This is a genomic window from Pantoea allii (assembly GCF_046529425.1).
In the GTDB taxonomy this organism is placed as follows: Bacteria; Pseudomonadota; Gammaproteobacteria; order Enterobacterales; family Enterobacteriaceae; genus Pantoea; species Pantoea allii.
This window is the reverse complement of record NZ_CP125958.1, coordinates 3,101,655-3,159,325: the sequence shown is the minus strand read 5'-3', so window position 1 is coordinate 3,159,325 and position 57,671 is coordinate 3,101,655. Positions and strand designations below refer to the sequence as shown.

44 protein-coding genes and 3 pseudogenes (2 of these 47 cut by a window edge) are annotated in these 57,671 nt (G+C 53.7%); 27 read left to right on the top strand and 20 right to left on the bottom strand.

What is annotated here, in order from left to right; translation table 11 throughout:
- From artJ (QNH99_RS14935) to QNH99_RS14910, 6 genes are all read right to left on the bottom strand, one after another.
- Positions 1 to 284, bottom strand: partial view of an arginine ABC transporter substrate-binding protein gene (artJ, locus tag QNH99_RS14935; RefSeq protein ID WP_063878924.1) — the 5' portion only. It extends 448 nt beyond the left edge of the window; the window shows 284 of its 732 coding nt (coding positions 1-284); its start codon is at positions 282 to 284; its stop codon lies off the left edge, out of view.
- A 122-nt stretch (positions 285 to 406) separates the two neighbouring features.
- Positions 407 to 1,075 carry an arginine ABC transporter permease ArtM gene (artM, locus tag QNH99_RS14930; RefSeq protein WP_063878925.1) on the bottom strand — a complete coding sequence of 223 codons (669 nt, stop codon included), beginning with the start codon at positions 1,073 to 1,075 and terminating at the stop codon, positions 407 to 409.
- Positions 1,075 to 1,791 (bottom strand): arginine ABC transporter permease ArtQ, encoded by a 717-nt coding sequence (artQ, locus tag QNH99_RS14925; RefSeq protein ID WP_096012211.1) that lies wholly within the window; start codon positions 1,789 to 1,791, stop codon positions 1,075 to 1,077. Before artQ ends, artM begins: the two co-directional genes overlap by 1 nt.
- Before the next feature lie 6 nt (positions 1,792 to 1,797).
- Complete coding sequence (gene artJ, locus QNH99_RS14920; RefSeq protein WP_063878927.1) at positions 1,798 to 2,529, bottom strand: arginine ABC transporter substrate-binding protein; 732 nt, start codon at positions 2,527 to 2,529, stop codon at positions 1,798 to 1,800.
- Positions 2,530 to 2,544: 15 nt separating this feature from the next.
- Complete coding sequence (gene artP, locus QNH99_RS14915) at positions 2,545 to 3,273, bottom strand: arginine ABC transporter ATP-binding protein ArtP (RefSeq protein ID WP_096012212.1); 729 nt, start codon at positions 3,271 to 3,273, stop codon at positions 2,545 to 2,547.
- A gap of 238 nt (positions 3,274 to 3,511) precedes the next feature.
- Positions 3,512 to 4,051, bottom strand: coding sequence for a lipoprotein (locus QNH99_RS14910; protein ID WP_096012213.1), 540 nt, complete (start codon positions 4,049 to 4,051; stop codon positions 3,512 to 3,514).
- 105 nt (positions 4,052 to 4,156) lie between these two features.
- Between QNH99_RS14910 and QNH99_RS14905 the strand changes: the two genes are divergently transcribed.
- Together QNH99_RS14905 and QNH99_RS14900 are read left to right on the top strand one after the other, a co-directional pair.
- Complete coding sequence (locus QNH99_RS14905; protein ID WP_096012214.1) at positions 4,157 to 4,477, top strand: heavy metal-binding domain-containing protein; 321 nt, start codon at positions 4,157 to 4,159, stop codon at positions 4,475 to 4,477.
- Positions 4,474 to 5,298 (top strand): N-acetylmuramoyl-L-alanine amidase, encoded by an 825-nt coding sequence (locus QNH99_RS14900; protein WP_063881141.1) that lies wholly within the window; start codon positions 4,474 to 4,476, stop codon positions 5,296 to 5,298. The genes QNH99_RS14905 and QNH99_RS14900 overlap by 4 nt, the downstream gene beginning before the upstream one ends.
- An 86-nt stretch (positions 5,299 to 5,384) precedes the next feature.
- Here QNH99_RS14900 and ltaE read toward each other — a convergent pair.
- The 3 genes and pseudogenes from ltaE to QNH99_RS14885 all read right to left on the bottom strand — a co-directional run.
- A pseudogene (ltaE, locus tag QNH99_RS14895) lies at positions 5,385 to 6,383 on the bottom strand (low-specificity L-threonine aldolase); the annotation flags it as partial.
- Positions 6,384 to 6,446: 63 nt separating this feature from the next.
- Positions 6,447 to 8,168 carry a ubiquinone-dependent pyruvate dehydrogenase gene (gene poxB / locus QNH99_RS14890; RefSeq protein WP_410516867.1) on the bottom strand — a complete coding sequence of 574 codons (1,722 nt, stop codon included), beginning with the start codon at positions 8,166 to 8,168 and terminating at the stop codon, positions 6,447 to 6,449.
- Between the two features lie 122 nt (positions 8,169 to 8,290).
- The gene (locus tag QNH99_RS14885) at positions 8,291 to 9,190 is read right to left on the bottom strand and encodes a lysine exporter LysO family protein (RefSeq protein ID WP_109717279.1); all 900 of its coding nucleotides are present in this window, start codon (positions 9,188 to 9,190) and stop codon (positions 8,291 to 8,293) included.
- Between the two features lie 136 nt (positions 9,191 to 9,326).
- On the opposite strand from QNH99_RS14885, the gene QNH99_RS14880 reads away from it, so the two are divergent.
- Positions 9,327 to 10,976: a DUF2813 domain-containing protein gene (locus QNH99_RS14880; protein WP_410516866.1), complete on the top strand. Its 1,650-nt coding sequence runs from the start codon at positions 9,327 to 9,329 to the stop codon at positions 10,974 to 10,976.
- Positions 10,977 to 11,047: 71 nt separating this feature from the next.
- Here QNH99_RS14880 and cspD read toward each other — a convergent pair whose 3' ends face one another.
- A complete protein-coding gene (gene cspD / locus QNH99_RS14875) occupies positions 11,048 to 11,272 on the bottom strand; it encodes a cold shock-like protein CspD (RefSeq protein ID WP_024470922.1) in 225 nt (74 codons plus the stop codon).
- A 318-nt stretch (positions 11,273 to 11,590) separates the two neighbouring features.
- Between cspD and clpS the strand changes: the two genes are divergently transcribed.
- Positions 11,591 to 11,911 carry an ATP-dependent Clp protease adapter ClpS gene (gene clpS, locus QNH99_RS14870; protein WP_063878933.1) on the top strand — a complete coding sequence of 107 codons (321 nt, stop codon included), beginning with the start codon at positions 11,591 to 11,593 and terminating at the stop codon, positions 11,909 to 11,911.
- A 53-nt stretch (positions 11,912 to 11,964) separates the two neighbouring features.
- Positions 11,965 to 14,241, top strand: a complete 2,277-nt coding sequence (gene clpA, locus QNH99_RS14865; protein ID WP_063878934.1) for an ATP-dependent Clp protease ATP-binding subunit ClpA — start codon at positions 11,965 to 11,967, stop codon at positions 14,239 to 14,241.
- Positions 14,242 to 14,332: 91 nt separating this feature from the next.
- Here clpA and infA read toward each other — a convergent pair whose 3' ends face one another.
- The 5 genes from infA to trxB form a co-directional block, all read right to left on the bottom strand.
- Complete coding sequence (infA, locus tag QNH99_RS14860; RefSeq protein ID WP_002211347.1) at positions 14,333 to 14,551, bottom strand: translation initiation factor IF-1; 219 nt, start codon at positions 14,549 to 14,551, stop codon at positions 14,333 to 14,335.
- A 343-nt stretch (positions 14,552 to 14,894) separates the two neighbouring features.
- A complete protein-coding gene (gene aat, locus QNH99_RS14855; RefSeq protein ID WP_218995169.1) occupies positions 14,895 to 15,587 on the bottom strand; it encodes a leucyl/phenylalanyl-tRNA--protein transferase in 693 nt (230 codons plus the stop codon).
- Between the two features lie 33 nt (positions 15,588 to 15,620).
- Positions 15,621 to 17,351, bottom strand: a complete 1,731-nt coding sequence (gene cydC / locus QNH99_RS14850; RefSeq protein WP_410516865.1) for a heme ABC transporter ATP-binding protein/permease CydC — start codon at positions 17,349 to 17,351, stop codon at positions 15,621 to 15,623.
- Positions 17,351 to 19,120 (bottom strand): heme ABC transporter permease/ATP-binding protein CydD, encoded by a 1,770-nt coding sequence (gene cydD, locus QNH99_RS14845; RefSeq protein ID WP_410516864.1) that lies wholly within the window; start codon positions 19,118 to 19,120, stop codon positions 17,351 to 17,353. Before cydD ends, cydC begins: the two co-directional genes overlap by 1 nt.
- 136 nt (positions 19,121 to 19,256) lie before the next feature.
- Positions 19,257 to 20,222, bottom strand: coding sequence for a thioredoxin-disulfide reductase (trxB, locus tag QNH99_RS14840; protein WP_063878938.1), 966 nt, complete (start codon positions 20,220 to 20,222; stop codon positions 19,257 to 19,259).
- Positions 20,223 to 20,747: 525 nt separating this feature from the next.
- On the opposite strand from trxB, the gene lrp reads away from it, so the two are divergent.
- The 7 genes and pseudogenes from lrp (at position 20,748) to QNH99_RS14805 (ending at position 29,840) form a co-directional block, all read left to right on the top strand.
- On the top strand, positions 20,748 to 21,242 hold the full coding sequence (lrp, locus tag QNH99_RS14835; protein ID WP_006118610.1) for a leucine-responsive transcriptional regulator Lrp: 495 nt from the start codon (positions 20,748 to 20,750) through the stop codon (positions 21,240 to 21,242).
- A 229-nt stretch (positions 21,243 to 21,471) separates the two neighbouring features.
- Positions 21,472 to 21,873 (top strand): annotated as a pseudogene (locus QNH99_RS14830) (DNA translocase FtsK 4TM domain-containing protein); the annotation flags it as partial.
- Between the two features lie 735 nt (positions 21,874 to 22,608).
- Positions 22,609 to 24,834, top strand: a pseudogene (locus QNH99_RS14825) (DNA translocase FtsK); the annotation flags it as partial.
- Positions 24,835 to 25,016: 182 nt separating this feature from the next.
- Complete coding sequence (gene lolA / locus QNH99_RS14820) at positions 25,017 to 25,628, top strand: outer membrane lipoprotein chaperone LolA (RefSeq protein WP_063878940.1); 612 nt, start codon at positions 25,017 to 25,019, stop codon at positions 25,626 to 25,628.
- 7 nt (positions 25,629 to 25,635) lie between these two features.
- Positions 25,636 to 26,979 carry a replication-associated recombination protein A gene (locus QNH99_RS14815; RefSeq protein WP_063881143.1) on the top strand — a complete coding sequence of 448 codons (1,344 nt, stop codon included), beginning with the start codon at positions 25,636 to 25,638 and terminating at the stop codon, positions 26,977 to 26,979.
- A 90-nt stretch (positions 26,980 to 27,069) separates the two neighbouring features.
- Positions 27,070 to 28,362, top strand: a complete 1,293-nt coding sequence (gene serS, locus QNH99_RS14810) for a serine--tRNA ligase (RefSeq protein ID WP_410516863.1) — start codon at positions 27,070 to 27,072, stop codon at positions 28,360 to 28,362.
- Positions 28,363 to 28,685: 323 nt separating this feature from the next.
- On the top strand, positions 28,686 to 29,840 hold the full coding sequence (locus tag QNH99_RS14805) for an MFS transporter (RefSeq protein WP_096012223.1): 1,155 nt from the start codon (positions 28,686 to 28,688) through the stop codon (positions 29,838 to 29,840).
- A 115-nt stretch (positions 29,841 to 29,955) separates the two neighbouring features.
- Here the strand turns inward: QNH99_RS14805 and pflA are convergent, their stop codons facing one another.
- The 4 genes from pflA to ycaO form a co-directional block, all read right to left on the bottom strand.
- The gene (gene pflA, locus QNH99_RS14800) at positions 29,956 to 30,696 is read right to left on the bottom strand and encodes a pyruvate formate lyase 1-activating protein (protein ID WP_063878943.1); all 741 of its coding nucleotides are present in this window, start codon (positions 30,694 to 30,696) and stop codon (positions 29,956 to 29,958) included.
- 168 nt (positions 30,697 to 30,864) lie between these two features.
- Complete coding sequence (gene pflB, locus QNH99_RS14795) at positions 30,865 to 33,147, bottom strand: formate C-acetyltransferase (protein WP_410516862.1); 2,283 nt, start codon at positions 33,145 to 33,147, stop codon at positions 30,865 to 30,867.
- Between the two features lie 72 nt (positions 33,148 to 33,219).
- Complete coding sequence (gene focA, locus QNH99_RS14790; RefSeq protein ID WP_063878945.1) at positions 33,220 to 34,080, bottom strand: formate transporter FocA; 861 nt, start codon at positions 34,078 to 34,080, stop codon at positions 33,220 to 33,222.
- Positions 34,081 to 34,456: 376 nt separating this feature from the next.
- On the bottom strand, positions 34,457 to 36,220 hold the full coding sequence (ycaO, locus tag QNH99_RS14785) for a 30S ribosomal protein S12 methylthiotransferase accessory factor YcaO (protein WP_410516861.1): 1,764 nt from the start codon (positions 36,218 to 36,220) through the stop codon (positions 34,457 to 34,459).
- A gap of 310 nt (positions 36,221 to 36,530) precedes the next feature.
- On the opposite strand from ycaO, the gene serC reads away from it, so the two are divergent.
- From serC to kdsB, 11 genes are all read left to right on the top strand, one after another.
- On the top strand, positions 36,531 to 37,616 hold the full coding sequence (serC, locus tag QNH99_RS14780; RefSeq protein WP_410516860.1) for a 3-phosphoserine/phosphohydroxythreonine transaminase: 1,086 nt from the start codon (positions 36,531 to 36,533) through the stop codon (positions 37,614 to 37,616).
- Positions 37,617 to 37,697: 81 nt separating this feature from the next.
- Positions 37,698 to 38,984, top strand: coding sequence for a 3-phosphoshikimate 1-carboxyvinyltransferase (gene aroA / locus QNH99_RS14775; RefSeq protein ID WP_410516859.1), 1,287 nt, complete (start codon positions 37,698 to 37,700; stop codon positions 38,982 to 38,984).
- Between the two features lie 192 nt (positions 38,985 to 39,176).
- Positions 39,177 to 39,857 (top strand): (d)CMP kinase, encoded by a 681-nt coding sequence (gene cmk, locus QNH99_RS14770; RefSeq protein WP_063878948.1) that lies wholly within the window; start codon positions 39,177 to 39,179, stop codon positions 39,855 to 39,857.
- 121 nt (positions 39,858 to 39,978) lie between these two features.
- Complete coding sequence (rpsA, locus tag QNH99_RS14765; protein ID WP_026021040.1) at positions 39,979 to 41,652, top strand: 30S ribosomal protein S1; 1,674 nt, start codon at positions 39,979 to 39,981, stop codon at positions 41,650 to 41,652.
- Positions 41,653 to 41,734: 82 nt separating this feature from the next.
- Positions 41,735 to 42,019, top strand: coding sequence for an integration host factor subunit beta (gene ihfB, locus QNH99_RS14760; protein ID WP_003849360.1), 285 nt, complete (start codon positions 41,735 to 41,737; stop codon positions 42,017 to 42,019).
- A gap of 202 nt (positions 42,020 to 42,221) precedes the next feature.
- A complete protein-coding gene (locus QNH99_RS14755; protein WP_410516858.1) occupies positions 42,222 to 44,477 on the top strand; it encodes a DNA internalization-related competence protein ComEC/Rec2 in 2,256 nt (751 codons plus the stop codon).
- Positions 44,478 to 44,511: 34 nt separating this feature from the next.
- The gene (msbA, locus tag QNH99_RS14750; RefSeq protein WP_109717238.1) at positions 44,512 to 46,260 is read left to right on the top strand and encodes a lipid A ABC transporter ATP-binding protein/permease MsbA; all 1,749 of its coding nucleotides are present in this window, start codon (positions 44,512 to 44,514) and stop codon (positions 46,258 to 46,260) included.
- Complete coding sequence (gene lpxK, locus QNH99_RS14745) at positions 46,257 to 47,258, top strand: tetraacyldisaccharide 4'-kinase (RefSeq protein WP_410516857.1); 1,002 nt, start codon at positions 46,257 to 46,259, stop codon at positions 47,256 to 47,258. Before msbA ends, lpxK begins: the two co-directional genes overlap by 4 nt.
- A gap of 24 nt (positions 47,259 to 47,282) precedes the next feature.
- A complete protein-coding gene (locus QNH99_RS14740; RefSeq protein WP_410516856.1) occupies positions 47,283 to 48,500 on the top strand; it encodes a winged helix-turn-helix domain-containing protein in 1,218 nt (405 codons plus the stop codon).
- A gap of 85 nt (positions 48,501 to 48,585) precedes the next feature.
- Positions 48,586 to 48,768, top strand: coding sequence for a Trm112 family protein (locus QNH99_RS14735; protein ID WP_013025246.1), 183 nt, complete (start codon positions 48,586 to 48,588; stop codon positions 48,766 to 48,768).
- Positions 48,765 to 49,514 (top strand): 3-deoxy-manno-octulosonate cytidylyltransferase, encoded by a 750-nt coding sequence (gene kdsB / locus QNH99_RS14730; protein ID WP_063878952.1) that lies wholly within the window; start codon positions 48,765 to 48,767, stop codon positions 49,512 to 49,514. The genes QNH99_RS14735 and kdsB overlap by 4 nt, the downstream gene beginning before the upstream one ends.
- Positions 49,515 to 49,637: 123 nt before the next feature.
- Here kdsB and elyC read toward each other — a convergent pair whose 3' ends face one another.
- Entirely contained in the window at positions 49,638 to 50,414 is a 777-nt protein-coding gene (gene elyC / locus QNH99_RS14725) for an envelope biogenesis factor ElyC (RefSeq protein WP_063878953.1), read from the bottom strand.
- Between the two features lie 125 nt (positions 50,415 to 50,539).
- On the opposite strand from elyC, the gene cmoM reads away from it, so the two are divergent.
- The 4 genes in view from cmoM to mukB are tightly spaced (each overlapping or abutting the next) and all read left to right on the top strand, a layout consistent with a single transcriptional unit that may run on beyond the window.
- A complete protein-coding gene (gene cmoM / locus QNH99_RS14720; protein WP_063878954.1) occupies positions 50,540 to 51,325 on the top strand; it encodes a tRNA uridine 5-oxyacetic acid(34) methyltransferase CmoM in 786 nt (261 codons plus the stop codon).
- Complete coding sequence (mukF, locus tag QNH99_RS14715; protein WP_410516855.1) at positions 51,322 to 52,644, top strand: chromosome partition protein MukF; 1,323 nt, start codon at positions 51,322 to 51,324, stop codon at positions 52,642 to 52,644. Before cmoM ends, mukF begins: the two co-directional genes overlap by 4 nt.
- Positions 52,625 to 53,350 carry a chromosome partition protein MukE gene (mukE, locus tag QNH99_RS14710; protein WP_109717241.1) on the top strand — a complete coding sequence of 242 codons (726 nt, stop codon included), beginning with the start codon at positions 52,625 to 52,627 and terminating at the stop codon, positions 53,348 to 53,350. Before mukF ends, mukE begins: the two co-directional genes overlap by 20 nt.
- Positions 53,347 to 57,671, top strand: partial view of a chromosome partition protein MukB gene (mukB, locus tag QNH99_RS14705; protein WP_410516854.1) — the 5' portion only. 142 nt of this gene lie beyond the right edge of the window; only the first 4,325 of its 4,467 coding nucleotides appear in the window; the start codon lies at positions 53,347 to 53,349; the stop codon falls past the right edge of the window. The genes mukE and mukB overlap by 4 nt, the downstream gene beginning before the upstream one ends.

Sequence of the window (57,671 nt, the reverse complement as noted above, 5' to 3'; positions counted from 1 at the left end):
CTGCGTTCGGCAGTGATGTCCATACCCGCAATGACGGCGTCATAGCGGCGGAACTTGAGCGAAGGGATCAGGCTGTCAAACGCCGTATTAGTAAATGAGCATTCCGCTTTCATCTGCGCGCACAGCGCTTTCGCCAGGTCAATGTCGAAACCCACAATCTGGTTGTCGCTGTTCAGCGATTCAAAAGGAGGGTAGGTAGCAGAGGTGGCGAAGCGAATCTTGTCAGCCGCCTGGGCGCTTACCGCCAGGCTTGCCAGTACGGCGGCAATCATCCATTTTTTCATTACAGGCTCCCGTTAGCCATCAATAACACAGCAAGTGAATGCGCCACACGATGCCAGTAAATGAATTTTTATGCAATAAATATGATTATAAAATTAATCAGGCAGGTTGCCCTGCCGAAGGATTAATTCCGCCGTTCAAACGCCAAAGCGCGTTTCTCAATCAGGCGCATCATGAGGGTAAGCAGACCGTTAACACACAGGTAAATCAGCCCCGCAGCCGCGTAAACCGTGACGTCATAGGTTCGGCCATACAGCAGTTGACCATGCCCCATCACCTCCATCAGCGTAATAGTAAACGCCAGGGATGTGCCTTTAAACACCAGCACCACTTCGTTGGAGTAGGAGGACAGCGCGCGCTTAAACGCATAAGGCAGCAGAATACGCAGGGTTTGCCGGGGCGTCATGCCCAGCGCTTCACAGGACTGCCACTGACCCGCAGGAATCGCCCGAACGGCACCGTAAAACAGCTGCGTCGTATAGGCCGCGCTGTTGAGTGACAACGCCAGCATGGCGCACAGCCATGGCTGTGACAGCAGGTGCCATAACCAGGGCACTGTTTGCAGGCTGGGAAACTGCCCCGGCCCGTAATAGATCAGGAAGATCTGCACCAGCAGCGGCGTGCCGGTAAACAGGGTAATAAAGCCTTTTACCAGCGGCGAAAACAGCGGCGTTTTCAAGGCCAGCACGATGGTAAACATCAGCGACAGCAGCAGCGCGGTCACCAGGGAAGCGGCGGTTAAGCTCAGGCTGGTATTCAGCCCTTTCAGCAGTTCGGGTAGATAGTGCAGCATCAGCGGTCCCCCCGCTCAAAACGGGTAGTGCGCAATTCAATTCGACGCAGCACGGCCTGACTGAACAGCGTGATCAGCAGGTAAATGGCCGCCGCCACTAAAAACCAGGTGAAAGGCTCCTGGGTTCGGGTCGCGATACTTTTGGTCTGCAACATAAGGTCGTTAACGCTAATCAGCGACACCAGTGCGGTATCTTTCAGCAACACCAGCCACTGGTTTCCCAGGCCTGGCAACGCATGACGCCACATTTGCGGCATGATCAGGCGGACAAAAATCGCTGACTTTTTCATGCCGAGCGCCTGGCCTGATTCCCACTGCCCAATCGGCACGGCTTTCAGCGCGCCGCGCAGCGTTTGCGACGCATAGGCGGCATAGAGCATCGCCAGCGCAATCACGCCACAGAGAAACGGGCTGACGTCAAAATTTTCAATCTGCATCTGAACCGGCAGCCTGAAAAAGCCGAAGTTCAGGACAACGCCATCAGATAAGGTCAGTAACACCTGTGATGCGCCAAAGTAGATAAACAGCACAACCAGGATTTCCGGCAGGCCGCGTATCAGCGTGACCAGAGCGGTACCGATCCATGCCAGCGGCTTCAGCCGCATCGACTCCCAGCCGGCAAAAATCATCGCCAGCACCAGGCCAGCGATGAGGGCACAAACAGCAAGGCCGACGGTCATGCCGGCGGCGCTTGCAAGCGGGATTATTTCATTCATCAGAAATTACTGCTGGAACCATTTGCTGTAGATGGTTTTGTAGGTGCCATCGGCTTTGATTTTATCAAGCGCGGCATTGAATTTGCTTTGCAGCTCAGTATTTCCCTGACGAACGGCAATGCCCAGACCGGTTCCGAAATAGTCTTTATCGGTCACTTTCTCACCCACCGGGGCCAGGTTTGCGTTCTGCTTAAGCCACTCGTTGACGACCGCGCTGTCGCCAAAAACGGCATCAATGCGGCCATTTTTCAGATCCAGCACCGCATTCTGGTAGCTGTCGTAGGGCACCACGGTAATATCCGAATGCTTATCAGTCAGGTATTTTTGATGGGTCGTCCCGTTCTGTACGCCAACGCGCTTGCCTTTCAGCGCTTCAATGCTGGCGACTTTGCCTTTCTGCGCAACGAAGGTGGCAGAATTGTCATAGTAAGGTTTGCTGAACAGCACCTGCTTTTCACGTTCAGGCGTAATGTCCATGCCGGCCATCACCGCATCAAAACGGCGAAATTTCAGGCTGGGGATCAGGCTGTCGAACGCCTGATTAGTGAACGTACAGGTCGCATCCATCTCTTTACACAGCGCATTAGCCAGATCGACATCAAAGCCCTGAATTTTGTTATTCGCATCAACAAACTCAAAAGGAGGATAGGAAGCCTCGGTAGCAATACGAATGGTTTCGGCAGCGGAAGCGCTCAGGCTTAATCCGGCAAGCAGTGCAGCAAGTACGACTTTTTTCATTGTTAGCATCCTGACTTAGTGCGAAAGATAGTGTGCAAACGCCTCGGTTTGCGGCTGTGTAAAGCGGCTGGCATCGCCCTGTTCCACAATGTGACCGTTTTCCATGTACACCACGCGGCTGGCCGTTTTACGTGCCACTTCCACTTCATGGGTGACGATCACCTGAGTAATCTGGGTCTGCGCCAGTTCGCGAATGATACTGACGATCTGTGCGGTGATCTCGGGATCCAGCGCGGCGGTAGGTTCATCAAATAACAGCACCTGCGGCTCCATCATCAGCGCGCGGGCAATGGCAACGCGCTGCTGCTGTCCACCAGAAAGGTGCAGAGGAAAGCGGTCGCTGTAGCTGGTGAGACGCAGGCGATCGAGCAGTTTGTCGGCTCTGGCCCGGGCATCGGCTTTGCTTAAACCCAGTACACGGCAGGGGGCTTCCATCAGGTTTTGCAGCACGGTCAGGTGCGGCCAGAGATTGTACTGCTGGAAAACCATTCCCACGTTTTGACGCAGTTCACGTATCGCGGCCTCAGAAGGGGTTTTGCTGAAGTCGAAATCATTACCTGCAATGTGCAACTGACCGGAGCGGGGATGCTCAAGCAGATTCAGCACACGCAACAGCGAGCTTTTGCCTGCGCCGCTTGGGCCAAGCAGCACCAGCGTTTCGCCCTGCGGACAGTCCAGGTTGATATCAAACAGCGCCTGATGAGCACCGTAGAAACAATTAATCGCGTTTAGTTGAATACTCATGCGCCAATTTTGAATAGCTATTAGTTTTGCGGATTTTAACGTCACCAAAATAGTTATGCAATTAAGGTGGCTTAAAATTTACGAATAAGCGGTAAACACCCAAAAGATTAGCACAAGATGTTGTGAGGTGACCGGCAGGCGTTTCTGGAAAGCAGACAGGATGCCGTCTGAAAACGCACGGCCTTCAGGCCGGCGCTTTCAGACGTTAAAGTGAATCAGACGTGAGAACGAACAGGGTTTATTTTTTCGCCTTTTCAAGCATCTGGCTCAGCGAACCGCCTTCGGGATGCGATCCCTCTGCGACATAGCGCACATCGTCCACCACCCAGCAACTGCCCTGGTGGATCATCAGCACTTCATCCTGCCACTGCTTATTGTCGCGGCTCATTTTTACCCGTAGCGGAATATTGCGGGCATCCCGGTTCGGGATGGTTGATGCATCGGCAACGTCAGCCTGAGCGGGCCCCTGAGCAAGGCTGGAGAACACATCGCCGTTGCGCCATTTGGCGGCATTTTGGCTTTGACTCGCTTCCTGAAGCGAATGATAAAGCCCTTCGCTCAGGTAGGGACGATAGTTTGCCAGTGTCGTGCTATCAGGCAGACCGGAGGTAGGATGTTCAATCCGCATATCATAGAACTTTTGTGCCACGGTATCCGGGCCGCCTTCAATGCAAGGGGCGGTTCGTGGGCCATTATCCTTGGTTACCGGCTCTACTGTCGTACAGGCACTCAGCAGTAGCGCGGCCGGGAGCAAAAGCGCAAAACCTTTGTTTCTCATCTCGATTTCCTTATTGTTCTCTGGCAAGGTGCCTTTTTAACATAGAGTATAGTTCTGCTTTTAGGTGAAAGAGCCTTTGGTCGGTTTACGCAACGGGAGAACAGGATGAAATTTTCGACGACGCCCACGCTGGAAGGCCACAGTATTACGGATTACTGTGGCGTGGTGACCGGGGAAGCGATTCTCGGTGCTAACATTTTCCGCGATTTTTTCGCCGGTATCCGCGATATCGTTGGCGGCCGCTCGGGCGCTTATGAAAAAGAACTGCGCAAGGCGCGGGAGATCGCATTCAAAGAGCTGGAAGAGCAGGCCAACGCGCTGGGGGCCAATGCGGTGGTCGGCATAGATATCGATTACGAAACCGTGGGTAAAGACAGCAGTATGCTGATGGTGAGCGTGACGGGCACGGCGGTTATTATTCGTTGAAACGGCTGCTGCTGCTGTTGACGGTCTGGCTGCTGGTGGGCTGTCAGTCGGGCATAGAATCGCGACCAGGCTACTGGGTCGATCTGCGTCACCCTGCTCAGGGCGCGCGACCACGGGTTAAAGTGGTGGTGATACATTATACCGCCGAGGATTTTTCCTCTTCTCTGGCGACGCTGACCGATCGTGAGGTCAGCGTCCATTATCTTATTCCCCGCCAGCCGCCGCAGCGTAAGGGCCAGGGCATTATCTGGCAACTGGTACCGGAGACGGATCTGGCCTGGCACGCCGGGCCAAGTTTCTGGCGCGGCGCAACCCGCATCAATGACACATCCGTCGGTATCGAGCTGGTCAATAACGGCTATCGCCGGACGCTCACCGGGCTGACGTGGCAAGCTTTTCCGCCTGGGCAAATCCGCGCCCTCATCGCCCTTATCAACGACATCACCCGGCGTTATGGTATTGCGCCAGAAAATATCGTGGGCCACAGTGATATCGCCCCTCAGCGTAAACAGGACCCAGGCCCGCAGTTTCCGTGGCAGCAGCTGGCTGAACAGGGCATCGGGGCATGGCCCGATCCGCAACGCGTCGCTTTTTACTTAGCCGGGCAAGATCGTGAAGCAGCCGTTCCGGTTCCCCTCCTGCTTGATCGTTTGCAGCGTTACGGCTATCAGGTAACTGAAGGAATGACGGCGCGTGAGCAACAGAACCTGATTGCGGCTTTTCAGATGCATTTCCGTCCTGCTCACTATCAGGGGTTCGCGGATGCTGAAACGCTGGCGATTGCGGAGGCGCTGCTGGAAAAATATGGGGAAGCGCAATAACCGGCGGTTACTGCGCTTCCGATCTAGCGACCCGCGTAAGGGGACGCCGACAGGGTAGATGTGTTGACGGCGGCATCGGGACGATGCTGCGCTAAAAACGCCCGCCAGTAGGCCAGTACCTTTTCCAGCACCGGGCGCTCAGCATCCAGATGGGTGACGATTCGGGTGACGGGACCAACGCTCATCAGGACATCATGGGATTTCATCCACTGGCCCAGCGCGTTAACCTGGTCTGACGGCACGCGCACGAACAGCATATTTGTCTGCTGCTCGGTCACCTCGACGCCGATTTTCTGCAACTCCTGTCCCAGCCAGGCGGCATTCTCGTGATCGGTCTGCAAACGCGCAACGTTGTGTTGCAGCGCATACAGCCCAGCCGCGGCCAGCACGCCAGCCTGGCGCATACCGCCGCCTGTCATCTTGCGCCAGCGGCGCGCACGTTCAATATAATCCGCATCGCCACAGAGCAGCGAACCCACGGGCGCGCCCAGGCCTTTCGACAAGCAGATGGTTAACGTATCGCAATAACGGGCAAGATTTTCAAGGGTAGTTTGTTGCGCCACGACGGCATTAAAAATACGCGCCCCGTCAATGTGCAGCGCCAGCTTATGCTCGCGGGTGAAATGCCACGCCTGCTCCAGATAGGCTGCAGGCAGGGCTTTACCATGATGGGTGTTCTCAAGGCTAAGCAGTCGGGTGGGCGCAAAATGGATATCGTCGGGTTTGATAAATTCGGCCACCACATCCAGCGGCAAGCTGCCATCGGCGGCAGCCAGAATGGGCTGGGGTTGAATGCTTCCCAGCACCGCTGCGCCGCCCGCTTCGTACTTATAGTTATGTGCCTGCTGGCCCACAATGTACTCTTCACCACGCTGGCAGTGGCTCATTAACGCCACCAGGTTGGCCTGCGTACCGGTTGGCAAAAACAGCGCTGCGGCTTTGCCGCTCAGTCGTGCCGCTTCGGCTTCAAGTGCGTTAACGGTGGGATCGTCCCGATAAACGTCATCGCCGGTTTCAGCCGTCATCATCGCCTGTAACATGGCAGCGCTGGGACGGGTTACGGTATCACTGCGTAGATCAATCACATTGTGCTCCTGGGCAGCGGAAAGTCAGGCGGGCGGAGAGCCCGCCTGTAACATCCATCTGTTTTACCGCAGCCAGTTAGTTTTTGCCAGTTCAAGTACTTCGTCACCGCGACCGTTTATGATGGCGCGCAACATGTACAGGCTGAACCCTTTGGCCTGCTCCAGCTTAATCTCTGGCGGCATCGCCAGTTCCTCTTTCGCGGTAATCACATCCACCAGAACCGGGCCATCGTGAGCAAAGGCCTGTTCCAGCGCGCCATTCAGCTCGGAGGCTTTCTCCACCCGAATGCCTTTCACGCCGCAGGCCTGAGCAATGGCGGCAAAATCAGGATTGTGCAGGTCGGTGCCATCGGTGAGGTAACCGCCCGCTTTCATTTCCATGGCGACAAAGCCCAAAGAGCTGTTGTTGAAAATCACCAGTTTTACCGGCAACTTCAACTGGGCAACAGTCAGGAAATCGCCCATCAGCATACTGAATCCGCCGTCGCCGCATAGCGCCACGACCTGGCGGTCACGGTTAAGTGACTGTGCGCCCATCGCCTGTGGCATCGCGTTTGCCATTGAACCGTGGTTAAAGGAACCCAGCAGGCGGCGTTTGCCGTTCATTTTCAAATAGCGTGCTGCCCACACGGTTGGGGTTCCCACATCGCAGGTGAAAATCGCGTCGTCGGCGGCGAGCTCACTGATTTGCTGTGCCACATATTGCGGATGAATCGGCTGGTCATCATTGGCTGTTGCCAGCGAATCCAGATCTTTACGCGCCTCGGCATAATGCTTCAGTGCACTGTCCAGGTGACGCTGCTCGGTTTTGACCTGCAGTTTGGGCAGCAGAGCACGCAGCGTGGTTTTGACATCGCCGATATAGGCCTGATCCACATGGCAGTGCGAGCCCAGGCTGCCGGGGTTAATATCGATTTGAATGATTTTCGCTTTTTCAGGGTAGAAAGCGCGGTAGGGGAACTGGGTGCCAAGCAGCACCAGGGTATCCGCATTCATCATGGCATGAAAGCCCGAGGAGAAACCAATCAGCCCGGTCATGCCGACATCATAGGGATTGTCGTATTCGATGTGCTCTTTACCGCGAAGCGCATGCACAACTGGCGCTTTCAGCATCGCCGCCAACTCGACGACTTCACGATGTGCACCCGCACAACCACTGCCGCACATCAGCGTAATATTGGTCGCGCCGTTCAGGGTTTGCGCCAGGGTAGACAGCTCATCGGCGGACGGTAGCACGACCGGCAACTGCGGCGGATACCAGTCTGCGCGTGCGGATTCCGGTGCTGGCTGCAGCGCCACATCACCGGGCAGCACAATCAAGGATACGCCGCGATTCAGAATGGCTTTCCGCATGGCAATGCCCAGCACCTGTGGCAGTTGCTCGGGATTCGACACCAGTTCGCAGTAGTGGCTACATTCGCGGAACAGCTCCTGAGGATGGGTTTCCTGAAAGTAACCACTGCCGATTTCGCTGGAGGGAATATGCGCGGCAATCGCCAGTACGGGCACCCGGTTGCGGTGGCAGTCAAAAAGCCCGTTAATTAAATGCAGGTTACCGGGACCACAGGAGCCGGCGCACACCGCCAGTTCGCCACTGGCGTGCGCTTCTGCGCCTGCCGAGAAGGCAGCCACTTCTTCATGTCGGGTTGGCATCCACTCAATGGTGCCCATTCGGTTCAGACTGTCACTCAGGCCGTTTAGTGAGTCACCTGTGACGCCCCAAATACGTTTTACGCCGGCGTTTTCCAGGGTTTTGGCCACCAGCGCCGCTACGGTTTGTTTCATCTTCTTCTCCTTGGTAATCCGTCGCCATCCAGGGGATAGCAGAATCAAACAACTCAAAGAAGCGTAGACGACGCTGATTCAACTCAACCGTAAAAAATTGCATCAAAAGTTGAATTGGGCGGTCAGGCGGAGAACAGGGCGATGAGTACCGGTGCCAGCAGGCTCATGACAAAGCCGTGCACAATCGCGGCTGGGACGATTTCTGTACCGCCTGCCCGTTGCAAAACCGGTAAGGTAAAATCCATAGAGGTTGCGCCGCATAACCCCAGTGCAGTGCTGCGGTGACGGGCGATCAGCACAGGGATCAACATAATCGCGATAAGCTCTCGCAGCAGATCGTTGAAGAAGGCGGCGCTGCCAATTACCGGGCCGAAGGCTTCCGTCATCAGAATCCCCGATAAAGAGTACCAGCCGAAGCCGCTGGCCAGGGCCAGCCCGGTTTTCAGCGGCAGTCCCAGTACCAGAGCCGCGATCATTCCCCCCAGCAGCGCACTGATCAGCACCGCGAGCGCGACCATCATGCCACGACGGTTTAAGACCATCTGGCGCAACGTCATCCCACTACCGCGCAGTTGAATGCCCACCAGCAGGAGCAGAAAGATTAATGCATATTCACTGGCGGCGGCGGCATGATGCAGCCAGGGCCATTGGGTCAGGCCCAACGCAAAACCTACGACAACCACACCACATAACGTGAGTGATTCCAGCGCCATATGCAGACGTGAAGGAAGCTTTTGCTGTTTGTGACTGTGCTGCCAGGGCAGCCGTTGCTCCAGCCAATGCAACGCCAGCAGGTTACATAGCAGAATGCATGTCGCTGTTACGGCCGCGGTATAAAACACCGTAAGCAGATTGCTGCTGAGATTATCGAGAAAGGCCAGGCTGATGCCCATAAAAAACAGAATGACGTAGACCATCCAGCCTAACAGTCGGTTGACGGCCTTGAGAAACGTCATGTGTCGAAGCGGTAACAGCCAGCCTGCCAGCAGGGGCAACAGGATAATTAAGAGTCCGGAATACATATTGATCGGTTCGTCCATGTCGAAAGTCTCGACACGCTAGCGAAAAAGCCCAGGTGAGTAAACCCTTGCAACAAAGTGACTTGACCGCCTGATGAAGCCGCTTCATTCTGCGGACAACAAAGAGGATAAAAACGCTATGATTCTGGAACATATCGATATCCGGGGATTTCGCGGCATTAATCAGCTCTCTTTACCCCTGACGCGTATAAACCTGCTGATTGGCGAAAACGCCTGGGGTAAATCCAGTTTGCTGGACGCGCTCAGCCTGCTGCTGTCGCCCCACTCGCGTGAGTATGTGTTTTCTCCTGACGATTTTCACTTTACGCCGGGCGAGGTCGACGATCGGGTTCATCGCCTGTCGGTCGTTTTCCACTTCAGGGATGACGACGCGGAAAACAGCGACCTGCTACAGCCGTTCTGGCAACCCGCCGAACAGGGACAACGCCGACTGAGTTACAGCGTGCACGCCCGGCGACGTGACGGCCAGATCACCTCAACACGGCGCTTTATCGATAGCCATGGTCATGTGCTAGCGGAAGAGGGAAGTGCGGCGGCGATAAGTTATCTGCTGCGCATGAATCCAGTATTACGGCTGCGCGATGCACGTTTTAGCCGACGTGTTCGCCCGGTCGAAAGCGGTATTGATGCTCGTCTGTCCACCCTGAATCAACTGGCGAAAGAGCTGGATAAACTGACTCGGGATCTGGAACAGCATCCACAGCAATTGAGTAATGACATGCTGCGTCAGGGATTACAGACCATGCAGCAGTTGATGGAACACTACTTTCTGGTCCAGCATCCTGAGAATGGCGGACAGATGCACCGCGTCGATCCACAATCACGTGACGGTATTCAGGGCTGGCGTTCACTGGACCAACTGAATCATCTGATTGCCGCCACGGACGTCCGCAGCCGCCAACTTATTTTATTGCGCATGTTTAGCTTGCTGGTCCAGGCGCGAGGAAGCGAACCTTTGGCACCGGGCGCCCGGCCGTTGTTGCTGATTGAAGATCCGGAAACCCGGCTGCATCCCATCATGTTATCCGTAGCATGGAACCTTCTCACGTTGCTCCCGTTACAGAAGATTGCGACGACCAATTCTGGAGAGCTGCTTTCTCAGGTCGCGGTGGAGAACGTTTGCCGATTGGTGCGTGAGCCAACGCGCGTGGCCGCATGGCGCATTGGTCCCGAAGGGCTGAGTGCGGAAGAGAGCCGCCGCATCGGCTTCCATATCAAAGTCAACCGGCCTTCAGCCCTGTTTGCCCGCTGCTGGCTTCTGGTTGAAGGTGAAACCGAAGTCTGGATCATCAACGAAATGGCGCGACAATGCGGTTTTCACTTCGCCGCTGAAGGAATTAAAGTCATTGAGTTTGCACAGTCCGGGCTAAAACCGTTGTTAAAATTTGCCCGACGTATGGGCATTGCCTGGCATGTGCTGACTGACGGGGATATGGCAGGGAAAAAATATGCAGCCACGGCGCGCAGCCAGCTCCAGCCTCATGATGTCGAGAAGCATCACCTGACGCAGCTCCCGGCGGCGGATATGGAGCAGTTCCTTTATCAACATGGCTTTAGTGATGTGTATCATGAGGCAGCGCACCTGCCGTTAAACGTACCTGTTAATCCCAGGCGTATTATTACCAAAGCTATTCATCGTACATCAAAACCTGAACTGGCTATCACGGTCGCTATGGCAGCAGCCGAACGCGGCAGCGAGGCAATCCCGGAACGCCTGCGGGAGATGTTTTCCCAGGTGATTACCCTGGCGCAGGGCAAAGCGGGATAGGGGTTACAGCGTAAAAATGCCAGCGCGGCAGGCTGGCATTGTTGACGGAGCGGTCCAACGTTGGGGGGATCTCAGGCTACGGCCTGTTGCACTTCAACAGGTACAATCAGACTGGCATGGTTGCCTTTAGGGCCTTGATGAACGTCAAAATGAACCTGCTGGCCCGCTTTTAGCGTTCTGTAACCATCCATCTGTATCGTTGAGTAGTGTGCGAAGATATCTTCTCCGCCCCCGATTGGACAGATAAAGCCGAAACCTTTGGCGTTATTGAACCATTTAACGGTACCTGTCTCCATGCTTTTACTTCCCTCGCAAGACATTTTATAAGTAGGTGAGGTCACTGAAGCCGTGAGTCGGGTTTGATTAAAACTCAATCAGCTTATGAAGGTAGAATGTAGAGAAACTGCCACGGTCGTCAAGCAAAGCACCGGGCAACGTGGGGAAAAAATCATCAAAATTTGAGGTAGTTAACGCTATTTGAAATTTTGTGATACAGGTCGCGTGCAGGGTTTTTTGCCTGAGAATGCATTAGCGACAGTGCACTTGACACACGTGTTAAACTCTACAGATGACCCTGGATTTGATGACGATGTACAGAATCACAACGGAACACTATGGCAAACACAAATGACTGGCTAAATTTTGAACACTTAGCCGACGAAAAAGTACGCGAAGGGTTAAAACCGCCTTCCATGTATAAAGTCATTCTGAATAATGACGATTATACACCTATGGAATTTGTTATTGACGTTCTGCAAAAGTTCTTTTCTTATGATATTGAACGTGCAACGCAACTGATGCTGAAAGTTCACTACCACGGTAAAGCAATCTGTGGTGTATTTACCGCAGAGGTCGCTGAGACCAAAGCGGCGCAGGTGAATAATTACGCGCGGGACAATCATCATCCGTTGCTGTGTACGCTTGAAAAAGCCTGAGCCTCTCTCCATACAGGAAGCAGGTCAGAGCGATTAACTGGAGGAGGTGCCTAATGCTCAATCAAGAACTGGAACTCAGTTTAAACATGGCTTTCGCCAGAGCGCGTGAGCACCGTCATGAGTTTATGACCGTCGAGCATCTGTTACTGGCGTTGCTCAGTAACCCGTCGGCCAGAGAGGCACTGGAAGCCTGTACGGTGGACATTGTGGCTCTACGGCAGGAACTCGAAGCCTTCATTGAACAGACCACGCCTGTGCTGCCTGCCAGCGAAGAAGAGCGTGATACGCAACCGACGCTCAGCTTCCAACGTGTACTACAGCGTGCGGTTTTCCATGTTCAGTCATCCGGACGCAGTGAAGTTACCGGTGCGAACGTACTGGTTGCCATTTTCAGCGAGCAAGAGTCGCAAGCGGCTTACCTGCTGCGCAAACACGAAGTCAGCCGCCTTGATGTGGTGAATTTCATCTCTCACGGCACGCGTAAAGACGAACCTGGCCAGGCACCTGGTGCTGAAAACCCGGTTAACGAAGAGCAAGCAGGCGGGGAGGAACGTATGGAAAACTTCACCACCAATCTTAATCAGCTTGCTCGCGTTGGCGGAATTGACCCGCTGATCGGTCGCGACAAAGAGCTGGAACGCACTATTCAGGTTCTGTGCCGTCGCCGTAAAAATAACCCGCTGCTGGTGGGGGAATCCGGTGTCGGTAAAACGGCCATTGCGGAAGGTTTAGCCTGGCGCATTGTGCAGGGTGACGTGCCTGAGGTGATGAAGGACTGCACTATCTACTCTCTGGATATCGGCTCTCTGCTGGCGGGTACCAAGTACCGTGGCGACTTTGAGAAACGTTTCAAAGCCCTGTTAAAACAGCTGGAGCAGGATAACAGCAGCATCCTGTTTATTGATGAGATTCACACCATTATCGGTGCGGGTGCCGCATCGGGTGGGCAGGTCGATGCCGCCAACCTGATTAAACCACTGCTCTCTAGCGGTAAAATCCGCGTGATGGGTTCCACGACCTATCAGGAATTCAGCAACATCTTTGAAAAAGATCGCGCCCTGGCGCGCCGTTTCCAGAAAATCGACATTACCGAGCCGTCGGTAGAAGAAACGGTACAGATTCTTAACGGCCTGAAAACCAAATATGAAGCGCACCATGACGTTCGTTACACCGCGAAAGCCGTGCGTGCGGCAGTCGAACTGGCGGTGAAATATATCAACGATCGCCATCTGCCGGATAAAGCCATTGACGTTATCGATGAAGCGGGTGCCCGTGCACGCCTGATGCCAGCCAGCAAACGCAAGAAAACCGTAAATGTGGCTGATATTGAAACCGTGGTCGCGCGTATCGCGCGTATTCCGGAGCAGAGCGTGTCCGCCACCGATCGCGATACGCTGAAAAACCTGGGCGACCGCCTGAAAATGCTGGTGTTTGGTCAGGATAATGCCATTGAAGCCTTGACCGAAGCGATCAAGATGAGCCGTGCGGGTCTGGGACAGGATCGCAAACCGGTGGGTTCATTCCTGTTTGCTGGTCCAACGGGCGTCGGTAAAACCGAAGTTACCGTTCAGCTGGCGAAAGCGCTGGGGATTGAACTGCTGCGTTTTGACATGTCCGAGTACATGGAGCGTCACACCGTCAGCCGCCTGATTGGTGCGCCTCCGGGCTATGTTGGCTTTGATCAGGGTGGTCTGCTGACTGATGCGGTGATCAAACATCCTCATGCTGTCGTACTGCTGGATGAGATTGAGAAAGCGCATCCGGATGTGTTTAACCTGTTGCTGCAGGTAATGGATAACGGCATGTTGACCGACAACAACGGTCGCAAGGCGGATTTCCGCAACGTGGTACTGGTGATGACAACCAATGCTGGCGTGCGCGAAACCGAGCGTAAATCTATTGGCCTGATTCATCAGGACAACAGCACTGACGCAATGGAAGAGATTAAAAAAATCTTTACGCCTGAATTCCGTAACCGTCTGGACAACATTATCTGGTTCAGCCACTTGTCGGCCGAAGTCATTCATCAGGTGGTGGACAAGTTTATCGTTGAACTGCAGGCCCAACTGGATGCTAAAGGCGTTTCACTTGAGGTCAGTGATGAAGCGCGTGACTGGCTGGCAGAGAAAGGCTACGACAAAGCGATGGGTGCACGTCCAATGGCGCGTACCGTTCAGGAAAGCCTGAAGAAACCGTTGGCCAATGAACTGCTGTTTGGTTCGCTGGTGGAAGGGGGTTCAGTATCGGTTGCACTGGATAAAGAGAAAGGCCAGTTAACCTATCACTTCCTGAGTGCGCAAAAACGTAAAGCGGAAGGCACTGTGCACTAAGCACTGTGTGACGGAAAGAGAAAAGGCCGGATAATATAATATCCGGCCTTTTTTTTATTGCCTCGGCTGGAGGCAATAGCATCAACGCAACTCAGCGACTACGGAAGACAATGCGGCCTTTGCTCAGGTCGTACGGGGTCAGCTCGACAGTCACTTTGTCGCCCGTCAGGATGCGGATGTAGTTTTTACGCATTTTACCGGAGATATGAGCGGTAACCACGTGTCCGTTCTCAAGTTCTACGCGGAACATGGTGTTAGGTAACGTATCCAGTACGGTACCTTGCATTTCAATATTGTCTTCTTTGGCCATCGAATCCTCTGGGTGTACTACCTTTCAGTTGAACCGGCAAGATAATGCCCAATTCAACGAGTTATGTAAAGAACCGTCGGCAATAAAGCCAACGCATCGCCGTGCTTCGCTTATAACGCGAGCATGTCGGTTAAATTAGGTTGTTTATGTGACGTCTGCGGGGGATTAGCGGGCTAAGAATCTGAATCAACCGGTAACACGCGCACGATTGAAACAGTCCCGAGAGTGCGATGAGATTCCCAGCCTGGCAATTCCGGCTTGAAATTCAAGCGCGGACGACATACCAAACGCCGCTATTATAGCACTTAACCGACTTTGTGTGTGCAAAACATCTGCGCGAGCTTTAAAAAAGGGTCTGGTTGAGCCAGCAGCCGCTGTCAACGGGTTGAGATGACAGGTTTTTTACCGATTCCAGGTAAGCCTCACGCGGGATTTCGACCGCGCCCAACGATGCCGTATGGGGATTAAGTATCTGACAATCCACCAGGCGTCCTTTGTGCTTAATGAAATGCTGACAAAAAACCCATAGTGCGGTTTTTGAAGCATTGGTTTGCAGGCTGAACATGGATTCACCACAAAATATCTGGCCCAGTGCCAGCCCGTACATGCCGCCTGCCAGCTGTTGCCCGCGCCAGACTTCAATGGAGTGAGCATGGCCCAGCTCATAGAGTTTCAGCCATGCGCGTTTCACTTCAAAGGTGATCCAGGTTCCTTCTTCGCGGCCCACGGCACAGCCCTCAACGACATCAGCAAAGGCTTCGTTCATGGTGACGCGATAAGGCGATTGCTGATGAAAGCGTTTCATACTGCGGCTAAGATGAAAATGTTCAGGGATCAACACCGCACGGGGATCGGGTGACCACCACAGAATTGGATCGCCCGGCGAAAACCAGGGGAAAATACCTTGCTGATAGGCGCTGAGCAGACGGGCAGGCGAAAGATCGCCGCCCATGGCCAGCAGACCATTGGGCTCGCGCAGGGCCATTTCCGGGGGAGGAAAGAGCAACGATTCCCGTGACAGTTGAACCAGTCTCATCGCGTTACGTTATCCATCAGCTTTTGCACGAAACTATAACGCAAAGCGTTGCTGGAAACGCCAGTAACGTCCACCTTTTGCGACTAATTCGGAATGATTTCCCTGCTCAATGATTCGGCCGCTGTCCATAAGGCAAATTCTGTCCATCTGCGCCAGGCCTGTCAGACGGTGAGTGACCATAATGACGGTTTTGCCTGCCGTAAGCTGCTGCAGCAAGGCGAGAATATGCTGCTCGGTCGCCGCATCAAGGCCTTCCGTTGGCTCATCCAATAGCCACAGGTCGCCGTTATGCAGCAGGGCACGGGCAAGCGCCAGACGTCGCAGTTCGCCCCCAGACAGCGGACGACCGCCTTCGCCCAGCCAGGCATTTAATCCTTCCTCGTTATCCAGCAGGGTCTGCAGACCAGTCTGCATTAATGCCGCAGTCAGGGTTTCGTCGCTGGCGTTGGGGCAGGCCAGCAATAAATTGTCACGCAGGGTCTGGCTGAACAGATGAACACGCTGGGTGACAACGCTGATGCGTTGCCGGAGTTGCGCCTCATCCCACTCAGTAAGGGGAACTGCGTTTAACCTAATCTCACCTTGCTGACTATCCCAGGCGCGCGTAAGCAGCCCAAGCAATGTCGATTTTCCACAGCCGGTCGGTCCGAGCAGCGCAACGTGTTCTCCCGCCTCAATGCTTAATGAAAACTGATTCAACACTTTTTCAGGGCGTCCCGGATAGCAAAAATCAAGCGCCTGTAGGCTTACGTGTAATGCACCAGAAGGGATAACGGTTTTAGAGGGAAAAACAATCGCCGGTGTTTGTTCGATAATTTCATTGACGCGTTGGGCCGCCGTTATCACCTGAGACAGTGGCAAAAATGCGCCCGCGACCGGGGCCAGGGCTTCAAAAGCGGCCAGAGCACAAAATACCACCAGCGCAATGAATGGCCCGGGAAGTTGCTGCTGCGCAATGCTCTCTGCGCTGAGCCAGAGCAGCGCAGTAACCGTCATGCCGCTGCATATCAGTAACAGACTTTGCGCCAGCGCCTGTAAACGTTCTTGTTGACGCTGTGCTTCCTGCCACTGTTGTTCACTGCTGTCGAGTCTGGTGCGCCAGACTGCAGCATTACCATATAACGTCAGTTCAGCCTGACCTGCCAGCCAGTGCATTAACTGCACGCGCCAGTGCGAACGCTGACGGGTAATCGCAACGCCCGCCGGTGCGCCCAGGCGGTAAAAGAGCGGTGGCAAGATGCAGAGCAGGGCGAGCAGGGCACCGCCCAGGGTGAGAGCCAGCTGCAGGTCAATCAGACTTAAACCGACCGTCACCACCACAATGACGATAAACGCACCCAGCAGCGGTGAGATTACCCGCAGATAGAGATGATCCAGCGTGTCGACATCACCGACAAAGCGGTTGAGCAGATCCGCTTGACGAAAGGCTGCAAGCTGAGCGGGGGCCAGCGAAATCAAACGGCTGAAGGTGAAAATGCGTAAATGTTCTAACACCCGAAACGTCGCGTCGTGAGTGACCAGCCGTTCAAAGTAACGGGCCGCCGTGCGGATAATTGCCGCGCCGCGCACACCTGCGGCGGGAAGCATATAGTTAAAACTGTACAGTCCCGCAACGCCAGCGACAGACGAGGCCGCCAGAAACCACCCGGATAAGGTCAGCAAGCCAATGCTGGCTAACAGCGTGACGATGGCCAGAATCATTCCCAGCGTCAGCCGGAAGGGATGACGCAGCCACAATCGTATAAAAGGACGCAGAGCAGACATCAGATGCACTCCTGTTGACGATGTCGCAGCAATTCACGGAACGGCCCAGGCTGTGAGGTAAGTTGCTGCCAGTGGCCCTGCTGCACCAGTTTTCCTTCCTCCATGAGCCAGATTTCATCCCAGTCTTGCAGCGAATCAATCTGATGCGTAATCATCAGGGTGGTTTGCTGCGTCGCGGCCTGATTTAACGCCAGCATAACGTGATGTTCACTGAGTGCATCCAGGCTGGCGGCAGGCTCATCCAGTAGCAATAGCTGAGCCGGTTTGTACAGCGCTCGCGCTACCGCAATACGCTGTGCTTGTCCGACGGACAACGCGTTACTCGCATCGCCAGGCGCGGTATCCAGCCCTTCAGGCATCCGGGGGAGGAATTCGTTGATGCCACAGGCGGCGGTTAACCTGTCCAGTCTTTCCATATCCAGGGGCGCGTCCATGACGATATTTTCACGCAACGTTGCGGCCGGTAACTGTGGGTTTTGTCCCACCCAGGCAAGATGCCGATGCCAGTCGCGTCGTGCTATGTCGCGAAGCTCAATGCCATTGGCTTTGAGCGACCCTTCATAGGGTAAAAACCCCAGCAGGGCATTTAACAGCGCGGTTTTGCCTGCACCGCTTTTGCCGACCAGCGCCACGCGCCCGCTTGCCCGTAGGGTGAAATGTAGAGGGCCGCACAGAACCTTGCCGCCGGGGGCGCAGACCACAAGATTGTCAGCAACCAGCTCCAGCGGCGAAGTGGCGCTAAACGCGACATTACCTGAGGCCCTGTCTGACGACGGAGTGTCCTGCATAAACCGCTCAAGGGCATCGGCCCCGCCGATTGCCTGTGCCTTAGCGTGATAGAAGGTGCCAAGATCGCGCAGAGGTTGAAAGAATTCGGGGGCCAGAATCAACACCAGGAAACCGGCAAACAGCGTGACGCCTTTACCATAATCGCCAAAATGCAGCTCGCCCAGATACGAGAAACCAAAATAAACCGCCACTACGGCGATGGCTAATGAGGCAAAAAACTCCAGCACTGAGGAGGAGAGAAAGGCCAGGCGTAAAACCTCCATCGTCCGTTGACGAAAATCTGTCGTCGTGGCGGCAATTGCCTGCTTCTCTGCATCAGCCCGGTGAAACAGCCGCAGCGTTTCCCGCCCGCGTAAGCGATCAAGGAAGTCACCGCTCAGGCGTGCCAGGGCCAGGAAGTTGCGGCGATTAGCATCGGCCGCGCCCATGCCCACCATCGCCATAAAGAGCGGAATCAGCGGTGCCGTAGCCAGCAGAATCAATCCGGCGGCCCAGTTCAGGGGGAACAGGGTAATCAGAATGCAGCAAGGGATTACCGCTGCCAGCGTCATCTGCGGCAGATAGCGCGCATAGTACGCCTGCATATCTTCGGTTTGTTCCAGAAGCAGTGTTGCCCAACTGCCTGCGGGTTTGCCCTGTATCCAGGCGGGCCCCAGATCGGATAAACGATCCAACACCTGTTTACGCAGTGCCTGGCGGATGGCCTGACCGGCCCGAAAGCCTGCCTGCTCGCGGGCATAGTTCAGCACCGCGCGCAGCACAAAGCACAACAGCAGTAACATAAAGCGGGGCAGGAGGGATTGCGGCGCTTGCTGCTCGACAATAAGTGCCTGCAGTAACGAAGCCAGCAGCCAGGCCTGCATGATAATCAGTAGTGCGCCTGCTGAACCTAAGAGTGAGGCAAGTCGTAGCCAGGGACCGGCATGATGGCGCTGTTGACGAAGCCAACGGGTAAGGTGCTGCTGCCGCGATTTGTTCATGCGAAACCCACTGTGGCGAAGACAAATGAAATGAGGCAAGTCCCTCACGCCTGGCGCATGAATTTAGCATGGTGATAATAAAAAAGGCGACTGAAAAACAGTCGCCTCAAACAATTAAGATCAGGTTATTAACAACTTACTTATCGTTCTTAACCAGACCATCAAGATAACGCTCTGCATCTAAGGCAGCCATACAGCCAGTACCCGCAGAGGTAATGGCCTGGCGATAGATATGATCCATCACGTCACCCGCGGCAAACACACCCGGAATACTGGTCTGGGTGGCATTGCCGTGCAGTCCTGACTGCACCTTGATATAGCCATTCTCAAGCGCTAACTGACCGTCGAAAATCGCCGTGTTTGGGCTATGGCCAATGGCCACAAACAGGCCAGCAACCTCCAGCGCTTCCGTTTCATCGTTCAGCGTTGAACGCAGCGTCAGCCCGGTCACGCCCATCTGATCACCCACAACTTCTTCCAGCGTACGATGAGTGTGCAGCACGATGTTGCCGTTGCTGACTTTTTGCATCAGGCGATCAATTAAAATTTTCTCTGCACGGAAGCTGTCGCGACGGTGAATCAAATGCACTTCAGCGGCAATATTGGCCAGATAAAGTGCCTCTTCTACCGCCGTATTACCGCCGCCGATAACGGCGACTTTCTGATTACGGTAGAAGAAACCATCGCAGGTGGCGCAGGCTGAAACGCCTTTGCCTTTAAACGCCTCTTCTGACGGCAGGCCGAGATAGCGTGCCGACGCGCCCGTGGCAATAATCAGCGCATCTGCGGTGTATTCGCCGCTGTCACCGGTTAAACGGAACGGACGATTCTGCAGATCAACGCTATGAATATGGTCAAAAATGATCTCAGTGTTAAATTTCTCAGCATGCTCGTGCATGCGTTCCATTAACGACGGACCTGTCAGATCGTGCGGGTCGCCCGGCCAGTTTTCCACGTCCGTCGTGGTGGTCAGCTGTCCGCCTTTTTCCAGCCCGGTAATCAATACCGGATTCAGATTTGCGCGTGCAGCATAGACGGCTGCGGTATAACCTGCTGGACCAGAGCCCAGAATGAGCAACTTACTGTGTTTAGCCGTACTCATGCGTTCCTCAGTTTCATTCGCCTGACATAGTCTGCGATTGTAGGGAATAAGCCGCATCATTGACAACACTTGCGCGCTTTTGTTGGCGATTGCTGTAAACGGCGTAGACGATGAATACGTTTTTCGCCTGTCACTTGTGCCAAAAGGGGGCAAAAATTCATTTCGTTGCACCATGCCGCACGAAAATACTCATTTAAAAACAGTGACCCAGCGAAGTGTCTGGCATCTTGTCCTGAATTTAGACATTTTACTTTGACAATCGCCTGCGCATTTGCGAAAACAGTGTAAGAAGCGAATGACATCTTCGGAACAAAACGGGTTTTGCCGCCGGGTTTTGGGCAATGTGCCGAATGAATTTTGTCGTCTGATATGGGTCATGACGCATGATGTGGACAGGCAACATGCGTCATACACATAGGTGCGAACGCACTCAGACTTTGTTATTTCACTTCAAAAAATGCCCCGAACAATGAGCGTTTTCAGGGGATGGCAGGTAAAGGGAAGGAATTAAGAGAGACAATAATAATGGTAGATAATAAGAAACGCCCCGGTAAAGACCTCGACAGGATCGACAGAAACATTCTGAATGAATTGCAGAAAGACGGTCGCATCTCAAACGTGGAACTTTCCAAACGTGTAGGATTATCGCCTACACCTTGTCTTGAGCGTGTACGTCGTCTTGAACGCCAGGGATTCATCCTTGGTTATACTGCGCAACTTAACCCTCACTACCTGGACGCCTCATTACTGGTATTCGTTGAGATTACTCTGAATCGTGGCGCGCCAGATGTGTTTGAACAATTTAACGCCGCCGTACAAAAACTTGAGGAAACTCAAGAGTGTCACCTGGTTTCTGGTGATTTCGACTACCTGCTTAAAACGCGCGTGCCTGATATGTCCGCCTACCGCAAGCTGCTGGGTGAAACCTTGCTGCGCCTGCCAGGTGTAAACGACACGCGGACTTACGTGGTGATGGAAGAGGTCAAACAGAGTAACCGTCTGGTGATCAAAACGCGCTGATGCGTGGCAGGTGCAAAGCCTGTGAAATTTCGGTACACTCCTGTGAATACATACAGGACCAGCGTCGGGTGAGCCCGGCGCTGTTGTTTCTTACTTTACAGGCACCTGGAGAGTTCTCTTGAGCCAGGAATACACAGAAGATAAAGACGTTTCGTTACAGTCGCTGAGCAGTGGACGCCGTCTGCTGGAAGCGTTGCTCATCCTGGTGGCGTTGTTTGCCATCTATCTGATGGTTTCCCTCGTCAGTTTTAATCCTTCCGACCCGAGCTGGTCGCAGACGGCCTGGCATGAACCTATCCATAATATTGGTGGCAAGGTAGGCGCGTGGCTGGCTGATACCTTACTGTTCATCTTTGGTGTGATGGCGTACGCCATTCCGCCGGTGATCCTGGGGCTGTGCTGGATAGCGTTTCGCCAGCGCGATAATCAGGACTACTTTGACTATTTTGCCATCGGTTTACGCTTAATCGGCGTACTGGCGTTGGTGGTGACCACCTGCGGTATGGCGGCACTCAATGCTGACGACATCTGGTATTTTGCATCGGGTGGCGTCATCGGCAGTCTGGTCAGTAATGCGATTTCGCCCTGGTTTAGTCCAGCAGGCGGAACGCTGACACTGCTCTGCATCTGGGCTGCCGGGATTACGCTTTATACCGGCTGGTCATGGTTAACCATTGCGGAAAGAATCGGCGGCGTTGTTATGGGCGTGCTGACCTTTGCCAGCAACCGTTCACGCCATGACGAACCCTGGCAGGAAGAGGATGAGGCAGAACATCATGAAGAGGCTGTGCCTGTTCTTCACGCTCAGCCGCATGAAGACGATGACGTTTTGCTTGCCGCACCGCGTAAAGCTCAGCCCGATCTGGATGAGCACGATCCGCTGCTGGCTAAGGCGGCAACAGCCACTCGCGCCGCCGTCGCCGCAACCGTCGATGCTTCCGATATGCCGGTGGCGTCCGCTGCGGTGCCGACACAGCAGCCTGCCGTTGCCCCGGCGCTGTCCAATGCGGCGACCGCACAGTCAGTAGCCCCTGTCGCTCAGCCAGTGGGCGCTGTACCTGCACAATCCGCCCATTTTTCCGCCGCGTCCGCGCAGGAATCGCAGGAATCGGCAGCACATTATTCTACTCCCGTGCGCAATGCTGCGCCGCTTGATCCTGTTCCGCAGGATAAACCGGTGAGCGAACCGCCTCTGTACCGTTTTGAAATGCCGGATGAAACGCCTGCATCCTCAAGCCCCTTTACGGCTTATGAGGATGATGAGCCGAAAATGGGCAACTGGCGCGAGGCAGCCTCTGCCGCGACGCTGAGCAGCGCGGTGACATCAGCCGTTGCCGCAAAGCAGGCGTCATCGATGTCGCCCCTGTTTGAACCGGTACCTGAAAATCAGGCGAATCCACAGGTGAAGCAGGGGATTGGCCCGGCGCTGCCCCGGCCGAATCCGGTGAAATTACCGACCCGACGCGAACTGGCCTCGTACGGGATCAAACTGCCTTCGCAGCGCATGGCGGAAGAGAAAGCGAAGCTGTCTGAAAGCCCCGCGTCTCAGCCAGTGCCTGAGGATACGCACAACCCAGACTGGTCTGCAGAGGAGCAAGACGCGCTGCAACAGGCCGAGTTACGTCACGCGTTTCAGTCGGAACAGCAACAGCGTTATGGCGATCGCTGGCAACAGGATGAGCAGCACGAGGACGATGAACTGGCACTGCAACAGGCATCGCTGGCACGTCAGTTCGCCGAACAGCAGCAACAGCGCTATGAGGCGGAGCCCGACAACAACGCACCGGTTTTCAATCTGGATACCTCGGCGGCTTTTGATTTCTCACCGATGAAAGATTTGGTCGACGATGGACCTGTTGAGCCGCTGTTCACCATTGCGGCTCCGCCTGAAACGGATGACGTGGCGGCAAAACATGAGCCGTGGCAGCAAATGCAGGCCGCACCAGAACAGGCGGCAGCCCAGAGAACGGTGCCGACACAGAGCGTGGTGTCGGATACCTTCGTGGCACCTGTTCAACAGCCAGAACCCGTCGAAGACACAAAACCGTCGCTGCATGATAGCCTGATTCACCCTTTCCTGATGCGTCATGAGCAGCCGCTGGAAAAACCCTCCACGCCATTGCCTTCGCTGGATCTGTTAACCGCGCCGCCTGTCGAAGAGGAGCCGGTTGATATGTTTGCGCTGGAGCAGACAGCACGTCTGGTTGAATCACGCCTGGGCGATTATCGTGTTAAGGCGGAAGTCGTCGGCATTTCTCCAGGCCCGGTGATTACCCGCTTTGAACTGGATCTGGCGCCTGGCGTGAAAGCCGCGCGTATTTCTAACCTGTCACGCGATCTGGCCCGTTCACTGTCGACCACGGCAGTGCGCGTTGTTGAAGTGATTCCCGGTAAGCCCTATGTCGGACTGGAATTACCGAATAAGCATCGTCAGACCGTTTACTTACGTGAAGTGCTGGATTGTCCAAAATTCCGTGACAATCCTTCACCTCTGGCCGTGGTACTGGGTAAAGACATTGCCGGTCAGCCGGTAGTGGCCGATTTGGCGAAAATGCCACACTTACTGGTAGCGGGTACCACCGGTTCGGGTAAGTCAGTCGGTGTGAACGCCATGATTCTCAGCATGTTGTATAAAGCCACGCCGGAAGAAGTGCGCTTTATTATGATCGACCCGAAAATGCTTGAGCTGTCGGTCTATGAAGGCATTCCGCATCTACTCACCGAAGTCGTCACCGATATGAAAGATGCGGCGAATGCGCTGCGCTGGAGCGTCGGTGAGATGGAGCGCCGCTATAAACTGATGTCGGCGCTTGGCGTGCGTAATCTTGCGGGCTACAACGAGAAAGTTGAGCAGGCGGAGGCGATGGGCCGTCCAATTCCCGATCCGTTCTGGAAACCGGGCGACAGTATGGACATGACGCCACCGGTGCTGGAAAAATTGCCTTACATTGTGGTGATGGTGGATGAGTTCGCCGACCTGATGATGGCCGTGGGTAAAAAAGTGGAAGAGCTGATTGCCCGCCTGGCGCAGAAAGCACGTGCGGCAGGTATCCACCTGGTGCTGGCAACCCAGCGTCCCTCGGTGGATGTGATTACCGGTCTGATCAAAGCGAACATCCCGACCCGTATTGCTTTTACCGTATCAAGTAAAATTGACTCGCGTACTATTCTCGACCAGGGCGGCGCGGAGTCGTTGCTGGGGATGGGTGACATGCTCTATATGCCGCCAAACTCCTCCATGCCGGTCCGTGTTCACGGTGCCTTCGTGCGCGATCAGGAAGTTCATGCCGTTGTGCAGGACTGGAAAGCGCGTGGCCGTCCGCAATACATTGAGAGCATTACGGCGGGTGAAGAGAGCGAAGGTGCAGGCGGTATCGACAGCGATGAAGAACTGGACCCGTTGTTCGATCAGGCGGTGGGCTTTGTGGTAGACAAGCGTCGCGCCTCTATTTCGGGCGTTCAGCGTCAGTTCCGTATCGGCTATAACCGCGCCGCGCGCATCATTGAGCAGATGGAAGCACAAGGGATTGTCTCGGCGCCGGGTCATAACGGTAACCGCGAAGTCCTGTCACCACCGCCACATGATATGTAGAGCCTGAGCGATAAGCTTTGAAACATAAATCAATGAGCCAGTTCTTGCTGGCTCATTGTTTTTTAGCGGTTAACCCCCATAGTTGATTAGGCTTTCGGTTTTTTCTCCTGTATTAAATGCAGGACAGCGACCAGGCTTAGTATCGTTATCAACGGGAAACGATTTAATAAGGATTTAAGCAGATGAAATTACGCGTAATCGCCTTCGGCCTGATGGCCGCTTTGGGTTCAGCCAGCGCTTTCGCTGATGCATCGACTGACCTGCAACAGCGTTTAAATAAAGTAAACAGCTTCCACGCCAGCTTTACTCAAAAGGTTACCGATGGCAGCGGTGCTAACGTGCAGGACGGGGAAGGTGAGCTGTGGGTTAAACGCCCAAGCCTGTTCAACTGGCACATGACCGCGCCTGACGAGAGCGTCATTATCTCTGACGGAAAATCGTTATGGTTCTACAACCCGTTTGTAGAACAGGCCACGGTAAGCCTGTTAAAAAACGCCACCAGTAATACGCCATTTATGTTGATTGCCCGCAATCAGTCGAGTGACTGGAAGCAATATAACGTCAAGCAGCAGGGCGACAAATTTGAACTGACGCCGAAGAAAAGCGATGGCAATCTCAAGCAGTTCACGATTGATGTGACGCCAGACGGCACCATCAATCAGTTCAGCGCCATAGAGCAGGATGGGCAGCGCAGTAACTACCAGTTAAAGAGCCAGAAAAACGGCCCTATCAGCCCGGATAAATTCACTTTCACCCCGCCTAAAGGCGTCACGGTGGATGATCAACGTCAGTGAGGTGGTAGTGAGTAACCTGTCCCTGGATTTCTCCAGCGAAGATTTTAAACCACTGGCCGCGCGTATGCGGCCAGAAACCCTGAAGCACTATATTGGTCAGCAACACCTGTTGGCTGCGGGTAAACCGCTGCCGCGCGCGATTGAGGCTGGCCATTTGCATTCAATGATTCTCTGGGGACCGCCAGGAACAGGCAAAACCACGCTGGCCGAGATTATCGCGCACTACGGCAACGCGGACGTTGAACGCATCTCTGCCGTCACATCAGGTGTCAAAGAAATTCGTGAAGCGATAGAACGTGCACGCCTGAGCAAGCAGGCCGGCCGTCGCACGATTCTTTTCGTGGATGAGGTGCACCGTTTCAACAAAAGCCAGCAGGATGCCTTCCTGCCGCATATTGAAGACGGCACAATCACCTTTATTGGTGCAACGACCGAAAACCCCAGCTTCGAGCTTAATTCCGCCCTGTTGTCACGCGCCCGCGTTTATTTGCTCAAATCCCTGACCACAGAGGACATCGAGCAGGTACTTGACCAGGCTATGCAGGACGCCGATCGAGGCTATGGCAACAGCGATATCCTGTTACCGGATAATACGCGGCGCATGATCGCTGAGTTGGTGAACGGCGATGCGCGCCGTGCGCTGAACACGCTGGAAATGATGGCGGATATGGCCGAAACCCGCGCGGACGGGAAAAGGGAATTAACGCCACAGCTGTTAACCGAGGTGGCCGGTGAGCGTTCTGCCCGCTTTGATAACAAGGGCGACCGTTTTTACGACCTTATTTCTGCGTTACATAAGTCTGTTCGCGGTTCGGCACCGGATGCTGCCCTCTACTGGTACGCACGGATTATTACCGCAGGTGGCGATCCGCTCTATGTAGCACGTCGCCTGCTGGCGATTGCCTCTGAAGATGTCGGCAACGCCGATCCTCGCGGTATGCAGGTTGCGATTTCGGCCTGGGATTGTTTTACCCGCGTCGGCCCCGCGGAAGGGGAACGGGCGATTGCACAAGCCATTGTTTATCTGGCCTGCGCGCCAAAAAGTAACGCCGTTTATAACGCGTTTAAGGCCGCGATGCGTGATGCGCGCGACCATCCCGATTTTGATGTCCCCGACCATTTGCGCAATGCGCCCACTAAGCTAATGAAAGAGATGGGCCTGGGTGAAAGTTACCGCTATGCCCATGATGAAGCCAACGCTTACGCGGCTGGCGAGGTCTATTTCCCCCCTGAAATGGCACAAACACGTTACTATCATCCAACACAACGTGGTCTTGAAGGCAAAATTGGCGAAAAGCTGGCCTGGCTTACTGAACTCGATCAAAATAGCCAGACAAAACGCTACCGCTAAAACAGACGTTGCGGTAATGTGGTCAATGTTTTCAACGCATTCCAGCAGGAATGCGTCCCTTCTTTTAACTCATAAATACACAGGATAAGCATGCTCGATCCCAATCTGCTGCGTAATGAGCCAGACGCAGTCGCAGAAAAACTGGCACGCCGAGGATTCAAACTGGATGTGGAAATGCTGCGTTCGCTCGAAGAGCGTCGCAAAGTCTTGCAGGTAGAAACTGAAAACTTGCAGGCCGAGCGTAACTCCCGATCCAAATCCATCGGTCAGGCCAAAGCACGTGGGGAAGACATCGAGCCACTGCGTCAGGAAGTGAACAGCCTGGGCGAACGCCTGGATGCTGCCAAAGCAGAACTGGATGAACTGCAAAATCAGATCCGCGACTTTAGCCTGGCGCTGCCGAATATTCCTGCGGATGAAGTGCCGCCGGGTAAAGACGACACTGAGAACCAGGAAGTCAGCCGCTGGGGTGAGCCACGCCAGTTCGATTTTCAGGTAAAAGATCATGTTGAGCTGGGCGAAGCCGCGAAAGGGCTGGATTTTGCCGCGGCAGTAAAGCTTACCGGTTCACGCTTCGTCGTGATGCAAGGCCAGATTGCCCGCCTGCACCGTGCGCTTAGCCAGTTTATGATTGACCTGCACACCGAGCAGCATGGCTATCTGGAAACCTACGTGCCTTATCTGGTTAACCATGCGACGTTGTACGGAACAGGACAGCTACCTAAGTTTGGTGAAGATCTGTTTCATACCCGACCACTGGAAGAAGAATCAGAAAGCAGCCACTATGCGCTGATTCCTACCGCAGAAGTGCCATTGACCAACCTTATACGTGATGAAATCGTCGAGGAAGATAACCTGCCGCTGAAGCTGACGGCTCATACGCCGTGTTTCCGCTCTGAAGCGGGCTCCTATGGCCGTGATACGCGCGGACTTATCCGTATGCACCAGTTCGATAAAGTCGAGATGGTACAGATCGTCGCGCCAGAAACCTCAATGGATGCCCTGGAAGAGTTGGTCGGTCATGCCGAAAAAGTCTTACAGCTGCTGAATCTGCCCTACCGTAAAGTGCTGCTGTGTACGGGCGATATGGGCTTTGGCGCCACCAAAACCTACGATTTAGAAGTGTGGTTACCGGCGCAGAATACGTACCGTGAAATCTCTTCCTGCTCAAATATGGGGGATTTCCAGGCCCGCCGTATGCAGGCCCGCACCCGTAATAAGCAGGATAAAAAGCCGCGTCTGGTCCATACATTAAATGGTTCCGGTTTGGCTGTGGGCCGCACACTGGTGGCGGTGCTGGAAAACTACCAGCAGCTAGACGGCCGCATTGCCGTGCCAGAGGTACTGCGCCCTTATATGAAGGGCCTGGAATTTATTGGTTAATCGCCCGTTATCCTCTTAAAAACCCAGCGCCCGCTGGGTTTTTTTTTGGTCCAAATGGCGGAATGATGTCTACGAATCGCATAAGCATTTATCACAAATAAACGTTATCGATGTATCGCGCTGCCGGAAGCGTAAAAATCTACATTATCATAGAGATAGCTTTATTTTCATCGGCGTAAAATATCCCGCTAACTTACTGAAGATAAATAAATTAAATTGTCGGGCAGCAAAATGTGCTGAGGCCTGTTTCTCCCCGTTGACTTTAAAAAACGCAATGGCAAACTGCGCGCAATTTCCTTCATTTCTTTTGGTTTTTAATCCCTATGTCGACCTGGTCACGTCCTGTGATATTGCTGCTTTGCGGCCTGTTATTAATGACAGTTTCTATTGCTGTGCTGAATACGTTGGTTCCACTCTGGCTGACGCATGATGCTCTGGCTACCTGGCAGGTGGGCGTAGTGAGTTCGTCATATTATACCGGCAATCTGCTCGGGACCTTAACGGCGGGCTGGTTGATCAAACATTATGGATTTAACCGTAGCTATTATCTGGCTACCGGTCTGTTTGCCGGGGCCACGCTGTGCATGATGATGATGTCGGGATTCTGGTCATGGACGCTGTTACGCTTTACGGCGGGCATCGGTTGCGCGTTAGTCTGGGTCGTGGTTGAAAGCGCTTTATTATGTAGCGGCACGGTACGCAACCGTGGGCAGCTGCTGGCTGCTTATATGATCGTCTATTACCTGGGAACGGTTGCCGGCCAACTGCTGGTGAGCAAGCTTTCAACTGCGTTGTTAAGTGTGATCCCCTGGGTAACCGCGACGGTGATTTGTGCCATTTTACCGCTCATCTTCACTCAGGTTGCCACCCACAGCGACCCAGCTGAAGCGCTGCCGGGTGGACGCATTTTACCTATGCTGCGTCGCCGCAGTTCTCGCCTTGGCATCAACGGTTGCATCATCTCAGGTATTGTTTTGGGTTCGCTGTATGGTTTGATGCCGCTGTATCTTTCCCACCAGGGCATGAGTGACGCGAACGTTGGCTACTGGATGGCGCTACTGGTCAGTGCAGGCATTGTCGGGCAGTGGCCGATTGGTCGTCTGGCCGATCGCTTTGGCCGCATGATGGTGCTGCGTGTGCAGGTATTTGTGGTGATCCTGGGCGCTATTGCGATGCTGACCAATGCCGCGATGGCACCCGCATTGTTTGTACTGGGGCTGGCCGGTTTTACGCTTTATCCCGTGGCGATGTCGTGGGCCTGTGAAACCGTTGCACACCACGAACTGGTGGCGATGAATCAGGCATTGCTACTGAGCTATACGCTGGGTAGCCTGGCCGGTCCAAGCATGACCGCGATGCTGATGCAGAGTTATTCTGACCGCGTGTTGTTCGTTATGATTGCGGCAGTGGCGCTGGTTTACCTGGTTATGCTGTTGCGTAAAGCCGATCATCATGCCACGCCCGTGGCGCATGCCTGACCGACTTCTCAGAGGGCTGCCCTGTGCTTCGTTGGCACATCGCAGCCCGTGGGTTGGGTGATTCGTTTCTGTGAGTGGGGTGAATTGAGCGGGGTGACTATTCACGGTATCGTCATCAATACATCACTTCATGCCCGTAGCTGGCGAGAATGTTTTTTACCCGCTCCATTGTCTCTTTACTGGGCGGCTTCACCCCGTCAAGTTTGTACTCTTCACCCATCGCAATCCATTTGTGTTTACCCAGTTCGTGATAAGGCAGCAGCTCTATCTTCTCAACGTTTTCCATATCCTGAGTAAAAGCGCCTAAGCGATGGACGGTGTCATCATCGTCAGAATAGCCGGGCACCACGACGAAACGGATCCACGTACGTTTCCCTTTTTTCTGTAAATAGCGGGCGAAATCAAGCGTGCGATGATTGGACACGCCGACCAGGATCTGGTGAACATCGTCATTCATCTGTTTAAGGTCCAGCATGACCAAATCCGTCGCGTCCAGTAATTCATCAATAACCGGATCGTAGCGGCGAACAAAGCCATTGGTATCAAGGCAGGTATGAATGCCTTCTGCTTTACAGGCGCGAAACCAGTCGCGCACAAACTCGGCCTGCAGAATCGCTTCGCCACCCGATGCGGTAACCCCGCCACCTGATGCATTCATAAAGTGACGATAGGACAGAACATCCGCCATCAGCGCCTCAACGGTGATTTCTTTACCGCCGTGCGTGTCCCAGGTATCACGATTATGACAGTAAAGGCAGCGCATCAGGCAGCCCTGGAAAAAGGTGATAAACCGAATACCGGGACCGTCTACGGTACCGCATGATTCAAATGAGTGGATGCGACCAATGGCTGACATTGCGATGTATTCTCCAGGTAAGCCTGCGGAGCAGGTGGCACACTCTCTGGCGTGCTCTGAACAGGAAATCGATTCTGGTTGTTATCCGTGTCTCAGACAACCACCAAAGCAGACTTTGAATAAGAGGCTCCATGAAGGAGCCTCAGATAAGCGTAGTGGCTAACGTACTTACAGGGACTGTGTAAAGGTACGGGTAATCACGTCCTGCTGTTGCTCTTTAGTGAGCGAGTTAAAGCGCACGGCGTAACCGGAGACGCGAATGGTTAACTGAGGATATTTTTCAGGATTATCCATCGCATCCATTAACATTTCCCGATTCATGACGTTCACATTAAGATGCTGACCGCCTTCAATGCTGGTCTCATGATGGAAGTAACCGTCCATCAATCCTGCCAGATTGGTTTTACGCACGTTGTCGTCTTTACCTAAAGCGTTTGGAACGATAGAGAAGGTATAGGAAATACCATCTTTTGCGTAAGCAAACGGCAGTTTAGCGACCGAGGTCAGGGATGCCACCGCACCTTTCTGATCGCGACCGTGCATCGGGTTAGCGCCTGGGCCAAAAGGCGCGCCTGCACGGCGACCGTCTGGCGTATTACCGGTTTTCTTACCGTAAACCACGTTAGAGGTAATGGTCAGCACTGACTGGGTCGGTACTGCGTGACGGTAGGTTTCGAGTTGCTGAATTTTTTTCATAAAACGTTCAACAAGGTCGCAAGCCAGGTCGTCAACGCGTGGGTCGTTGTTACCGAACTGTGGATATTCACCTTCAATATCAAAATCAATGGCCAAACCGTCTTCGTCGCGTACCGGTTTCACCTTCGCGTATTTGATTGCAGACAGTGAGTCCGCAGCGACAGACAGGCCGGCAATACCACATGCCATGGTGCGGTAAACATCACGGTCATGCAGTGCCATCAGCGACGCTTCATAGCTGTATTTATCATGCATGAAGTGGATGATGTTCAATGCAGTGACATACTGTTTTGCCAGCCAGTCCATGAAGTGATCCAGACGTGCCATCACGATGTCGAAATCAAGCACATCGTCGGTGATTTTGGCCTCTTTTGGACCCACCTGCATTTTCAGTTTTTCATCCACGCCGCCGTTAATTGCGTAGAGCAAGGTTTTCGCCAGGTTCGCGCGGGCACCAAAGAACTGCATTTGCTTGCCGACGATCATCGGGCTGACGCAGCAGGCAATCGCATAGTCATCGTTGTCAAAGTCAGGGCGCATTAAGTCGTCATTTTCATACTGCAGTGACGAGGTATCGATAGACACTTTCGCCGCATACTTTTTGAAGTTAACCGGCAGGTTTTCAGACCACAAAATGGTCATATTAGGTTCGGGTGACGGCCCCATGGTGTACAGCGTGTTCAGGAAGCGGAAGGTGGTTTTGCTCACCAGCGTACGACCATCAACACCCATACCGGCCAGCGACTCAGTGGCCCAAATAGGGTCGCCAGAGAACAGTTCATCATACTCAGGCGTGCGCAGGAAGCGCACCATACGCAGTTTCATCACCAGATGGTCAATCAGTTCCTGAGCCTGCTCTTCATTCAGTTTGCCTGCTTTGAGATCGCGCTCGATGAACACATCCAGGAAGGTTGAAACACGACCAAACGACATGGCCGCGCCATTTTGCGATTTTACTGCGGCCAGATAGCCGTAATAGGTCCACTGAACCGCTTCCACGGCATTGGTGGCTGGACCAGAGATATCGTGACCATATTTGGCTGCCATCTCTTTAATCTGTCCCAGCGCACGATGCTGATCAGCAATTTCTTCACGCAGGCGAATAGTGGCTTCCAGGTTTACGCCATTTTCCAGATCGCTCTGCAGGGAAGTAAACTGAGCAAACTTATCGGCCATCAGATAGTCAATGCCGTATAGCGCGATGCGACGGTAATCACCGATGATGCGCCCACGGCCGTAGGCATCTGGCAGGCCGGTTAATACACCCGATTTACGGCAGCGTAAAATGTCTGGGGTATAAACATCAAACACACCCTGATTATGGGTTTTACGATATTCAGTGAAGGTTTTTTTCAGTGCGGCATCAAGTTCACGACCGTAAACTTTGCATGAGCCCTCGACCATCTTGATACCGCCAAAGGGAATAATGGCGCGTTTTAATGGGGCTTCAGTTTGCAGGCCAACAATTTTTTCCAGCGATTTATTGATGTAACCGGCATCGTGGGACGTAATGGTAGAAGCAAGATCGGTATCAAAATCTACGGGGGCGTGAGTGCGGTTTTCAACTTTAATGCCTTCCAGCACGCGTTCCCAGAGTTTGGTTGTGGCTTCGGTGGCACCTGCCAGAAAAGATTCATCGCCTTCATACGGCGTATAGTTTTTCTGGATGAAGTCGCGTACGTTGACGCTGTTCTGCCATTCGCCTTCAGTAAAACCTTGCCAGGCTGAGGCGAGTTTTGCGTTAAGTTCGGTCATATTATACCTGCCTTATTTAAGGAGACTTTTGCTCTCGGGTATATCGGGTTGGGATGCACCGTCGAGACAGGATTAGTGCGTTTCGTGCCCACCGCGTAAGTAAATTACCCAGTAGGTCAATCCAACTAAAAGGCCGCCGCCGATGATGTTGCCGAGCGTGACCGGAATCAGATTGTCGAAAATAAAGTTTTTTACAGAGAGGGCCGGGAACTGTGCCGCCGTCGTGCCAGCGGCCTGCCAGAATTCAGGGCCAGAAAAATCACGAATAATGATGGCGAAAGGAATCAGAAACATATTTGCGATACTGTGTTCAAAACCACAGGCAACAAACATCGCCACCGGCAAAATCATAATCAGGCTTTTATCTGTTAAGGTGCGTCCTGAATAGCTCATCCAGACCGCCAGACAGACCATCAAATTTGCCAGGATGCCCAGACAAACGGCTTCGATAAACGTGTGATGCATTTTATGGTCGGCCGTTTGCAACACGTTTAAACCCCATGCGCCGTTGGCCACCATATGCTCACCGGAAAACCACATCAGTGTCACAAAAAACAGTGCACCGGCCAGGTTACCTAAATAAACGTTAATCCAGTTACGTGCCAGTTGCCCCCAGGTGATACGGCCACTCGCTTTAGCGACCACAATCAGCACGGTAGAGGTGAACAGATCGGCACCGCAGACCACGACAAGGATTAAGCCCAGTGAAAAACAGATACCGCCGATGAGTTTTGCCATACCGTAGGCCATTTCACCGCTGCCGGTGGTGGCCGTAATGTAAAACACAAAAGCGATAGAGATGAACATGCCCGCAGTAAACGCGAGAAAGGTCGTTGTCAGGGGATGCTTGGTTGCTTTATAAACGCCAGCGTCTTCAGCAACTTTCGCCATCGCGGCGGGTAATAACAGGTTAAAAGGATTGTCAGCTTTCACACTAACTCACTCCAAAAGTTGTCTGAAAAAATAATAACAAAGGCAACAGAGGTAGAAGTTGATTTAGATCATGTTCGGCCGGGCAATGGCGGAAAAATCCTGACAAAAAAGAATGATTTTTTGAATAACTTATTGAAAATAAACAATTAAATTTATTTTAAATAATACAGGTTTTGTTTAATTGACGAGGTGCTGCACGTGTCGATGTCACTTTGCTGTTAACAAAATATCTCTATTGTGTTGTTTTTATTCTTGATAATAAAAACGATGATCTATTAATAACTGAAATGCTTAATGCGTAAAAAAGAAAGGCACTAATGAGTATTAGTGCCTTTGCGTTTATCGCAAACTTAATCTGACAAAATGCCGCAAATAATTATGCGTTTTCCCAGTAGCGACGTTTAGCACGCTGCAGTTTCTCATAAGCCGCCAGTAGCGCCTGGTGGGCAGGGAAAGCGGTGAGATCGCTGTCCACCGGCTGGAGCCCGTTGAAGGCCGCTTCACCACTGATCGCCGCAGAGGCTGCTTCTACAGCCTCACTACCATACATGCGTACAAAGGCAGCATGATATTCCAGTGGATTACGCTCATCTTCCATGGCCAGAAGCAGCAAGGTTTGCAGGCAACGATAGTAATTTGCACGCGCTGGGCTGAAAACGGAGCCGTTAAACTCCATGGTCCATTCTGTCCAGATCAACGCCTGATCCAGGTCACCACCGGCCAGCGCCAGCATCGCTTTAAGCTCGCCGATGCGTAAGGTGTACCAGCCGTTATCTTTACCCGTTGCCAGCCCCAGCAGCTCACGGACGCGGGTGAAGTCATCAAAACCTTCTTCGTCCAACTGAGAAATCAGATCGAGGTACTCTTCCGGGTTCCAGTTGCTTCCAGGCAGGGCAAGCAGCGTTTCACGTATGCCCGCGCCCATGCTGTTGTTAGCCAGTAGCAGGTCTTCAGCCGGATAAATATCTGACATGCCAGGCACGATAATGCGGCATGCATAAACACCTAAGTGCTCGTAGTCCGCGATATAGACTTCCTGACCTTCGGCCGCGAAAATCGCCATCAGCGTGCTGAATTCTTGCTCGGTAGTGCCATCAAATTTCCAGTCCACAAACGGATAATCAGCCGTCTCTTTGAACATATCCCAGGAAATCAGGCCGCTTGAATCAATAAAGTGTGTTTCCAGGTTAGCGTGTTCAGCCACTTCTTCATCATCAAAGGTAGGCGGCGTAAAGACGTCCAAATCCTTGAGGCTACGGCCCTGAAGCAGCTCAGTGACGGTACGCTCCAGCGCCACGCCAAAGTCCGGATGCGCGCCGAAAGAGGCAAAACAGGTACCGTTAGCAGGATTAAACAGCACGACGCAAATAACCGGGTACTTACCGCCTAATGACGCATCATAAGCAAAGATTGGGAAGCCTTCCGCCTCCAGGCGGGCAATGGCTTCCACCACGGCAGGATAGCGTGCCATCACCGACTCAGGAATGGTGGGAAGACTAATAGACTCCGCAATAATGCGGTTCTTAATGTAACGCTCAAAGACTTCAGATAATCCCTGAACCCGTGCCTCATTGGCTGTATTACCGGCTGACATGCCGTTCGATACGTACAGGTTGCCAATGATGTTCATCGGAATATAAACGGTTTGCTGATCGGACTGGCGCGTGAAAGGCAGGGCGCAAATACCGCGCTCGTGGTTACCCGACTGAAGATCGATCAAATCTGACGCAGCCACTTCATTTTCAGGATCGTAAAAGGCGCGCAGACGCGCATCCAGAATCCCTTCTGGCAGGCTGTCATCTTCAGGCAGGGGGAACCACTTTTCATTGGGGTAATGGACAAAATCGCCTTGAGCGATGCTGTTACCCAACCAGAAATCGGCAAAGAAGTAGTTGGTGGACAGACGTTCAAAATACTCACCCAGCGCCGAAGCCAGGGCGGCTTTCTTGCTGGCACCCTTGCCGTTGGTAAAGCAGAGTGGGCAGTCGCGGTCACGGATATGCACAGACCAGACGTGTGGAACGGGATTAAGCCAGGAGGCTTCTTCTATATTAAAGCCCAGATCCTGCAGTTTGGTCTGGAAACGCGTAATGGAGTCTTCCAGGGCGGCATCTTTGCCCGGGATAAAAGTTTGCGTCATGGTGCCGCTCTCTCTGTAAAATAGGGTGCGTAAAGCGCGCAATGATACGTTTTTTGCTGCCTGTTCGCTATCAAGGCGCGGCAATTTTACCGGACGTTTTCTCATACCCTGGTTTATCTGCCAATGCCGAGACTGAACGAAAGGAACTCGCCTCACAATATTTCGTGTTGGATTGCATTGGTAATATAACCTTCGGTGCGATGTGCTGGAAAAATGTGACCGGTGTTAGATTTATGATTGCAGCCACCAGAATGCAGTGATAAAACCGAATCGTTATTCATAACCGTTTTATATGACAGTGGTGAGGGAAATGACGCAAATTTATAATTTTAGCTCTGGGCCAGCGATGCTGCCGAGCGAAGTGCTCCGCCGTGCAGAACAAGAACTGACAAACTGGCACGGCCTGGGAACTTCCGTAATGGAGATCAGCCACCGCAGTAAAGAATTTATTCAGGTGGCTGAGGAAGCAGAGGCGGACTTCCGCGATCTGCTAAAAATACCCTCTAATTACAAAGTTTTATTCTGCCATGGCGGCGCACGTGCGCAGTTTGCTGCGGTACCGGGTAACCTGCTGGGTAGCGCCACCAGTGCAGATTATGCCGACGGCGGCTACTGGGCGCACAGCGCTATTAAAGAAGCGGCTAAATATTGCTCGCCACGTACCCTGGATGTCAAAACCACCCTTAAGGGTAAGCGTGCCATTCTGCCGATGCGTGAGTGGGATGTCAGTGACACGGCCGCCTATTTGCACTTCTGTCCTAACGAAACCATCGACGGCGTTGCCATTGATGAAGAACCTGATTTTGGCAACAAAGTCGTCGTTGCCGATCTCTCCTCCACGATTTTATCCCGCACTATCGATATCAGCCGCTATGGCGTGATTTACGCGGGTGCGCAGAAAAATATTGGCCCGGCGGGGATTACCCTGGTCATTGTCCGGGACGATCTGTTAGGTAAAGCCGATAAGAGCGTGCCTTCTATCCTGGATTACAGCGTTCTGGCAGAAAATGATTCGATGTTCAATACACCGCCCACCTTCGCCTGGTACCTGAGTGGACTGGTGTTTAAGTGGCTGAAGCAGAAAGGTGGTGTGGCCGAAATTGAGAAAATTAATCAGGCAAAAGCGGGCTTGCTTTACGATCTGATCGACAAGAGTGATTTCTATCGTAACGATGTTGCGCTGCAAAACCGCTCGCGAATGAATATTCCTTTCCAGTTGGCGGATGCGTCACTCGACAGCCTGTTCCTGGACGAGTCATTAAAAGCCGGTTTGCACGCGTTAAAAGGCCACCGCGTTGTCGGCGGCATGCGGGCATCCATTTACAATGCCATGCCGCTGGAAGGCGTTAAAGCGCTGACAGACTTCATGGTTGATTTCGAACGTCGCCACGGCTGATTATTCCCCAGTCAGTGGGATTGCTGACACCCGACTCCGCCATCCGGCGGAGTTGTCGTTTTTTTGAGGATTGAGTTTCACATGCAAGATTCCCTGACCCTTCAGCCCATTGCTCGCGTTAATGGCACGGTTAATTTGCCCGGTTCCAAGAGTGTTTCAAACCGTGCGTTGCTGCTGGCCGCATTAGCGAAGGGTAAAACCCGACTCACTAACCTGCTGGACAGTGATGATGTTAAGCACATGCTTAATGCGCTCAAGGCTCTGGACGTGGATTTCACCCTTTCCCACGATCGTACCGTTTGCGAAGTGACAGGAAAGGGCGGCCCTCTTTTGGCTGCACAACCGGTTGAGCTTTTCCTGGGCAATGCTGGCACGGCCATGCGCCCGCTGGCAGCGGCGCTCTGCCTTGGGGCGCAGGATGTGGTGCTCACGGGCGAGCCGCGAATGAAAGAGCGGCCGATTGGGCATCTGGTCGATGCGTTATGTCAGGGGGGCGCCCAGATTGATTACCTTGAGAATACAGATTATCCGCCTGTTCGCCTGCGTGGTGGCTTTGTTGGCGGTGAAGTCACCGTAGACGGCAGCGTATCCAGTCAGTTTTTGACCGCGTTGCTGATGATGGCCCCTTTAGCTGAAGAGAACACGCGAATCAGCATTAAAGGCGATCTGGTCTCTAAGCCTTATATCGATATTACGCTGCACCTGATGCGCTGCTTTGGCGTTGAGGTTGAAAATCAAAACTACCAGCACTTCCTGATTAAAGGAAAACAGCAGTATCAGTCACCGGGAGATTACCTGGTGGAAGGCGATGCATCTTCTGCCTCCTATTTTCTTGCGGCGGCAGCGATTAAAGGTGGCACTGTGCGCGTGACCGGTATTGGTCGTAACAGCGTACAGGGCGATATTCGCTTTGCTGATGTTCTGGAAAAAATGGGCGCATCCGTCGAGTGGGGTGATGATTACATCGCCTGTACGGCGGGCAAACTGCAGGCTGTCGATATGGATATGAATCACATTCCTGATGCGGCTATGACGATCGCGACTGCTGCACTGTTTGCTCAGGGCACCACCCAACTGCGTAACATCTATAACTGGCGGGTTAAAGAAACCGATCGCCTGACGGCTATGGCAACAGAATTGCGTAAAGTCGGGGCTGAAGTCGAAGAAGGGCACGATTATATCCGTATTACGCCTCCGGCTCAGCTGACGCATGCCGCGATCGGAACCTATAACGATCACCGTATGGCAATGTGTTTCTCGCTGGTGGCGTTATCAGAGACGCCCGTTACCATTCTGGATCCTGGCTGTACTGCAAAAACCTTCCCTGATTATTTCGAGCAACTGGCAAAAATCAGCCAGAACGCCTGATCTCCTCGCCCGGTGAGTATTTCGCCGGGCCTGTTTCTCATTCCCATTCAGCAGGCCAGAAAAGTCCTTTTTCTGGCGAAATTTCGCATCACCTTCCCTCTAAAGGGTAACGAAGCGTCGCAGGGCAGCGTATAATGCCCGACATTTGTGACGGCCAACTGGCCAAAATGCGCGCAGCAACAGGAGGGAATGATGACAGCAACTGCCCCGGTCATAACTATTGATGGGCCAAGTGGCGCGGGAAAGGGCACCCTGTGCAAAGCGATGGCGGAAGCCTTGCAGTGGCATTTACTGGATTCCGGCGCGATCTATCGTGTTTTGGCCTTAGCCGCATTACATCATCAGGTCGATATTGAGTCTGAAGAGGGACTGGTTCCCATTGCTGCTCACCTGGATGTGCGCTTTATCTCTCAGAACGGCGAGATGCAGGTCATTCTGGAAGGTGAAGAAGTCACCAGCGAAATTCGGACCCAGGAAGTCAGCAACACCGCCTCGCGCGTTGCCGCTTTTCCCCGCGTCCGTGAGGCACTATTGCGCCGCCAGCGTGCTTTTCGCGAAGGCCCCGGCTTAATTGCCGATGGCCGTGATATGGGCACCGTTGTTTTCCCCGACGCGCCCGTCAAGATTTTCCTTGATGCCAGCCCGGAAGTGCGTGCAGAGCGACGTATGCTACAGTTGCAGGATAAGGGCTTTAATGTTAACTTTGATCGCCTTTTAGCCGAGATAAAAGAGCGCGATGATCGCGATCGCAACCGCGCTATAGCGCCATTGGTGCCTGCTGAAGACGCATTAGTGTTGGATTCAACACAGATGTCTATCGAGCAAGTTATTGATAAGGCGCTGAATTATGCCCGAAAGACGCTGGGCATCTGATATTTTGGCGTAAACGAATTTATTAACCCTGTGCCATGGACCCGGTGCAGGGCATGTGAAACAACCCCATCCGACATGAAGTCAGATGGACGTTAAATTGAAGAATCCTAAGATTATCAATATGACTGAATCTTTTGCTCAACTATTTGAAGAATCCCTGAAAGAAATCGAAACCCGCCCGGGTTCCATCGTTCGTGGCGTCGTTGTCTCTATCGACAAAGACGTTGTTCTGGTTGATGCGGGCCTGAAATCTGAATCTGCAATTCCTGCAGAGCAGTTCAAAAACGCAGCCGGCGAACTGGAAATCCAGGTTGGTGACGAAGTTGACGTTGCTCTGGACGCAGTGGAAGACGGCTTCGGTGAAACTCTGCTGTCCCGTGAGAAAGCTAAGCGTCATGAAGCTTGGATCACGCTGGAAAAAGCCTACGAAGAAGCTGAAACTGTTACCGGTATTATCAACGGCAAAGTCAAAGGTGGCTTCACAGTTGAGCTGAACGGTATCCGTGCGTTCCTGCCAGGTTCACTGGTTGATGTGCGTCCAGTGCGTGACACGCTGCACCTGGAAGGCAAAGAGCTTGAATTCAAAGTGATCAAGCTTGATCAGAAACGCAACAACGTCGTGGTTTCACGTCGTGCGGTTATCGAATCTGAGAACAGCGCAGAGCGCGATCAGCTGCTGGAAAACCTGCAGGAAGGCATGGAAGTTAAAGGTATCGTTAAGAACCTTACTGACTACGGTGCATTCGTTGATCTGGGCGGCGTTGATGGCCTGCTGCACATCACTGATATGGCCTGGAAGCGCGTTAAGCATCCAAGCGAAATCGTGAATGTTGGCGATGAAATCAACGTTAAAGTGCTGAAATTCGACCGCGAGCGTACCCGTGTATCACTGGGTCTGAAGCAGCTGGGCGAAGATCCATGGGTGGCTATCGCTAAGCGCTATCCAGAAGGCACTAAGCTGACTGGTCGTGTAACCAACCTGACTGATTACGGCTGCTTCGTAGAAATCGAAGAAGGCGTTGAAGGTCTGGTACACGTTTCAGAAATGGACTGGACCAACAAAAACATCCATCCGTCTAAAGTTGTAAACGTAGGCGATGTGGTTGAAGTTATGGTTCTGGACATCGATGAAGAGCGTCGTCGTATCTCCCTGGGTCTGAAGCAGTGCAAATCTAACCCATGGCAGCAGTTCGCCGAGACCCACAACAAAGGCGATCGCGTTGAAGGTAAAATCAAGTCAATCACTGACTTCGGTATCTTCATCGGCCTGGACGGCGGCATCGACGGTCTGGTTCACCTGTCTGACATCTCCTGGAACGCGACTGGCGAAGAAGCCGTTCGTGAGTACAAAAAAGGCGACGAAATCGCTGCCGTTGTACTGCAGGTTGATGCAGAGCGCGAGCGTATCTCTCTGGGCGTGAAACAGCTGGCAGAAGATCCGTTCAACAACTACATCACTTTGAACAAGAAAGGTGCCATCGTCACCGGTAAAGTGACTGCAGTTGATGCTAAAGGTGCTACAGTTGAATTAGCAGACGGCGTTGAGGGTTACCTGCGCGCTTCTGAAGCTTCACTGGACCGCATCGAAGACGCTACGCTGGTTCTGAACGTAGGCGACGACGTTGAAGCTAAATTCACCGGCGTTGACCGTAAAAACCGCGTTGTTAGCCTGTCTGTTCGTGCGAAAGACCAGGCTGACGAGAAAGAAGCCATCAACACTGTTAACACCAAACAGGAAGAAGGCAACTTCTCTAGCGCTATGGCTGAAGCGTTCAAAGCGGCTAAAGGCGAGTAATCGACCTTGCACCGGGCGGATTTATTCGCCCGGTTTCGGTAAAAGCTGTCATACATTCCTGTAGGGATTAACCGGAGGTTACATGACCAAGTCAGAACTGATTGAAAGGCTGGCGGGACAGCACACTCATATACCGGCGAAAGTCGTTGAGGATGCAGTCAAAGAGATGCTTGAGCACATGGCCACTACGCTGGCACAGGGCGAACGCATTGAAATCCGGGGATTCGGCAGCTTTTCGTTGCATTATCGCGCTCCGCGCACTGGCCGTAACCCGAAAACGGGTGACAAAGTGGATCTGGAAGGTAAATACGTTCCCCACTTCAAGCCAGGTAAAGAGCTGCGTGATCGTGCCAACATTTACGGCTAAGCCGATACCGAACCGCCTAAACGACATCTCAGGATGTCGTTTTTTTTTGCCTGATTTTGACACTGAACCTCTCTTCCAGAAAAAAGCCGCACGACTGCAACCGCCGATATTCACTTCGACGCTTCCCTCATTTTGCCCATAGCGTGCTTTATCAAGAATAGCCCTGCGGCATACTCGCGCTACGACAAGAGCGAGATGCATTATGTTGACATGGATTGCACTGGCAAGAATCGCTGCGGTGAGCAGTTTACCTTTACTGCTATTACCCCGGCTTCCGCCGCCGTTAATAACGGTACTGTTGCTCCTGAGTGGCGGTTGCCTGATGCAGTTGCCTCACCGCTACGTGCGTATGACAGGCGTGACGCTGCTGCTCGCTGCATGGTCGCTTTTCAATGCACAATCTCTGGTAAACGACACCGAAAAGATGATTGCCCGGCCAGCGATGTTCGATGTGCAAATTGAGGATGTACATCAGACCCATTCCCGCATCAGAGTCAGACTGCTCAAAGAGGGCAACCAGAGGTTTTTTCCACCTCGCTTTGCCTGGCTCTCGTTGCCGGGTGACAGTAGTGAATATTGCCCGGGTCAGCGCTGGAAAATGATGCTCAGGCTGAGGGCGGTGCATGCCCGGCTCAACGAAGGCGATTTTGATGCACAGCGTTTCGCCATGGCGAACCATGCACCTGTACAAGGACGCATTATTTCGCAGGTCATCACGCATCCATCCTGCAGCTGGCGCTGGCGTTTTATACATTATCATCGCCAGCAAAGCGGTTTGTTGCCTGCCTCCGCCACGCTTGAAGCTCTGGCTTTTGGTATCCGGGACAACCTGAGTGAAGCTACCCGGCAATTATTGCGTGACACGGGCACCGCACATTTGATGGCTATTTCAGGCATGCACATCGCACTGGCAGCAGGGACGGGATGGTTACTGGCACGAGGTAGCCAGATTCTGTTTCCGGCCCGCCGTATTGGTTATCGGTATCCCGTGGTCATTAGCTGGATTTTTGCCGCGCTGTATACCTGGCTCTCGGGGGCTCATGCACCTGCGCAGCGGGCATTGCTGGCGCTGACTCTCTGGGCCGTAACACGATTCATTGGCGTGCAGTTAAGTAGCTGGCAAGTCTGGACGCTGTGCGTAGGTTCACTGCTGGCTATCGATCCGCTGACGGTGCTCTCGGACAGCTTCTGGCTCTCGGTGCTGGCCGTTGGCATGTTGTTGACCTGGTATCACTGGTTTCCACTGGCGGCGCGCTTTCGCCACGCACGCCGCTGGTTGCCGATACAGCTCCTCCACCTGCAGTTGGGGATGATGATTTTGATGCTGCCGCTACAGGCGAGCTTATTTAATGGCATCAGTATGACGGCGCTAATCGCGAATCTGCTGGCCATCCCGGTGGTGTCATTCATCACGGTGCCGTTGATACTGCTTGCGATGCTGCTGCCGGTAGCGGAATTATCCATGTGGCTTTGGCTGGCGGCAGATGTGTCGCTTCGTCTTCTGTTAACCGGCCTGGCTCTCTTGCCGCCAGGCTGGTGGCCGCTACAAGGGGCGACTTTTTATATGCTCATCGTCTGGGGCGGCCTGCTTGTCTGGCGCACTGGCGCACTATTCAGCCTGCCGTGGAGCTGCAGTGCTGTCGCACTGGCCCTGGTGTTCTCCCGCCACGATAAACCGGACAGGGAATGGCGCATTGATATGCTGGATGTCGGGCATGGTTTGAGCGTGGTCATCAGTCAGGGCCGTGAGGCTGTCTTGTATGATACGGGGCCGCGCTGGCAAAACAGTGATGCGGGAACACGGGTTATTATTCCCTGGATGCAACGCAAAGGTCTTAAATTGCAGCAGGTCATACTGAGCCACAAACACCTCGATCATACCGGTGGGTTATCTGCCATTCTGCAACACTGGCCCACAATGAAGGTCCGCAGCGGTTTAGCGGGCCACCAGCATTTACCCTGCGTTCGCGGTACCGCATGGCGCTGGAAAAAGCTAAATTTTACGGTGCTCTGGCCCCTCACCGCGCCGAACACGGGCGAAAATAACGACTCCTGCGTGGTGAGGGTGGATGATGGAAAAGTCCGGCTGTTATTGACCGGCGATCTTGAAAACCCGGCTGAAAAGCAACTGGTCAGGCTGGAAAAGCAGCAGCTTAAGGCTGATATCCTGCAGGTTCCTCACCATGGCAGCCGTACCTCGTCGTCTCGCTTACTGCTGCGCAGCGTCGCCGGTAGCACCGCGATGGCGTCGCTGGCACGCTATAATGCATGGCGCATGCCGGCGAAACCAGTGTTGCGGCATTACCATGAATATGGCTATGACTGGCTTGATACGGGGCAATCCGGACAGATAAGCATCAGGGTTAATAAGGGAAAAATACAGGTTTTTACCCTCAGAGAGCAATTAATGCCCCGTTGGTATCATCAGTGGTTTGGCGTCAAACGCGAATCCAGGTAGAATGACCGGCTATTTCCAACAACGTGAATAAATAATGCATCAAGATAAAGATCTCTCAACGTGGCAGACATTCCGTCGACTCTGGCCGATGATCGCACCCAACAAAGCTGGCTTAATTGTGGCGGCTACGGCCCTGATTATTAATGCCGCAGGCGATACGTTAATGCTCTCCCTGTTGAAGCCTTTGCTGGATGACGGCTTCGGTAAAGCGGACAGGTCCGTAATGCTGTGGATGCCGTTGGCAGTCATTGGCTTGATGCTGATTCGTGGCGTGAGCAGCTATATCTCCAGCTACTGCATTTCATGGGTGTCGGGCAATGTAGTCATGAATATGCGTCGCCGCCTCTTCAGTCATATGATGGGCATGCCGGTAGCTTTCTTCGATCAACAGTCCACGGGCACGCTACTCTCGCGCATCACCTATGATTCTGAGCAGGTTGCCTCGTCGTCGTCAGGTGCGCTGGTGACGGTGGTACGTGAGGGTGCATCGATTATTGGCCTGTTTATCATGATGTTTTATTACAGCTGGCAGCTGTCACTGATCCTGATTGTGTTGGCCCCCATCGTTTCATTTGCCATTCGCATGGTGTCAAAACGTTTCCGCAACATCAGCAAATCGATGCAAAACACCATGGGGCAGGTGACAACCAGCGCTGAGCAAATGCTGAAAGGGCATAAAGAAGTGCTGATTTTCGGTGGTCAGGAAATTGAATCTGAGCGCTTTGCTAAGGTCAGCAACCGTATGCGTCAGCAGGGCATGAAGCTGGTTTCAGCGTCTTCGATCTCCGATCCTGTCATTCAGCTGATCGCCTCTCTGGCCTTGGCCTTCGTCCTCTATGCGGCAAGTTTCCCAAGCGTAATGGATACGTTGACCGCCGGTACCATAACAGTTGTGTTCTCCTCGATGATTGCCCTGATGCGCCCACTGAAGTCGCTGACTAACGTCAATGCTCAGTTCCAGCGCGGTATGGCAGCCTGCCAGACGCTGTTCTCAATCCTGGACAGCGAACAGGAAATTGACACCGGTAAGCGTGAAATTACCCGCGCCAAAGGCGATGTCGAGTTCCGTAATGTGACATTTACCTATCCCGGTCGTGAAACCCCAGCATTGAAAGACATTAATCTGATGCTGCCAGCAGGAAAAACAGTGGCGTTGGTTGGCCGTTCTGGCTCGGGTAAATCCACCATTGCAAGCCTGCTGACGCGTTTTTATGATATTCAGCAGGGCGACATTTTGCTGGATGGTCACGACCTGCGCGAGTACACCTTATCCTCATTACGTAATCAGGTGGCACTGGTGTCGCAAAATGTGCACCTGTTCAATGATACCGTCGCCAATAACATCGCCTACGCGCGAAGCGAGCAGTACAGCCGCGAGGAAATTGAAAAGGCGGCGACCATGGCCCATGCCATGGATTTTATCAATAAAATGGATAAAGGCCTGGATACCGTGATCGGTGAGAACGGCGTGCTGTTGTCTGGCGGTCAGCGCCAGCGTATCGCCATTGCTCGCGCGCTGCTGCGCGACTGCCCAATCCTGATTCTTGATGAGGCGACCTCTGCGCTGGATACGGAATCTGAGCGTGCCATTCAGTCGGCGCTGGACGAGTTACAGAAAAACCGTACCTCCCTGGTTATTGCACACCGTCTGTCTACTATCGAAAAAGCGGATGAAATTGTGGTGGTGGAAGAGGGCAAAATCATTGAGCGCGGCACGCATGCAGCGTTGCTGGCGGAAAAAGGCGCTTATGCACAACTTCATAAAATGCAATTTGGCCAATGATTGAGCGCATCTGGAGTGGCCGATCGCCCCTGTGGTTACTGCTATGGCCACTCAGTGTGCTGTACGGTGCTATCACGGCATTGATTCGCTTCAGTTTTCAACGCGGCTGGCGTAAAAGCTGGCGCGCGCCGCTGCCTGTGGTCGTGGTGGGTAATTTGACTGCTGGTGGGAACGGTAAAACGCCGGTGGTGATTTGGTTGGTAGAAGCTCTGCAACAGCGCGGATTACGGGTGGGGGTGATTTCGCGCGGCTATGGCGGCAAAGCAGACAGTTATCCGTTGCGGGTTACGGCCGACACGGCGACCGAACAGGCAGGGGATGAACCTGTTCTGATCGCTCAGCGCACGTCTGCGCCAGTGGCCGTCGCCCCTCGTCGTCGTGATGCCATTGAGGCGCTCCTGGAACATCATTCACTGGATTTGATTGTCACCGACGATGGCCTGCAGCATTACGCATTGCAGCGCGATCGGGAAATCGTGGTGGTCGATGGTGTGCGCCGTTTTGGTAATGGCTGGTGGCTACCCGCGGGTCCGATGCGTGAACGTGCTTCGCGCCTGAGTACGGTGGATGCCATTATCGTCAACGGCGGCGAACCGCAGCAGGGTGAAATTGCCATGCAACTGCGCCCGGGCATGGCGACCCACCTTCTTAGCGGTGAGCAACGTCCACTCAGCGCGTTTCAAGACGTTGTTGCGATGGCGGGAATCGGTCATCCACCTCGCTTTTTTAACACCTTAAAACAGCAGGGTTTAACGCCCATGGCGGAAATCGCCTTCGCCGATCACCATGCCTATAGCGAAGACGAACTTTCACGTCTGCTGCTGCCGGAGCAGACGCTGCTGATGACCGAAAAAGATGCAGTAAAGTGTCGCGCATTCGCGCAACCTGCCTGGTGGTATTTACCGGTAGATGCTCATCTGCAAGCTGAAGCGGCAACGGTACTGTTAGACGATTTAGAACGCCTTTGCGGCACGTATTCACACCGGGCATCGCACTAAAATCCCCTTCAGATAAGGAAGAGAATGAGCACACATTCACTTTCGCTACAGCAGGCCCGCAATATTCAACTCGCGGCACAGGGCCTGCTTCGTCCCGCTGCCCGCCGGGCACGCCGTGAGGACATTCCAGACTGCATTACCCAGATGTCTTTGCTGCAAATCGACACCATCAATGTAGTTGCCCGAAGCCCTTATCTGGTGCTGTTTAGTCGTTTAGGCGACTATCCCTCCTCCTGGCTGGATGAGGCTCTTGCTCAGGGCGAGATATTTGAGTACTGGGCCCATGAAGCCTGCTTTATTCCGCGCAACGATTACAAACTACTGCGACATCGCATGCTGTCGCCCGAACGTCTGGGCTGGAAATACAGTGCGCAGTGGGCTGCCGAATATCAGCAGGAGATCGCCGAGTTACTGACGTATATCCGCGATAACGGACCGGTAAGATCGGCCGATTTTGCCAGCGGAAAAAATCATAAACCCGGATGGTGGGCCTGGAAACCGCACAAGCGGCATCTTGAAAACCTGTTTAGTGCCGGTGAGTTGATGGTGTCGGAACGGCGAAATTTTCAGCGTGTCTACGATTTACGCGCCCGGGTGATGCCTGACTGGCAGGATGCGATCCATGCCATCAGCGAGGACGAAGCAACCCGATTAATGCTTATAAACAGCGCACGCAGCCTGGGGATTTTTCGCCGCGAGTGGCTGGCGGATTATTACCGGCTGAAACGTGCACCCGTCAACGTGTTTATGCAATGGGCGCAGGAGGCCGGAGAAATTATTCCGGTCGAGGTTAATGGTATCGGAGAAATGTGGCTGCATCAGAGTGCGCTGCCCGGATTAGCGACGCCGTTGAAAGCGACACATACCACGCTGTTATCCCCGTTCGATCCCCTGGTTTGGGATCGGAAACGGGCGCTGGAACTCTTTGGTTTTGACTACCGTATTGAATGCTATACGCCAGCCGCTAAGCGTAAATATGGCTACTTTGTCTTACCCTTACTGCATCGCGGCCAAATTAAAGCCCGGCTTGATGCACGGATGCTCCGCGCGTCGCGCCAGCTTGAAATCAAAAATATCTGGCTGGAACAAAACGTCCCGGTCACTGCGGCATTTTTGCAGGATGCCCAACGCGCAATAACCCGCTTTGCGCGCTGGCAGGGCGCAGAGACGGTCGCGATTCAGCAGGCACCCTCAGCGTTACTGGCGCACTGGCCAACGTTGTGGCAACTGGATAATCCGTGATGCCGCACCCGGTGCGGTTTACCCGCTCTTGTCAGCGCTGTGATATGCTTTAGCGCTTACGCTCTCGGTCCGTGATGGAGGAAATATGGATCACCGTTTACTCGAAATCGTTGCCTGCCCGGTTTGCAATGGCAAGCTGTACTACAACAACGAACAGCAAGAACTGATCTGCAAGCCGGATGCGCTGGCTTTCCCTGTGCGCGATGGCATTCCGGTTCTCCTGGAAAATGAAGCCCGTACCTTATCGGTTGAAGAGATCCATCCATGAGTTTTATTGCCATCATTCCTGCTCGTTATGCCTCAACCCGTTTACCCGGTAAACCCTTGGTCGATATTCATGGCAAGCCGATGGTGGTACATGTGATGGAGCGCGCACGAGAATCCGGTGCCAGCCGGGTGATCGTGGCGACCGACCACCCTGATGTAGCCAGCGCTGTCGAAGCGGCAGGGGGCGAAGTCTGCATGACGCGCGCCGACCATCATTCAGGCACGGAACGTCTTGCCGAGGTGATTGAGAAGTATCAGTTTGCAGACGATCAAATTATCGTCAATGTTCAGGGCGATGAGCCCATGATCCCGGCGGAAATCGTGCATCAGGTAGCGACCAACCTGGCGCATTCTGAAGCAGGTATGGCGACGCTGGCCGTGCCGATTACCGATGCGGAAGAAGCATTTAATCCCAATGCCGTTAAAGTCGTTATGGATGCAAAAGGCTACGCGCTGTATTTCTCACGCGCGACCATTCCCTGGGACCGTGAGCGCTACGCCGAATCGCGCGATCGGATCGGCGATACGCTGTTACGTCACATTGGCATTTACGCCTACCGCGCAGGGTTTATTCGTCGTTACGTAGGCTGGGCACCTTGTCCACTTGAGCAGATCGAACTTCTCGAGCAACTCCGCGTGTTGTGGTATGGCGAAAAGATTCATGTCGCGGTAGCAAAAACGGTACCGGGCGTTGGCGTCGATACGCCAGAGGATCTGATCCGCGTTCGTGCTGCCATGCACGGCTGAGTCGAGCCGTCGCGCTTTACCCCGCGCGGCGCTTGCCTGAGGATGCACCTGTCCAGATATGGCCCCAAATAGAAAACCATGGTTGAGGGATACGCGCGTTATGGGGCGTATCACTCAGCATGTTTACGCGCCTGTGCCCTCGGCAGAGGTTTTAAAGCGCTGTAACAGGCTGCCCAGCGTTTCATAGATAGCGCGCTCGCTATGGCCCATCCACAGAGGAGAAGGGAAAGCACGCTCCCACCAGTTTAGCGGGGAGGTAATCGCCAGTTGGTTAGCCGGCGCGGGCGTCGGGTCGAGTCCTGCCTGCTGGAAAAAACGCATGGCACGCGGCATATGATTCGCTGATGTGACCAACAGGAAGGGTTGATGACCGATCAGGGCGCTGACCGCCTGGGCTTCCTGCGCAGTATCTTTGGGCTGATCCAACGTATGGATATGTGATGAAGGTACGCCAAGGCTTTCGGCGACCTGTGCGGCCACCCACGCATTACTTTTGGGGTTATGCCCTGCAGCGGCACCGGTAAATATCATTGTTGCCTGCGGGTTACGCCGCCACTGGCGCACGCCTTCTGTTACCCGGGGCAAACTGTTATTCAACAAGTTTGAACTGGGTGCCCATGCAGAGTTATAGGTATAACCTCCGCCCAGTACCACGATGTAATCCACTTTCTGGCTGCCATTCCAGGTCGGATAGTGCGACTCCACCGGCAGCAGCAGGCGGTCTGCAACGGGTTGTAGGCTAATCAGCAATAACACCAGCCAGCTGGTTGAGATGATTATTTTGCCGCTTTTCTGCCAGCGACTGAACCAAAGCAGTAAAATGCCCACTGCCATAAGTAAAAGCAGAAAAGGCAGGGGAAGTAATACGTTACCCACTGCCTTTTTCAGCATAAAAAACATTTAAAAAACCTCTTGTTGTCCGAAAAAACAGCAGCCAGAGCACAAGAATGGGATGAAAGCTTCATTCTTACTGTACCTGTGACAAAATAGCATATGTTTCACCGCAGCATACCGGAGTCCACGCCATGCAGGATCGTAACTTTGACGATCTCGCGGATAAATTTTCGCAAAATATTTACGGCACAACCAAAGGCCAGGTGCGTCAGGCCATCCTGTGGGATGAGCTGGAAACGATTCTTCCCAGCCTGTCCTCCTCTTCCCTGAGCGTGCTGGATGCGGGCGGCGGTATAGGGCAAATTTCCAGCGGGCTGGCGGCGCGGGGCCATCAGGTCGTGCTGTGCGATCTGTCAGGTGAAATGTTACGCCGCGCGCAGGAAAATGCCCAGGCGCTGGGTGTGAGCCACCACATGCAATTCAAACAAATTAGCGCGCAGCAGGTCGGTGAACATTTGGTTAAGCCGGTGGATCTGGTATTGTTTCACGCTGTGCTTGAGTGGGTTGCTGAACCTGAAGCCGTGTTAAAAGCCTTGTTTGATACACTGCGGCCCGGCGGCGTGCTGTCGTTGATGTTTTACAACCTGCATGGTTTAACATTACGCACCCTGACGTTGGGTAATTTTGGCTATCTGCGTACCAACTTAACCAAACGCAAGAAGCGCACGCTGTCACCAGATTATCCTCGCGATCCCGATGATGTGTATCGCTGGCTGGAAGCCTGTGGTTTCCAGATTGAACGGCGTGCCGGGATTCGTGTATTCAGTGATTATATGAAGCCGCCTAAAGGCGAGCCAAAGAGTGACGACGAAATTATTGAGATGGAGCGGCGCTTTTGCCGCCAGGAACCCTTTTTAAGCTTAGGGCGTTACATCCACGTGACCGCGCGCAAACCCGGGCAGAAGGACGAATTATGAGTGAATTTTCCCAGACGGTACCGGAACTGGTATCCTGGGCGCGCAAGAATGACTTCTCCCTTGCGCTGCCAGTTGAACGTCTGGCTTTTTTGCTGGCTATCGCCACGCTAAACGGCGAGCGCATTGACGGAGAGATGAGCGAAGGTGATCTGATTGATGCGTTTCGTCACGTCAGCAAAGCCTTTGAGCAAACCAGTGAAACCGTCCTGGTGCGTGCCAACAACGCCATCAACGATATGGTGCGTCAGCGCTTGTTAAATCGCTTTACCAGTGAGTTAACCGAGGGCAATGCCATTTATCGCCTGACGCCATTGGCCATCGGCATCACCGATTACTATATCCGCCAGCGTGAGTTCTCCACGCTGCGTCTGTCTATGCAACTTTCCATTGTTGCTGCGGAACTGAAGCGTGCCGCGGATGCCGCTCAGGAAAATGGCGACGAATTTCACTGGCACCGCAACGTGTTCGCGCCGCTGAAATACTCGGTGGCCGAAATCTTCGACAGCATTGATATGACACAGCGCCTGATGGATGAGCAACAGCAGGCGGTGAAATCCGATATTGCTGAACTGCTGAACAAAGACTGGCGAGCCGCAATTTCAAGCTGTGAAATGTTGCTGTCGGAAACCTCAGGTACACTGCGCGAGCTGCAGGATACGCTTGAGGCGGCGGGCGACAAGCTGCAGGAAAATCTGCTGCGTATTCAGGATGCGACGCTGGATAGCCCGGATCTGGGCTTCGTCGATAAACTGGTCTTCGATTTGCAAAGCAAACTCGACCGCATTACCAGTTGGGGACAGCAGGCCATCGACCTGTGGATTGGCTACGATCGCCACGTCCACAAATTTATTCGTACTGCCATCGATATGGACAAAAACCGCGTTTTTGCTCAGCGGTTGCGGGTTTCCGTACAGAACTATTTTGATGCGCCCTGGGCGTTGACCTATGCCAACGCCGAACGTCTTTACGATATGCGTGATGACGAGTTGACGCTGCGTAACGACGAAGTCATGGGCGAACTGCCTGCCGAGCTGGAATTTGAAGAATTTAATGAAATTCGCGAGCAACTGGCGGCCATGATTGAAGAAGCCTTAGAGAGTTACAAAACGCAGCAAAAACCGCTCAACCTCGCCGTGGTAATGCGCGACTATCTGGCCCAATACCCACGCGCGCGTCACTTTGACCTTGCGCGCATCGTAGTGGATCAGGCGGTGCGACTCGGCGTAGCGGAAGCCGATTTAGCCGGTTTGCCTGTGGAATGGCAAGCCATTAATGATTACGGAGCCAAGGTGCAGGCACATGTCATCGACAAATATTGAACAAGTGATGCCGGTTAAACTGGCACAGGCACTGGCAAATCCGATTTTTCCGGCGCTGGACAGTCAGTTGCGTGCCGGACGCCACATTGGCATTGAAGAGCTGGATAACCACGCTTTTCTGATGGATTACCAGCAGTATCTGGAAGAGTTTTATACGCGCTATAACGTTGAGCTGATCCGCGCGCCAGAGGGATTCTTCTATCTGCGTCCACGCTCAACCACGTTGATTCCTCGCTCTGTCCTGTCTGAGCTGGATATGATGGTCGGTAAAATCCTGTGCTATCTCTATCTCAGCCCGGAACGTCTGGCGAACGAAGGTATTTTTACCCAGCAGGAGCTGTATGACGAGCTGCTGTCCCTGGCTGATGAAAGCAAACTGCTGAAGCTGGTTAACCAGCGCTCAACCGGCTCGGATCTCGATCGTGCCAAGCTGCAGGAAAAAATGCGGGCTTCCTTAAGCCGCCTGCGTCGTCTTGGTATGGTGTGGTTCTTTGGCAATGACAGCAGCAAGTTTCGTATTATCGAGTCTGTTTTTCGCTTTGGTGCCGATGTGCGCAGCGGTGATGATCCGCGGGAAGCGCAGTTGCGCCTGATTCGTGACGGCGAGGCAATGTTGCTGGACAACGCAACGCCCACGACTGAGGCGGAAGACAGTGAAGAGAATGACAGCGATGCGGGTGATATCGCGGAGGAAGAACAGGCATGATTGAACGCGGCAAATTTCGTTCGCTAACGCTGATCAACTGGAACGGTTTTTTTGCCCGAACCTTTGATCTTGATGAACTGGTCACCACGCTGTCGGGTGGGAACGGGGCAGGTAAGTCAACCACCATGGCGGCCTTTGTCACGGCGCTGATTCCTGACTTAACCTTGTTGCACTTCCGTAACACTACCGAAGCCGGCGCCACCTCGGGTTCACGCGATAAAGGCCTGCACGGTAAACTTCGCGCCGGCGTCTGCTATGCCATGCTGGACGTGGTCAATTCCCGTCATCAACGCGTTGTCGTGGGTGTCAGACTGCAGCAAATCGCCGGACGTGATAAGAAGGTCGATATCAAGCCTTTCAGTATTCATGGGCTGCCCACGGATACGCTGCCTACCGATATGCTCACGGAAATCCTTAACAGCCGTCAGGCACGTGTTTTACCGCTTAACGAGGTAAAAGAACGCGTTGAGGCACTGGAAGGCGCCCAGTTCCGTCAGTACAGCTCGGTCACCGACTATCATGCCATGATGTTTGATCTCGGTGTCGTGCCGCGTCGCCTGCGTTCAGCCAGCGATCGCAGCAAGTTTTATCGCCTGATCGAAGCGTCACTTTACGGCGGTATCTCCAGTGCGATTACCCGCTCTCTGCGCGATTACCTGTTGCCGGAAAACAGCGGCGTGCGCAAAGCGTTTCAGGATATGGAAGCGGCACTGCGCGAAAACCGCATGACGCTGGAAGCCATCCGCGTGACGCAGTCCGATCGTGACCTGTTCAAGCATCTGATTTCTGAAGCCACCAGCTACGTTTCGGCAGACTACATGCGTCACGCCAATGAGCGACGCATTCATCTTGATAGCGCCTTACAACTGCGCAATGAGCTGTTCAGCAGCCGCAAACAGCTGGCCTCTGAACAGTTCCGTCATGTGGAAATGGCGCGCGAGCTGGCCGAACACAGCGGGGCGGAAAGCGATCTCGAAATCGATTATCAGGCAGCCAGCGATCACCTGAATCTGGTGCAAACGGCGATGCGCCAGCAAGAGAAGATTACCCGGTATGACAGCGATATCGAGGATCTTACGCTGCGTCTGGAAGAGCAGAGCGAAGTGGTTGCCGAAGCGCGTGAAATCCAGGAAGAAAATGAGGCCCGTGCTGAGGCGGCCGAACTGGAAGTCGATGAGCTGAAAAGTCAGTTGGCCGATTTTCAGCAGGCGCTGGATGTGCAACAAACCCGGGCGATCCAGTATCAACAGGCATTACAGGCGCTGGAACGTGCGCGATCGCTGTGCCAGCTGCCGGATCTGAATATTGAAAATGCTGCCGAATGGCAGGCCAGCTTCCAGGCGAAAGAAGAAGAAGCCACGGGGCAACTGTTGCATCTTGAGCAGAAGCTGAGCGTAGCGGAAGCGGCTCACAGCCAGTTTGAGCAGGCCTTGTCGCTGGTCACCAGCATTGCCGGTGACGTCAGCCGCAAAGAGGCGTGGCAAGTCGGCCGCGATCTGCTGCGCGATGCCAGCAATCAGCGTCACCATGCCGATCAACTTTCGTCACTGCGTCTGCGTCTGAATGAGCTTGAACAGCGCCTGCGCGAACAACAGGAAGCCGAACGTCTGCTGGCAGAGTTCTGTAAACGTCAGGGCCAGCATTACGAGCCTGATGCGCTGGAAGGGTTGCAGCGTGAACTCGAAGCGCAAATCGAGCAGCTCAACAGCAGCGTGGCTGACGCGGGCGAACAGCGCATGATGATGCGCCAGGAACTTGAGCAGCTGCGCGAACGCATCACGTCGCTGACCGCGCGCGCGCCGCACTGGCTGGCAGCACAAGAAATCCTGACTCAGCTCAGTGAGCAAACCGGTCAGGAACTGGCCAGCAGCCAGGACGTGACCGAATACATGCAGCAGTTGCTGGAACGCGAGCGTGAAACCACCGTCGAACGTGACGAAGTGGCGGCGCGCAAACGTGAAATTGAGCAGCAAATTGAACGTCTCAGCCAACCGGGTGGTGCCGAAGATCCTCGCCTGAATCAGCTTGCCGAACGGTTTGGCGGCGTACTGCTGTCAGAAATTTATGATGACGTGACGCTGAACGATGCACCTTACTTCTCCGCGCTGTATGGCCCGTCGCGCCACGCTATTGTGGTGCCCGACCTGTCGCTGGTGCGTGAGCAACTGGATGGCTTAGAAGAGTGCCCGGAAGATCTCTACCTGATCGAAGGGGACCCCCAGTCGTTCGATGACAGCGTGTTCAGCGTAGACGAGCTACAAAACGCGGTCGTAGTGAAAGTCGCCGAGCGTCAGTGGCGCTATTCCCGCTTCCCAAAAATTCCTTTATTTGGTCGGGCGGCACGCGAAAACCAACTCGAGCTACTTAACAATGAGCGCGATCGCCTGGCGGAACGCTATGCCACGTTATCTTTTGACGTTCAGAAGACGCAACGTTTACACCAGTCTTTCAGCCGCTTTATCGGCAGTCACCTTGCGGTGGCCTTTGATGACGATCCTGAAGCGCAAATCCGTCAGCTCGGCGCCCGTCGCGGTGAGCTGGAACGTGCGCTCAATCAACATGAAAGCAACAATCAGCAGCAGCGTCAGCAGTTTGAGCTGGCGAAAGAGGGCGTTGCACAGCTTAACCGCCTGTTGCCGCGCATTAACCTGTTACTGGATGAAACCCTGGCGGATCGTTGTGAAGAGATTCGCGAGCAGGTCGAAGAGGCGCAAGAGGCCGCACGTTTCCTGCATTTACATGGGACGAAACTGGCCAAACTTGAGCCGATGATTGCGGTACTGCAAAGCGATCCTGAACAGCACGAACAGCTGCAGGCGGATTACCAGCAGGCGCAGCAACAGCAGCGCAATGCGCGTCAGCAGGCGTTTGCCCTGACGGAAGTGGTACAGCGCCGGGCGCATTTTAGTTATGACGATTCGGCTGGCATGCTGGGCGGCAACAACGACCTGAGCGATAAACTGCGGCAGCGGCTGGAGCAGGCCGAAGCCGAACGGAGCCGCACGCGTGAACGCCTGCGCGCGCATCAGTCGCAGCTGACGCAGTATTCGCAGGTGCTGGCATCGTTAAAAAGTGCTTATGATGCCAAGCGCGACATGCTGAAAGAGCTGCAGCAGGAAATGCAGGACATTGGGGTTCAGGCCGATGCCAGTGCGGAAGAACGCGCGCGAATCCGCCGTGACGAGCTTTATACGGCGCTGAGCCACAACCGCGCCCGCCGCAATCAGCTGGAGAAACAGCTCACCTTCTGCGAAGCAGAGATGGACAACCTGCAGAAAAAGCTGCGCCAGCTTGAACGTAACTATCACCAGAACCGTGAACAGGTGGTCAGCGCCAAAGCGGGCTGGTGCCTGGTACTGCGTCTGGTTAAAGACAACGGGGTGGAACGCCGTCTGCATCGCCGTGAACTGGCTTATCTCAGTGGCGATGAACTGCGCTCCATGTCGGATAAGGCACTGGGCGCACTGCGCCTGGCGGTTGCGGATAACGAACATCTGCGCGACGTGCTGCGTTTGTCTGAAGATCCTAAACGTCCGGAACGTAAGATTCAGTTTTTCATCGCCGTGTATCAACATCTGCGCGAACGTATCCGTCAGGATATTATTCGCACCGACGATCCGGTTGAAGCCATCGAACAGATGGAGATTGAACTCAATCGTCTGACGGAGGAGTTGACGGCCCGTGAGCAAACTCTGGCGATCAGTTCACGCAGCGTGGCGAACATTATTCGTAAAACGATCCAGCGTGAACAGAACCGTATTCGCCAGCTTAACCAGGGGTTACAAACCGTTAGCTTTGGTCAGGTGCGCAGCGTTCGGCTTAACGTTAACGTGCGGGAAACCCACGCGATGCTGCTGGATACGTTGTCTGAAGAGCATGAACAGCATCAGGATCTGTTTAACAGCAACCGACTCACGTTCTCGGAAGCGCTGGCGAAGCTCTATCAACGTCTGAATCCACATATTGATATGGGCCAGCGCACGCCGCAGACCATTGGTGAAGAGCTGCTGGACTACCGTAATTACCTGGAGATGGAAGTCGAGGTCAATCGTGGTTCGGACGGCTGGCTGCGCGCAGAAAGTGGTGCGCTGTCTACCGGTGAGGCGATTGGTACCGGGATGTCGATTCTGGTTATGGTCGTTCAGAGCTGGGAAGAGGAATCACGCCGCCTGCGCGGTAAAGATATTTCACCTTGCCGTCTGCTGTTCCTGGATGAAGCCGCTCGTCTGGATGCACGCTCTATCGCGACGCTGTTTGAACTCTGTGAGCGTCTGGAGATGCAGCTGGTTATTGCGGCACCAGAGAACATCAGCCCGGAGAA

Coding starts and splice junctions, on each gene's coding strand:
- artM (WP_063878925.1), bottom strand. CDS start 1,075: ATGCTGCACTATCTACCCGAACTGCTGAAAGGGCTGAATACCAGCCTG.
- artQ (WP_096012211.1), bottom strand. CDS start 1,791: ATGAATGAAATAATCCCGCTTGCAAGCGCCGCCGGCATGACCGTCGGC.
- artJ (WP_063878927.1), bottom strand. CDS start 2,529: ATGAAAAAAGTCGTACTTGCTGCACTGCTTGCCGGATTAAGCCTGAGC.
- artP (WP_096012212.1), bottom strand. CDS start 3,273: ATGAGTATTCAACTAAACGCGATTAATTGTTTCTACGGTGCTCATCAG.
- QNH99_RS14910 (WP_096012213.1), bottom strand. CDS start 4,051: ATGAGAAACAAAGGTTTTGCGCTTTTGCTCCCGGCCGCGCTACTGCTG.
- QNH99_RS14905 (WP_096012214.1), top strand. CDS start 4,157: ATGAAATTTTCGACGACGCCCACGCTGGAAGGCCACAGTATTACGGAT.
- poxB (WP_410516867.1), bottom strand. CDS start 8,168: ATGAAACAAACCGTAGCGGCGCTGGTGGCCAAAACCCTGGAAAACGCC.
- QNH99_RS14885 (WP_109717279.1), bottom strand. CDS start 9,190: ATGTATTCCGGACTCTTAATTATCCTGTTGCCCCTGCTGGCAGGCTGG.
- QNH99_RS14880 (WP_410516866.1), top strand. CDS start 9,327: ATGATTCTGGAACATATCGATATCCGGGGATTTCGCGGCATTAATCAG.
- cspD (WP_024470922.1), bottom strand. CDS start 11,272: ATGGAGACAGGTACCGTTAAATGGTTCAATAACGCCAAAGGTTTCGGC.
- clpS (WP_063878933.1), top strand. CDS start 11,591: ATGGCAAACACAAATGACTGGCTAAATTTTGAACACTTAGCCGACGAA.
- clpA (WP_063878934.1), top strand. CDS start 11,965: ATGCTCAATCAAGAACTGGAACTCAGTTTAAACATGGCTTTCGCCAGA.
- infA (WP_002211347.1), bottom strand. CDS start 14,551: ATGGCCAAAGAAGACAATATTGAAATGCAAGGTACCGTACTGGATACG.
- aat (WP_218995169.1), bottom strand. CDS start 15,587: ATGAGACTGGTTCAACTGTCACGGGAATCGTTGCTCTTTCCTCCCCCG.
- cydC (WP_410516865.1), bottom strand. CDS start 17,351: ATGTCTGCTCTGCGTCCTTTTATACGATTGTGGCTGCGTCATCCCTTC.
- cydD (WP_410516864.1), bottom strand. CDS start 19,120: ATGAACAAATCGCGGCAGCAGCACCTTACCCGTTGGCTTCGTCAACAG.
- trxB (WP_063878938.1), bottom strand. CDS start 20,222: ATGAGTACGGCTAAACACAGTAAGTTGCTCATTCTGGGCTCTGGTCCA.
- lrp (WP_006118610.1), top strand. CDS start 20,748: ATGGTAGATAATAAGAAACGCCCCGGTAAAGACCTCGACAGGATCGAC.
- lolA (WP_063878940.1), top strand. CDS start 25,017: ATGAAATTACGCGTAATCGCCTTCGGCCTGATGGCCGCTTTGGGTTCA.
- serS (WP_410516863.1), top strand. CDS start 27,070: ATGCTCGATCCCAATCTGCTGCGTAATGAGCCAGACGCAGTCGCAGAA.
- QNH99_RS14805 (WP_096012223.1), top strand. CDS start 28,686: ATGTCGACCTGGTCACGTCCTGTGATATTGCTGCTTTGCGGCCTGTTA.
- pflA (WP_063878943.1), bottom strand. CDS start 30,696: ATGTCAGCCATTGGTCGCATCCACTCATTTGAATCATGCGGTACCGTA.
- pflB (WP_410516862.1), bottom strand. CDS start 33,147: ATGACCGAACTTAACGCAAAACTCGCCTCAGCCTGGCAAGGTTTTACT.
- ycaO (WP_410516861.1), bottom strand. CDS start 36,220: ATGACGCAAACTTTTATCCCGGGCAAAGATGCCGCCCTGGAAGACTCC.
- serC (WP_410516860.1), top strand. CDS start 36,531: ATGACGCAAATTTATAATTTTAGCTCTGGGCCAGCGATGCTGCCGAGC.
- aroA (WP_410516859.1), top strand. CDS start 37,698: ATGCAAGATTCCCTGACCCTTCAGCCCATTGCTCGCGTTAATGGCACG.
- cmk (WP_063878948.1), top strand. CDS start 39,177: ATGACAGCAACTGCCCCGGTCATAACTATTGATGGGCCAAGTGGCGCG.
- rpsA (WP_026021040.1), top strand. CDS start 39,979: ATGACTGAATCTTTTGCTCAACTATTTGAAGAATCCCTGAAAGAAATC.
- ihfB (WP_003849360.1), top strand. CDS start 41,735: ATGACCAAGTCAGAACTGATTGAAAGGCTGGCGGGACAGCACACTCAT.
- QNH99_RS14755 (WP_410516858.1), top strand. CDS start 42,222: ATGTTGACATGGATTGCACTGGCAAGAATCGCTGCGGTGAGCAGTTTA.
- msbA (WP_109717238.1), top strand. CDS start 44,512: ATGCATCAAGATAAAGATCTCTCAACGTGGCAGACATTCCGTCGACTC.
- lpxK (WP_410516857.1), top strand. CDS start 46,257: ATGATTGAGCGCATCTGGAGTGGCCGATCGCCCCTGTGGTTACTGCTA.
- QNH99_RS14740 (WP_410516856.1), top strand. CDS start 47,283: ATGAGCACACATTCACTTTCGCTACAGCAGGCCCGCAATATTCAACTC.
- QNH99_RS14735 (WP_013025246.1), top strand. CDS start 48,586: ATGGATCACCGTTTACTCGAAATCGTTGCCTGCCCGGTTTGCAATGGC.
- kdsB (WP_063878952.1), top strand. CDS start 48,765: ATGAGTTTTATTGCCATCATTCCTGCTCGTTATGCCTCAACCCGTTTA.
- elyC (WP_063878953.1), bottom strand. CDS start 50,414: ATGTTTTTTATGCTGAAAAAGGCAGTGGGTAACGTATTACTTCCCCTG.
- cmoM (WP_063878954.1), top strand. CDS start 50,540: ATGCAGGATCGTAACTTTGACGATCTCGCGGATAAATTTTCGCAAAAT.
- mukF (WP_410516855.1), top strand. CDS start 51,322: ATGAGTGAATTTTCCCAGACGGTACCGGAACTGGTATCCTGGGCGCGC.
- mukE (WP_109717241.1), top strand. CDS start 52,625: ATGTCATCGACAAATATTGAACAAGTGATGCCGGTTAAACTGGCACAG.